This is a genomic window from Leisingera sp. M658, assembly GCF_025144145.1.
Taxonomy (GTDB): domain Bacteria; phylum Pseudomonadota; class Alphaproteobacteria; order Rhodobacterales; family Rhodobacteraceae; genus Leisingera.
Map to the genome: position 1 here is coordinate 1891259 of NZ_CP083546.1, position 55533 is coordinate 1946791.

Here is a 55533-nt window from a genome sequence, read left to right on the forward strand (position 1 = left end):
GCGCAGCAGCCGGTAGACACCGACGACCATGCCCCTAGTGTCATCTATCACCAGCATGTGGTCAAAGAACGGGTCGAACCTGTCCCGCTCCAGCCCCGCATCATGGTCCACCATCGCGCCGCCACCACCAAGCTCGCGCACAAATACGTCGTACCGCAGGGCCTGCGCGGCGCGCAGCTCTGCGTCTGTTTCTGCAATCTTGACGGAAAATTCCGGCGGGCTGTCTTGCATTCGATCACCTTTGCGTCGATCAGGCTTGAGCGCATCCCTGTATTAAGGCAAAGAACGCGCAGCATTTAAGGCGAATTAGATGGGGTTCGTTAACTCTTCATAAACCGTTATGGATCAAAGACGGGAATAAGGGAGACGCGCGCTCCGTCAATCACAAGCTTGCCTTGGTCGGGGAAATTAACGGTGATCTTGCCGCCCGCGTTCGACTGCACCTGCCCGATGCCCCATTCAGGGTGATCCGGGTGCCGGACGAACATGCCGGGGGCTAAAATTGCGTTGAGGTCATTCATTGGCGGGTGGCCCAGTTCGGAGGAAGTATAAGTTATGGGTGTAGATAACGCCAATCTGGCTGCATTGGTAGGGTCCCGGATCTGCCATGATCTGATCAGCCCTGTCGGTGCCATAAACAACGGTCTGGAACTGCTTGGAATGGCTGGCAGCATGTCCGGCCCCGAGCTGGAGCTGATCTCAGACAGCGTTGCAAATGCCAATGCCCGTATCCGTTTTTTCCGTATCGCCTTTGGCGCTGCCGGCGACCAGCAGATGGGCCGGGCCGAGTTGATTTCGGTGTTGGAGGACATCAGCAAGGGCGGTCGGATCAATTACCAATGGTCGCCGCTGGAGGGCTGCACCCGCAGCGAGGCGCGCCTGTCCCTGTTGGCGGCACTGTGCCTGGAATCCGCCCTGCCCTATGGCGGCACAGTTAAGATTTTCTGCGCCGGCGGCAAATGGACGGTAATGGGCGAAGGCCGCAAGCTGAACGTGGATGACGAGCTGTGGGCGCGGGTCAGCGGCGGCAATTCAAATGCCGAGATCACGCCGGCGCTGGTGCAATTTGCGTTGCTCCCCGAGGCCGCCAAGGAAGCAGACCGCACCGTCCGGCTGGAGCAGAGCCTGGAAAAGATCACGCTGCAGTTCTGATCTGCAGCAACTATCGCAAAGAAACGCCGGGCGGTTGGCCCGGCGTTTTGCATTTGTTACCGATTAGGCCCTGGTGGCTCCGTCGCCGCGCACCAGGTATTTGAAGCTGGTCAGCTGAGTGGCGCCGACCGGACCCCGCGCGTGCATCTTGCCGGTAGCAATCCCGATTTCCGCGCCCATGCCAAACTCTCCGCCGTCGGCAAACTGGGTCGAGGCATTGTGCATCAGGATCGCGCTGTCGAGTTCAGCAAAGAACTTCTGAACCGCAGCCTCATCCTCGGTGATGATGCAGTCGGTGTGCTGGGAATGATGGGTGCGGATGTGCTGGATTGCTTCGTCAATGCCGGCGACCTGTTTGGCTGCAATGATGGAATCCAGATATTCCTTGCCCCAGTCCTCGGAGCTGGCAGCAATCATACCACTCGGACCGGGAAGACCGGCCTCAGCGCGGATTTCCACGCCGGCGGATGCCAGCGCTTCCAACACTGCTTTACCCAGCGTTTCTGCGATGTCCTGATGGACCAGCAGGCATTCCGCGGCGCCGCAGATGCCGGTGCGCCGGGTCTTGGCGTTCAGCACCACATCCAGTGCTTTTTGCGGGTCGGCGGATTTGTCGAGGTAAATATGCACGATGCCTTCAAGATGGGCAAAGACCGGCACCCGGGCCTCGCGCTGGACCAGACCCACCAGGCCCTTGCCGCCGCGGGGTACAATGACGTCGACATAGTCTGTCATCGTCAGCAGTTCCTGCACCGCCGCCCGGTCGCGGGTCGGCACCAGCTGCACGGCGTCTTCGGGCAGGCCGGCGGATTTAAGGCCTTCAGCCAGGCAGGCGTGGATCGCCTGAGAGGAATGAAAGCTTTCCGAACCGCCGCGCAGAATGACCGCATTGCCCGATTTCAGGCACAGCGCGCCGGCATCCGCCGTCACATTCGGGCGGCTTTCATAGATTACCCCGATCACCCCCAGCGGCGTGCGGACGCGCTGGATCTTGAGGCCGGTGGGCTGTTCCCACTCTTCCATCACTTCACCAACCGGATCGCGCTGTTCTGCCACCGCGCGCAGACCGTCCACGATGCCCTGGATGCGGGGCTCGTCCAGCATCAGCCGGTCCATCATCGCGTCGGACAGGCCTTTGTTCCGGCCGAACTCCAGATCCTTGACGTTCTCGGCGATGATCTCAGCCCGGCGGGTCCAAACCGCCGTGGCTGCGCCGATCAAGGCGGCATGTTTGCGCTCGGCACTGGCCGTGGCCAGGATTTGCGCCGCTTGCTTTGCACGTTTGCCAAGCTCCGCCATCACGGCGGGAATGTTTTCATTGTCTTTCATGTGTCTCGCGCCCTTGCCGGTCCTTTTATGGCACATCGGGTGCCTGCCGGCTGGAATAGATTATCAGATGGTCTGCTCAAAGCGCCATATCATCGCGGTGGATCAATGCGGCGCGGCCAGGATAGCCCAGCGTGGCCTCGATCTCTTGCGATTGGCGCCCCTGGATGGCGCGGGCCTCGTCCGCTGTATAGCGTGACAGCCCCTGCCCCAGTTTGCGCCCGTCTGGGCTAAGGATGGCCAGCGGATCGCCGCGGCCAAAGTCACCCTCCACATTACGCACACCTGCGGGCAGCAGGCTGTTACCCGACATCAGCGCGCGTGCAGCACCGTCGTCGATGGTCAGAACTCCGCGCGTTTTCATCGCGCTGATCCAGCGTTTTCGTGCGGTTTGCGGGTCGCCCTGTCCGGTGAACCAAGTACACGATGCGCCATCTTCAAGTGTTTTCAAAGGGTTCAGTGGCGAACCTTCAGTGATTACCATGGCGCAGCCGGCTGCAGTGGCCATCTTAGCCGCCAGCAGTTTGGTGATCATCCCGCCTTTGGACAGGCCAGAGACGCCGTCGCCGGCCATCGCCTCAATCTCCGGTGTGATCTCGTCAATCCGGTCATAGCGTTCCGCCTTGGGATCCAGTGCCGGGTTTGCGCTGTAGAAACCGTCAACATCGGACAGCAGGATCAAGGCGTCGGCGCCAACAGTCACCGCCACCTGTGCCGCCAGCCGGTCATTGTCACCATAGCGGATTTCATCCGTTGCGATGGTGTCGTTCTCGTTGACGATCGGCACCGCGCCCATCCCCAAAAGCGTTTCCAAAGTGGCGCGTGAATTCAGGTAGCGGCGGCGGTTTTCGCTGTCTTCCAGCGTTACCAGCACCTGCGCCGTAGTGATCCGGTGCGGCGCCAGCGCCTCCTCATAAGCGCGGGCCAAACGGATCTGGCCAACCGCCGCCGCGGCCTGCGATTGTTCCAGCGGCAGGTCCGCGCGCGGCAGGCCCAGAACGCCCCGGCCCAGAGCGATGGAGCCGGAAGAGACCAGCACCACATCGGTGCCGCCGGCCTTCAGCCAAGCAACGTCATTGGCCAATGAATGCAGCCAGCCGGCGCGCAGCTCGCCCGTGCTGCGGTCAACCAGCAGCGCCGAGCCGATCTTGACGACAATCCGTTTTGCCGACTTCAGGGCCGCCAAGGCGCTTCCTCCTCGACGGGTTTCATGCGGACGCGGTCATCGTCGATTTCTGCCCGTACCGCGCGCAGCACCTCGTTCAGACCTTCGCGGCTGACGCCGGACATCATCATGACCGGGCCGCCCACAGCCTGTTCCAATGCGGCGCGTTTTTCGTCGCGCTCCTCCGGGTCGATCGCATCCACCTTATTCAGCGCAGTGATCCGGGTTTTGGTGGCCAGAACGCCGCCATAGGCTTCCAGCTCACCAATGATAGTCTTGTAATCCTCAACCACGGTGTCGGAGGTGCCGTCCACCAGATGCAGCAGCACCGCGCAACGTTCCACATGGCCCAGGAAGCGGTCGCCGATCCCTTTGCCTTCGTGCGCGCCTTCGATCAGGCCGGGGATATCGGCCACGACAAATTCGGTATTGTCGATGCCGACCACGCCCAGGTTCGGATGCAATGTGGTAAAGGGGTAATCCGCAATCTTGGGGCGCGCGTTGGAGGTTGCCGACAGGAAGGTCGATTTGCCCGCGTTGGGCAGGCCAAGCAGACCTGCGTCGGCAATCAGCTTGAGGCGCAGCCAGATGGTACGCTCTACGCATTCCTGGCCCGGGTTGGCCCGGCGCGGCGCCTGGTTGGTGGCCGATTTGAAGTGCAGGTTGCCAAAGCCGCCATTGCCGCCCTTGGCCAGCAGCACACGCTGGCCGACTTCGGTGAGATCCGCCAGAACGGTTTCCTGGTCTTCGTCCAGGATCTCGGTCCCCACGGGGACGCGCAGAATAATGTCGTCGCCATCCTTGCCCGTGCGCTGCCGGCCCATGCCGGACTGGCCGTTTTTGGCAAAGAAATGCTGCTGATAACGGAAATCGATCAGGGTGTTCAGCCCGTCGGTCACCTCGGCCCAGACCGAACCGCCCTTGCCGCCATCGCCCCCGTCCGGCCCGCCGTATTCGATATACTTTTCGCGCCGGAAGCTGACACAGCCGTTCCCGCCGGCGCCCGAGCGGATATAGACCTTTGTCAGATCGAGGAATTTCATGACAGCTCCTTAATGCGGCGGGATCCTGTGCCCGCCTGCGCAGTACAAGTGTCCCGCCAAAGCCCCAAGGCCTTGGCGGGAATGTTTCGTTTGCCTTACCGCAAAGCGCGCGCCGCGCCAATCACAGTTTTCGGCTGTAGGTCCAGGTCGGGACAGAGGCATCGCGGGCCACCGAATAGCTTTCGGCGTCGCCAAGGTAATCAAAGCCGCAATGGATCAGCACCCGGGCCGAGGCCGGGTTGTCCTGAAACACCGAAGCAAACATCGCCGCGTTGCTTTGCGGATTTGCATCCACCAATGCCTTTACCGCGGCAGAGGCAAGCCCGGTATTCCAAAACGGCGGCGCCGTCCAATAGGACACTTCCGACTGGTTGCGGTCCATCCGCTTGAGGCCGATCACGCCTTTCAGCTCTGCGTCGCCTTCGGCGGTGCCATCTATCACCCAGACATCCTCGTCCCGCTCTTCGGCCATGGCGCGGGCGACAAAGGCCTCGGCGGCGCCGGGCGGCAGCGGATGCGGGACCGAGCGGGTCATGCGGGCAACGCGCGCATCGCTGACGTAATGTTCAATCAGCCCGGCATCGGATTTTCGCAGCGGCCGCAAAATAAACCGTTCTGTTTCGATGGCCTGCTGACACACGATATGTTCCAAGTTCATGGACGTGCTCCTCCTCTGCCTGTGTACTTCTGGCGGCAATTGTCATTGTTGTTGCGGCGATGCTTTTCAGATGTGTTCGCCCTGCCCCTGGAGCAAGCCCCAAGGTCTTCAATTCGCGCAAAACTACTTGTTGGCCCGGCGTGAACACCGAACTGCAGCGGCACAAAATCGAGGGGGCTGGAAACAGCAAGAAAACTCATCATGAACTCGCAGACGCAAAAAAGAAAAGAGGGACCGGTCTTATAACCGATCCCCCTAAAGATTTCTTTACCCTTCGGGTCGGTTTACTCAGCGGCCTCCGCCACTGGGAGAACCGATACAAAGGTGCGGTTTTTCAGGCCTTTGCGGAAGGTGACAGCACCTTCGGCGGTGGCAAACAAAGTGTGATCCTTGCCAATGCCTACGTTTTCGCCCGGCCAGAACTTGGTGCCGCGCTGACGCACGATGATGTTGCCTGCGATGGCCGCCTGGCCACCGAAAAGTTTCACGCCAAGACGGCGGCCCGCGGAGTCGCGGCCGTTACGTGAGGAACCGCCAGCTTTTTTATGTGCCATTCTCTCTCTCCTTAGCCTTTAGCCAGATCTTTGGCTTGCTCAACCCACTCGGGCTTCACTTTGACCGCTTCGATACCAGCAATGTCGTCTTCGGACAAGGCTGCGATCTGGGCAAAGGTGGTCAGGCCTGCTTCGTTCAGCTTTTTGACGGCAGCAGGGCCAACGCCGGTCAGCTGGGCCAAATCGTCCGACCCAGCAGCAGGTGCAGCTTTGGCAGCGGCTTTCGGGGCAGCTTTGGTTGCGCCCGATGCCAGGATCTCGGTGATCCGGACCAGGGTCAGCTTCTGACGGTGGCCTTTGGTGCGCTTGGAGGAGTGCTTCCGGCGGCGCTTCACGAAGTTGATCAGCTTTTCGCCTTTGATCTGGTCGATCACTTCTGCCTTTACGGCAGCGCCATCTACCAGCGGAGCGCCAACAACAGGTGCGTCGCCGCCAAGCATCAGAATTTCGTCGAACTGGATGGTGTCGCCAGCGTCTGCAGCAAGTTTTTCAATGCGGAGGATATCGCCCGCTTGAACCTTGTACTGCTTGCCGCCGGTCTTGAGGACCGCAAACATGTGCGTCTTTCCTTTTATACCCGCGTCCTACGGCCCCCTTGCGGGTGTTTTCGGCAAATGCCGCCTCGAACAGCGCGCCCGTGTCATGGGCGTATTACAAATGAATCCCGGCGCACGGAGTCCGGGCCGGGATGCGGGCTTATGGTTCGGAACGCATCAGGTGTCAACCGTTTTCCACAACCTGCGCCAACAGCCTGTGCAGGATCAGATATCCTGCCCGGGTTTCAGTTCTGCCATCCGGTGCGCCAGTTCTTCAAAGCGGTTGGCTGTGATCTCATATTGCACAGCGTTGAGCAACTCATAAACCCGTTGCATGGGCGCCTCTTCCAGGGCGATGACATAGGCCTCGACCTCTGCATCGCTGAATTCCTGATAGGTATAGGCCGAGGCGGCCAGGCTGGAGGCCTGCAGGCTGAGGCGCAGCTCGCCCTCCTGCGCCTTCATCAGGGCCCGCAAGCCGTCGGCGTCCAGCTCCAGCTTGATCACCCCGGCCGCGGCGGCGGCCATAAGGAAGCGGAACTGGATCTGCTGCAGCGCCTTTACGCCTGCCTCTGCGGCATCAATTGCGGTTCCCATCCGCTGGTACATTGCGACACGTGTGCTGCCGTCCTTGACCATATCCGCGATAATGCGGTTGCCTGCCAATTGCTTTACCGTGTCATCTTCGACCTTATGCGAGGCGTTTTCCGCCCGCACCAGGCGCTGCCCCAGATCGCTGGCATAAAAGGCCGCCGCGTGATCCAGGGCTTCATCGTCCAGCGTGCTTTCGAGGATCTCCAGCGCCAGGCTGCGCATTTCAGCGGTATCAAAAACGTCCCCGGACAATTCGGTCCATTGGCTGCCAAAGGCGCCTGCATCCAGCCCCAGCATGTCCGGTGCGCTGGAGGCGGACAAGGCAATGCTGTCGAGCGCGACGTCAAAGCCGGTCACTTCCAGAAACGCCTCAACCCTCTCACGGTCTGCGGCCAGGCCGGTCTGCGGCACTCCCGCGGCAGCCAAACACAGCAAAGTCAGGATACGTAAAAGCACAGCGGGGGTTTTGAGCGGCATCTGCATAAAGCAAATTTAGGCAAAAACCTTTGGCTGGCAACGGCAAACCGGCTTTTTTTGCCACGGCCGCATTTCCCGCTTGCACGCGCCCGGAATCAACCTTAAACGCTGCCCCACCAGACCCCCGCGGAGAGGTGCCGGAGTGGTCGAACGGGGCGGTCTCGAAAACCGTTGAGCCTTCACGGGTTCCCAGGGTTCGAATCCCTGTCTCTCCGCCATTTTCCCCTTGATACCGATAGATAATTATCCGACCCGCCCGGATGGGATGGCCTCGGTGGTATTGGTCTATCTCGGCATAGTTTAACGACTTTTCGCCCTGTCAGCTGTGCTGGCTATGCCAGGATGCCCTCGCCCATGCAGCCGGAGGCGTCCATTCTGATGTCCCGAAAAGACGAAGCCCCGCCAGACTGGGCGGGGCTCGTGGCCGTGGGTGGCTTTCGCTTCGTCCAACAGTTGAACGCTGCCGGGATCGCGCCAACCAAATGAAGTGCGCGACATAAGCTGTTGGTAAACGAAAAAGGCCGGACACTTCTGCCCGGCCTCTGGTTCAGTCTGACTGCACGGATCAGGCGCGGCGGCGGCGGCCGCCGGCGCGGCCGCCACGGCCACGGCCTTCTTCGCCTTCTTTGGCAGGCTCTTTGTTAAACTTGATCCAGTCGCCGCCATGCGGGTCGTTGTTGGTCAGGAAGTTGGCGGCGCGAATGGCCTCCATTTCCTTGCCGGCGCGCGGCATGGTGGAGCCAAGGCCGAACATCTGCACAAAGGCTTCGTCCTCCATGCCCTCGGGCAGGACGATGCCGGCGGCTTCAACTTCCGCCCTTTTCTCGGCGATCTTCTTCTGCGTGATGGGCAGCGCCACCGGGTTCATAATCGCAGAAGTCATGCCGGCGCCCATTGCCATCGGCAGAAAGGCGTTGTTGATGCCGTGGCGGTTGGGCAGGCCGAACGAGATGTTGGACGCACCGCAAGTGGTGTTCACACCCAGCTCTTCTCGCAGACGGCGAACCAACGCAAACACCTGCAGACCGGCAGTGGCCATTGCGCCAACCGGCATCACCAGCGGGTCAACAACGATGTCGTGGGCAGGAATGCCGAAATCGGCAGCGCGTTCCACGATCTTTTTGGCGACGGCGAAACGCACATCGGGGTCTTCCGAGATGCCGGTGTCGTCGTTGGAGATTGCCACAACCGGCACATTGTATTTTTTGACCAGCGGCAGGATTTGCTCCAGGCGCTCTTCTTCGCCGGTGACCGAGTTCAGCAGCGGACGGCCTTCGCAGATTTCCAGGCCGGCTTCCAGCGCGCCCGGCACCGAAGAGTCGATACACAACGGCACGTCGACCAGCCCCTGCACCAGCTCGACGATCTTCTTCATCAGCGGCGGCTCGGTCTCGTTCGGGTTCGGGTTTGAGTTATAGACCACGCCCGCGTTGATATCGAGCACGGTGGCACCGGCCAGAACCTGCGCCACGGCGTCCTTTTCAACGGTGGAGAAATCGCCGGCTTCCAGCTCGGCCGCCAGTTTCTTGCGGCCGGTCGGGTTGATGCGCTCGCCGATCACACAGAACGGCTCGTCAAAGCCCAGGACCGCGGTTTTTGTTTTTGATTCTACGACTGTACGGGTCATTTTTGATCCTTAGGGTCTTAGGAGTTAACCGGCTTGGCGGAATCGCCGCCGTTGTTGATCGCCCAGGTGGCATTGGTCTTGATGCCGCCCAGCGGGAAGAAGTGGACCTTCTCGATTGCGAAATCGGGGTTGGCTGCCTTATGTGCTGCCAGACCGGCCAGAACCTCGCCCGGCTCATGCGGCAGCAGCAGCTTTGAGACGTCCTTGGCGCGTTTCTGCAGCACTTTGAGCGACGGGCCGACACCGCAGGCGATTGCAAATTTGATCATGGTCTGCAGCTTGGCCGGGCCGGCGATGCCGATATGAACCGGCAGGTTCATGCCGCGTTCGCTCAGCTCGTTCACCCAGTCGATCACCGGCTGCGCCTCAAAGCAGAACTGGGTTGCCAGCGCCATCTCAGCGTCGGTGCGTTTGGAGAATTCCTGTTTCCAGTCCAGCGCCGCATAGGTGTTGGCACGGCCGCCTTTGGGGTCGATGTCCAGATTCGGCTCGGGATGGCCCGCTACGTGCAGATTGGTAAAGCCTGCGTCGTCGAACAGGCCGGTTTCCAGCAGCTGCATCGAGCTGTCGAAATCGCCATGCGGCTTGGCAACGCCGCCGGCCAGGATCAGGCCCTGCTTGACGCCGGCTTCGCCCTGGTAGCGGTTGATCCAGTCGCCCAGGGTGGCCTTGTCCTTGATGATACGCGCCGGGAAGTGCGGCATCACATCATAGCCTTCACCGGCGATGCGCTTGGCGGTGTCGACCATGTCCTCGATCGGGGTGCCTTCGATATGCGCGACATAGACACGGGTGCCGGCGGGCAGCAGATCGCGGAAATCATCGACCTTGGCGGCGGTGCGCGGCATCACTTCGATGGAATAGCCTTTCAGGAAGGCTTCCATTTCGGGGGTGGCAGTCTGGCCAGCACCAGAATCGCGTTTCTTAAAGTTCAGCAAAGCCATCACGGCCTCCCATAGTGGTGTCAGGCTCACGCCCATCCGTCATTTGCAATCAGGGTCTTCAAGCGGTCCTGATCGTATTCTGTTTCCAAGCGGACTGCCTCGGCTTCGGCAACATCGGCCGCTTCGCCTTCGGCGGCATAAGGCGCGGCCTTGCGCCACTCGGCAAGATAGGCATCCGCGTCCTTGGCGTTCACCTTCATGGCCGCGCGGTCGATGGCCTGCTCGAACCGTTCTTCGAGCTGGCGTTTGGCGCCGCGGCGGCCTTTGCCAACGATGACCTGCGCAGGGATATCGCGCCAGTATACGATCGTAACGTCGGGCATGCCTAATTTCCTCCTAGCCTGGATAGACCACGTTCTAGAGCGGCGGCCGCCCGCACGTTGGTCGATTTTCGACAACACGATGGGATTGAGCGACGTTTTGCTGCCGGGACACTAGCTTTGTGCCGTTTCGAATGCCACAGGGGTTTCCCGCCAAAATATTCATGTGGATTATGAGATATCCTCGAAGCTGCGGAAATTGCTTCGCTTCCGCCGTCTGGCGCTTGCGCCGCTGCACCAGCGCCCCTATTGTTGTCGTTAACACGATAATCGGAGGGCGTGAATCATGGCGCCCAGGCGCTCGAAAGGTGCGGGCGCGTTTCCCAAAGCGGTCGAAACCCCTGCACCGGCCCGGCCCGATCCTGATGCGCTTTATGCCGCGCTGGATCTGGGTACAAATAGCTGTCGCATGCTGATCGCCCAGCCCAAGGGCAGCGGCATTCATGTGGTCGACAGTTTCTCCAAGTCGGTGCAGCTCGGCGCCGGGCTGGAGCGGACCGGACGATTGTCGCGGTCCTCGATGGCGCGCACCATCCAGGCACTGCGGATCTGCCAGCAGAAATTGAAACGCAACAGGGTCCGGCGGATGCGGCTGGTGGCAACCGAGGCCTGCCGCCGGGCAAAAAACGCGCGCGAGTTCATCCGCCAGGTGAAGCGGGAAACCGGTCTGACGCTGGAAATCATCCAGCCGGAAGAGGAAGCGCGTCTGGCGGTGATTTCCTGCGCGCCGCTGGTCTCTACCAAAACGGATCAGTTGCTGGTGGTCGATATCGGCGGCGGCTCGACCGAACTGGTGTGGATCGACATCTCATCAGTCCCGCGGCGCGACCGTCCCTCTGCGATCATGCGGCTTCATAACGGGTTCCATACCACCGAAAGCCCGTTTCCCGCGGCCAAGGTGGTGGATTGGATTTCCGTGCCGCTGGGGGTTGCCACATTGCGGGACCAGTTCAACGATGTCGAAGACGACGCGGCACGTTTTGCGCTGATGAGCTGGTTTTTCGAGGAAAACCTGGCTGATTTTGCGCCCTATAAGAACGAACAGACCCGTACCGGGTTTCAGATTGTCGGCACATCGGGCACGGTTACAACTGTGGCAGCGTCGCATTTGGGGCTGAAACGCTATGACCGGACCAAGGTGGACGGGCTGCGGATGACCAGCGATCAGATTGACAAGGTGATCCGGGGGTATCTAGAACTCGGGCCTCTGGGCCGCCGCCGCGATCCCCGCATCGGCGAGGACCGTCAGGCGCTGATCATGTCCGGGTCTGCAATCCTGCAGGCATTGCTGCGCTGCTGGCCGACCGACCGGCTGTCGGTTGCGGATCGCGGCCTGCGCGAAGGGCTGCTTTATGCACAGATGAGCGCGGATGGCGTTCTGGAGGACGGCCCCTACTAGGCGGGGCCGGAAAAAATGGATATATCCGGGCCGGAATTTTTACAGAACTCCGCGCACCGGCGCAAATGGTGACGATGATGGCAAAGACGCCGACAGGTAAGAACACATCCGGACGCGGTCAGCGCGATCTGAAGGTCAAGGTGAAATCCGCGCGCGGGCGCAAGCTCAGCTCGACGCTTTGGTTGCAGCGGCAGTTGAATGACCCCTATGTCAAACGGGCCCAGGCCGAAGGCTATCGCGGGCGCGCAGCCTATAAGATCATGGAAGTGGACGACAAATACCGCTTTCTGGTGCCTGGTGCCCGGATCGTCGATCTGGGCTGTGCGCCCGGCGGCTGGGCGCAGGTGGCGGTGAAGCGCATCAATGCTTTGGGCGAGAAACAGGGCAAGGCAGTGGGCCGCATTATCGGCGTGGACCTGCAGGAAGTTGAATCGCTGGCTGGTGCCGAGTTCCATCAGCTCGATTTCATGGAGGACGGCGCCGACGACAAGGTCAAGGAATGGCTGGGCGGCAAGGCTGACGTGGTGATGTCGGATATGGCCGCCGCCAGTTCCGGCCATAAACAGACAGATCACATGCGGATCATCTCGCTGTGTGAAACCGCCGCTTACTTTGCCTTTGACGTGCTGGAGGAAGGCGGCACCTTTGTGGCCAAGGTTCTGGCAGGTGGCGCCGAAGGCGAGTTGCAGAAGCTGCTGAAGCAGAAGTTCACCAAAGTGGCAAACATGAAGCCGCCCTCCTCCCGGTCGGACAGCTCTGAGAAATTTGTGGTGGCAACCGGGTTCCGGGGTTAAAGCCCCGTCAGACCCGGCGGCTGTGCGGTGCGGTCAGCGACCGCGTCGCCAGATCGCGCAGCAGGATAGCTTCATCACCCTCACCATCGGCCAGCCGGGACACCCGCAGCTTGCGGCTGACATGGCTGGCCATTTCACGCTGGCGCATCAGTTCAAACAGGCGCATGTGGCGCAGTTTGTTTTGCAATTTTGTCATGATGGCCCCTTCTCGATCCGCTTCTTCCTGAAGATCTAAAAGGTGATTGGGCCGCTAGATGGGCTCAAATGAGGCAGGGCTGCCTTATTGTTGAAGAAACGGAAACAGTTGCTGAAAACCCGCAGCTTTCATGACCGGCCCATCCCGTTGGCGATCTCGATCAGCGCGCCGTTGAATTCCGCCCCCAGGATCAGGATAGCTGAATTCAGATAGAGGAAGATCATTGCGGCCATGGCGCCAGCAAGCCCTGCGTATGTGGCCGAGTATTGCGCAAATGAGCCGACGTAAAACGCAAAGCCGCTGCCGCAGGCCAGCCACAGCAGAAGGGTCAGGATTGCTCCCGGCAGGATCCGCCGCAAGCGGTGCACCCGGCCAGGCAGCAGCACATGGAACGCCAGCACCGCGCCAGTGGGAAGAGCCAGCGCCAGAATGCCCCTCAAGCCCTTTTCCCAGCCTTTTGGAACACTTTCGAAGGGCAGCAATTGCGCGATGTGCCTGACATAGAGCGGCAGTAGCACCTCAAACACTGTAACGGCCAGAATACCCGCCCCGCCTAGAACGACCAGCCCGATGCACAGCGCCCTCGACCGCCAAAACGGTCTTGTGTCCGTATCATGATAAGCCTGCACCATGGCGGTGCGGACGGCATCGACGCCATTTGAGGCAAAATAAAGCGCAAACAGGCCGCCCAGAGTGACAAGCTGGGTATTTGATGTCTGCAGCACCGCTTTCAGTTCGGTCAGGATCGGCCGTGCCACCGCGTCCGGCCAAACGCTGAACACTTGTTCCGTCAGGGTTTCCATGGCGACGTCCTGCGACAGCAAACCGGCAACGGTCCCCGCCAGCGCCACAGTAAACAGAACAAACGGAAACAGCGCCAGCATCATCGACATGGCGATATGGCTGCTCATCACCCAGCCGTTTTTCCGGTTGAAGCGGCGGGTGGCGTCTAGCAAGGCTGCAGGCCAGCAGCGTAATGGCGGCAGGATTGGCATAGGCGTAAGGTTCCACAAGCATTAGGAAATTGCCAGCGGCAAAGAACAAACACACTGATTTCCGCTTGCCGCAGCCCGGCCAAGTGTAGCAGGCACCGCCTTTCAGTACTAATTTGAAATCAAACCGCTATCTTAGGATCTCCAGATGTTTTGGATTGTTCTTAGCACCACGGCTATTGCCGCAACCTGGGCCGCTGCCGGGTTTGCAGCCCTTCGTGCAGCCCGCACCGCGCGCACACCTCAAGGGGCGATTGGCTGGGCTGTCTTCTTGCTGGCTGCGCCGATAGCCGCCCTGCCCGCCTACATGATCTTTGGCCACCACCGGTTCAAAGGGTACTGGACGGCTCGCCGTGCTGCAGAACAGGCGGTTGCTGCGACGCGGAACTATACCAGCGCCCAATCAGGAGAGGCGCAGCAACTGCCGGTAAACGCAGCGCCCTTTGAGGCCATTGCCGGCATGAGCGTCTGCCACGGAAACGGATTGGAACTTTTGACTGATGGTGAAAACACATTTAACGCCATCTTCGAAGCGATTGATAACGCGCAGGAATATATACTTTTGCAATACTATATCCTGCGTGCGGACAGTGTCGGCAAACAGCTTCAGGCCAAGTTGATCGAAGCCGCGCAGCGCGGTGTGACGGTTTGGTTCATGACAGACAGTATCGGCAGCCGGAAGCTGCCCCGCAGCTTTGCAGGCGCGCTGGAGGAGGCCGGTGTGAACATGGTTGATCCCGCGGTTCAACGGCCGCCTTGGCACCGGCTTCGGATCAATTTCCGCAACCACCGGAAAACCGTTATTGTGGACGGGCGGACCGGATTTACCGGCGGGCTGAATGCCGGCGAGGAATACATGGGGCTGGATCCTGTAATGGGTCCCTGGCGGGATACCCATGTGCGGCTCACCGGACCGGTTGTTCAGCAGCTGCAGCTTTCTTTTGCCGAGGATTGGCACTGGCGCACACAAGAGCCAGTCCTGGATCTGCTGAACTGGGACGCTGAACCGTCACCGCAAAACCGGCCCGGCTTGATTGTTTCGACCGGCCCCGGCGATAGCATCGGCAACGGGTCCATGCTGTTTTTCTCGGCAATCACCGCTGCACAGGACAAAGTTTGGCTGGCCTCCCCGTATCTGGTTCCGGATCAGGAGGTGCTTGCAGCATTAAAACATGCCGCGTTGCGCGGGCTGGATGTCCGGATCCTTTTGCCGGAATCCATTGATCACCACCTGCCTTGGCTTGCGGGCTTTGCATTTTTTGATGAACTGCGGGAGGCAGGTGTTCATATCCTGCGCTACCGGGGCGGCTTCATGCATCAGAAATGTTTTGTTATCGATGACCGGATATCGGGTGTGGGCACGGCAAACCTCGACTACCGGTCATTCCGGCTGAATTTTGAAACCATGGCCTTGTTTTTCGACCCTCGGTCCGCGCGCGAAATCTCTGAAATGCTGGCCAGGGATTTCCAGCGTTCTACCGCGCTTACACAGCCGCTGGACCGGCAGGCATTGCGCATTCGATTGCTGGCTCCCGTGGCGCGGCTGCTGGCGCCTGTGCTTTAATCCCTTGCCCTATGTGTTTCTCCGTTCAAGGAAAACAGCCGCCCCATTGCGCTAACCAGAAAGGCCGTGCTGATCCCAAAGCCGAATAACCCGGTGACTGCAGCAAAGGCGGCAAAAATCCGCAACGCCGGCCCTAGCACAACGTCGCCGTAGCCAAGCGTGGTATAGGTCGCCAGAGAGAAATAGACTGATGTGTTCCAGTCGCCGATCGCACCGACCAGGACAAAAGCAGCGGACCAGATCCAGACCTGAGCCGTATGACTGCCCAGAATTATGAAAATCGCAACCACCAGCATGAGCCCGATCTGCCAGGGCCTGAAGGGTTTGGCAAAGCCCGCCGACATCCTGTTCAGCACGGCGGAACACAAAACCAAAACGGAGATTTCGAGGATCAGGCAGACACTCAGATAGACTGAGCCCCACAGCAACTGGTTCCATAGCGTCATCTTTGCTCTCCCGTTGGTGTGGGGCTGTGTTGGGGCTTTTCAGCAGCTTAGAAAGGTACTCCGCAACGCTTAACCATAAGAAAGCCGGATGGGCCAGCCTTTGTGCCGCACTGGACTTCTTCCTGGCGGAGGTATTGAGTGCCGTTGCAGGCATTGAAGACCAAAGCGCAGGAGGGTGCCGCAGGATGGTTTTGAAGATCCGCAATGTTACCAAAACCTATCCGGGACAAACGCCGGAAAACGCTGTCTTGCGCGGGGTGTCTTTGGATTTGGCGGCTGGCAGCAGCCTGGCGCTGACGGGTGACAGCGGCTCAGGTAAAAGCACATTGCTGCACTTAGCCGGGGCATTGGATCGTTTTGACAGCGGCGAAATTGAAGTTGCCGGCACCCCGCTGTCAAACCTCAGAGACCGGCAGCGCGCGGCGTTGCGGAGAAATGATGTTTCCCTTGTTTTCCAGCAATTTAATTTAATACCTTCACTCAGTATTTGGCAGAATATCGCGTTGCATGCGCGGTTGGGAAACCGGTGGGACCCTGATTGGGGGCAAGTGCTGGCGGACCGTCTTGGCCTGGCCGGTTTACTCGATCGCTATCCAGAGCAGCTCTCGGGCGGGCAGCAACAGCGGGTTGCCATTGGCCGTGCCCTGGCCTTGCGTCCCAAATTGCTGCTGGCGGATGAGCCGACCGGGAACCTGGATGAAACCGCCAGCGCGGCGGTGATGGACCTGATGCTGGAACTGGTCCGGGAGAGCGGCGCGGCCCTGTTTCTGGTCACGCATTCCGCAGCCATTGCCAGGATGCTGGACCAGCGCCTGCATTTGCAGCTTGGCCAGGCCGCATGATCCGTTCCGCGCTGAGTGCCATCCTGTCGCACTGGCGCCGGCATCCCCTGCAACTGGCAACGCTGATGGCCGGGCTGGCCCTGGCAACGGGGCTTTGGTCTGCAGTTCAGGCAATCAACGGCGAAGCCCGCGCCAGTTACGCACGCGCCGCCGAGCAGCTTGGTACAACAGCCGCGGACCGGCTGGCGCCGGAAGACGGCGCAATCCCGCTGCAGCAATACGCAAGCCTGCGCCGGTCGGGATGGCAGCTGACGCCTGTTCTGGAAGGAACTGTCAGGTTCAAGCGGCAAAGCTTTGATATCATGGGCATTGATCTGTTAAGCCATCCGCTGGTTCCGGCCCTGGCCGAGGCGGCAGAGCAGGACAGCACACCTGCATTGGATGCGCTTTTGCCGCCGGGCCGGTTTTTTGCTCACCCGGAAACCGCGCTTGTGCTTGCAGCCGCGCAAAGTGAGCACCCGGTCACCCAAACGGACAGGTTGCCGCCGGGTGTGCTGATCGCCGACATCAGTTTGGCCAGCCGGCTGCTGCGCCAGCCGGACAGTCTCAGCTACCTGATTATTCTGCCGGATCAATTGTCCGGCCTGACACCCCTGCAGCGACTTGCCCCGGGCCTGACCCGCATTCCAGCCCGGAATGCAGCAGCAGATACGGCGCGGCTTACCGACAGTTTCCACCTCAACCTGACAGCCTTTGGTTTGTTGTCCTTTGCTGTCGGGCTGTTCATTGTTCAAGGAACCATCGGCCTCAGCCTGGAGCAGCGCCGCAGCATGATCCGGACCTTGCGCGGGCTGGGCGTTCCGATGCGGGTACTGGTTGCCCTGTTTGCAGCCGAGCTTGCGGTTGTCGCGCTGATTTCCGGGATCGCGGGGCTGGCCGGAGGCTATCTGGTGGCTGCAGCACTGCTGCCGGATGTTCAGGCCACGCTGTCCGGGCTCTACGGCGCCTCGGTGGACGGCGCCCTCAGCTTGCGCCTTGAGTGGGTATTGTCCGGGCTGGCAATGGCCTGCGGCGGCACGTTCCTGGCCGGAGCGCAGGCGCTTTATGCCTTATGGCGGATGCCCCTGCTGGCCGCACCCGCAACCCAGGCCCGCGGGCAGCAGGCAAGCAAGTCACACCTGGCGGCGGCGATTGCAGGTGCTGTCTGTTTGCTTGCAGGACTTACGGTTATCTTTATCTTTCAAGGGCTTATTGCAGGGTTTATCTTTCTGTCCGGGCTTATGCTAGGGGCTGCACTGATGCTACCGCTGCTGATCTCCGCTGGCCTGCGGATCGGGGCGCGGCTGTGCACACGTCCATTTGCCGAATGGCTGTGGGCCGACACCCGGGCGCAATTGCCGGGGATGTCACTTGCCCTGATGGCGCTGCTTTTGGCGTTGGCGACGAATATTGGCGTCGGAACAATGGTTTCCAGCTTCAGGCTCACCTTTATCGGCTGGCTGGACCAACGCCTGCCGGCTGAAGTTTACGTGACCACGACAAGCGATGAACAAGGAGCGAAGCTGACGCTGTGGCTGGAGGAGCGGGGCATAACCGTGCTGCCGTTCCGGCGCAGTGACATCCGCTACAAGGGGGCGCCGCTGCGGATATACGGCATTGCGGATGATGAGACCTACCGGCAGAATTGGCCGCTGCTGGAGGCGCTGCCTGCGGTCTGGGACCGTGTCGCCGCTGGAGAAGCCCTGCTGGTCAATGAACAATTTGCCCGCCGTCATGACCTTAGCCCCGGGCATTCTTTGGCTCTGGCACCGGATTGGAAGCTGACAATTGCCGGAATCTACTCCGACTATGGCAATCCGAATGGGCAGGTGATCACCTCCCTTGCCGCACTGCTGGCCCGCGCACCGGATATTCCAAACCGGCAGTTCGGGCTGCGGCTGCCTGCTGATGATGTGCCGGAACTGGTCAGCTCCATTCGTGAAGCATTTGAAATACCTCGGGAAAACATCGTTGATCAGGCGGGCATCAAGGCCCGGTCTCTGGGTGTCTTTGACCGGACCTTTACCATCACTTCAGCGCTGAACCTGCTGACGCTGGGAGTGGCCGGATTTGCCATGCTGACCAGCCTGCTGACCTTATGGAGCCAGCGATTGCCGCAGCTTGCCCCGGTTTGGGCGATGGGTCTTAGCCGCCGCCAGTTGGCCGGTGCCGAAGTCCTGCGCAGCCTGCTGCTGGCCGCGATCACCGCGGTTCTGGCCTTGCCGCTGGGCTTGGCTTTGGCCTGGGCGCTGCTTTCCGTCATCAATGTTGAGGCGTTTGGCTGGAAGCTGCCGATGCATCTGTTTCCAGGCGACTGGCTGCGGCTTATCCTGCTGGCCCTGCTGGCCGCGGTGGTGGCAGCCGCCCTGCCCGCGCTCCGTCTCAGCCGCCTGGATCCTGCGGAACTGCTCAAGGTGTTTGCCAATGAACGTTAGACCCATTTTCACGTTCCTCCTGGCTGGCTGGGCCACTGCAGCCCTGCCGCAGGGTTATGCCGGGCTTGGTACTGAGGCCGAGGGGTTTGCGGTACCAGAGCTTGGCCGCCAGCTGTCTTTTCCTCAGGATCACGGCGCCCATCCGGATTTCCGCATTGAGTGGTGGTACTTAACCGCCAACCTGACAGACGCCGGCGGCAAGGACTATGGCATTCAGTGGACCTTGTTCCGGTCCGCCCTGGCTCCGGGAGAGGCTGAAGGCTGGCAAAGTCCGCAAGTCTGGATGGCCCACGCGGCCGTGACAACGCCGGACCAGCACCTGTTCGCCGAACGCCTTGCCCGCGGCGGCGTGGGCCAGGCTGGGGTTTTGGCTGATCCTTTCGACGCCTGGATCGGGAATTGGCAGATGCGCTCCACGGGAGAGGCAATTGAAAAGATGGAGATAACGGCCTCAGGCCAAGAGTTTTCCTATGACTTGCGGCTCAGCGCTGAAGGTCCGCTGGTGCTGCATGGAGAGGATGGTTATTCCGTGAAGTCCGCCAGCGGCCAAGCGAGCTATTATTATTCCCAACCGCATTATCAGGTGTCCGGAACGCTGGACCTGCCCGGCGGTCCGGTTGACGTGGCCGGGCATGGCTGGCTGGACCGGGAATGGTCAAGCCAGCCGCTGGCAGAGGATCAAAGCGGCTGGGACTGGTTCTCGCTCAGCTTTGACAGCGGTGACAAGCTGATGGCGTTTGTTCTGCGTGGCGGGAGCGGTGATTTCACCTCAGGCACATGGATATCCGCAGACGGCAGTGTGGAAACATTGTCGCCTGGTGCCTTTCACGCCGAGGCGCTGGCTGCCAGCGATGTCCACGGCCGGCAGATCCCCACCCGCTGGCGTGCAAACCTGCCAGAAAAAGGCGTTTCCGTTGAGATTCAAGCACTTAATCCGCAAAGCTGGATGGGAACCTCGTTTTCATACTGGGAAGGGCCGGTGTCGGTCAGCGGCAGCCACTCCGGCAAAGGCTACCTTGAGATGACCGGCTACGAGTAAGGGCGCCCGCAAGCGCCCTTAGTGTTTTCAGCGAACCACAAAGACCGAGCAGTCCGAATGCCGGATCACCCGGGCCGCATTGGGCCCGAGCAAATAGTCCTTCAGGTCAGGCTTATGCGCGCCGATCACGATCAGCCCGCTGCCCGCCGTTTCGGCCACCTTAAGGATCTCCTGATAGGCTTTGCCGGTGGCCACCAGATGGCGCACCTTGGCGTTGCCTTCCTCTCCCAGCACCTTGGTGCAAAGATCACGCAGCCGCTGGGTGGTGTCCTTGACCGCTTTTTGATGGTGGTGTTCCTCAAAGAAGCCCGACACCCAGCTTTCGCCAAAGTCCGGCAGGACGTTGACAACATCCAGCTGGGCACCGTCCAGATCCGCCAACCGGGCGGCCTGGGTCAGCACTTTTTCGTCGGACGCCGGATCACTCAGTTCCAATGCACACAGTACGGGTTTGTTCATGCCGCTATTCCTTCCTGTTCACGCGCACGGCCGCGCTGCATTAGTGCGACCAGTGCTACCAGCAGCAATGCCGGGAGGAACATAAGCTCCTTTGGCAGCTGGCTGGCCGGGGCCTGGATCGTTGCAACCCGCACCGGTTCATCGGCGTAGAAATCAAAGCTTTCCAAATTGGGTGCTGCCGGGGTGCCGAACATCGGCTCGTCCAGTTTCACAACCCCGTCTTCTTCCAGCAGCAGCAGGCCATAGGTATCCACCGCTTGCTGGCCGCCAGTGCCATCGGCGGTCAGGATCATGGTGGTGCTTTTGATCTCGGACGTATCAAAATCAGGGCCTTCAACTGTGATCCTGAACTCCGCTCCCGCTTCCGCTTCGTCCAGGGCCTGAACCAGCTGGGCCGGCGGTACTTCGGCATAAGGCGGCATCACCCGGTCCATGAAGAAGTCCGGCCGGAACAGCGCAAAGGCTGCGAAGATCAGCAGGATGCTTTCATAGATCCGGCTGCGGCTGACAAAATAGCCCATGGTGCCGGCAGTAAAGACCAGGATGGCGATGGTCGCTGATATGGCTACGAGTATCCCCTGTATCCAGGTCACATCGATCAGCAGAAGATCGGTGTTGAAGATGAACACAAACGGCAGCGCCACGGTCCGCAAGGAGTAGAAGAAGGCAATGAAACCGGTGCGGATCGCATCGCCGCCCGACACCGCCGCTGCGGCAAAGCTGGCCAGCCCCACAGGCGGGGTCACATCGGCCATGATCCCAAAGTAGAACACAAACAGATGCACAGCGATCAGCGGCACAATCAGACCGGACTGGGCGCCGAGTTCGACCACCACACCGGCCATCAGTGAGCTGACAACGATGTAGTTCGCCGTTGTCGGCAGCCCCATGCCCAGAACCAGCGAGAGGATACCCACCATCACCAGCATCAGGATCAGGTTGCCGCCCGAAACAAACTCAACCAGTTCGGACATCACCTGCCCGACACCGGTCAGCGTAACGGTGCCAACGATCACCCCCGCAGTGGCCGTGGCCAGCGCGATGCCGATCATGTTGCGCGCGCCGTCGATCAGCCCGTTCCACAGGTCGTGGACGCCTTCCATAAAGGAATTGGCCATATTGCTTTGGCCGCGGAAGACCGCCTTGAGCGGTTTCTGGGTCAGCAGGATCACAAACAGCAGTGCGGTCGCCCAGAATGCCGACAGGCCGGGTGACTTCTGTTCGATCATCAGGAAGTAGACCAGAACGATGATCGGCAGCAGGTAATGCAGGCCCGCCTTATAGATCTCACCCACTACTGGCAGTTCGACCTCTTTGGCGTTCGGGTCGTCCGGCACCAGATCGTCAACGCCGGAAGCCAGCCACAACAGGGCCGCATAGGCTGCGAACACAAGGGCTGCCAGTGTCAGCCCGGATGCGCCCGGCATTGCCGAGGTGATCCATTTGACCGGGTATTGAACGCTATAGCAAAGGGCCGCAAAGCCGGCAAAGAACAGAGCCATGCCGCCAATGGTGCGGCCCATGGAAACAACGCGGTTGCCCAGCGTCGGCATGTTCCGCTTCACCGCTTCCAAATGAACGATATAGACCAGCGCGATGTAGGAAATCGCGGCGGGCAGGAAGGCATGGGTGATCACCTCGACATAAGAGATGCCCACATATTCCACCATCAAAAAGGCCGCAGCGCCCATCACCGGCGGCATGATCTGGCCGTTCACTGAGGAGGCAACCTCGACTGAGCCTGCCTGTTCGCTGGTAAAGCCCACCCGCTTCATCAGCGGGATGGTGAAAGTGCCGGTTGTCACCACGTTGGCGATGGAGGAGCCGGAGATCAGACCGGTTGCGGCAGAACCCACCACGGCCGCCTTGGCCGGACCGCCGCGCAGATGGCCAAGCGCGCCAAAGGCCATCTTGATGAAGTAATTGCCGGCCCCGGCCTTATCCAGCAGTGCACCGAACAGCACAAACAGGAAGACAAACTTGGTGGAGACACCCAGGGCAATGCCGAACACGCCCTCAGACGTGATCCACATATGGCTCATCGCCTTTTTCAGGCTGGCGCCCTTCCAGCGGATGACTTCGGGCACCCATTCAGAGGAGCCAAAGAACACATAGGCCAGAAAGATAGTTGCGATGATCGCCATTGCCGGGCCAAGCGCGCGGCGGGCGGCCTCGAACAGCAGGATCAGGCCCGCCAGCGCAAACCATTTATCCATGTCATCGGCAAGCCCGCCGGAATCGACAATTTTCTGATAGAAAATATAGCCGTACATCGCGATGACAGTGCCGGCCAGCGCGAAGACCCAATCCTGAATGGGAATGTAATTCCGCGGGCTGGACTTCAGCGCCGGATATGCGGCATAGGCCAGAAAAATGGCAAAGGCCAAATGGATTTGCCGGGAATTGTTCACCACGCTGCCGGGCAGCAGCAGGTTTGAAACGGGTGAAGCCAGAATGACTTGGAACACCGACCAAATGACTGCGACGATAGCCAGGAACAGCCCCACACTTCCTACCGGATTGCGGGCGCCTGCGTCTGAGGACGCGACAAGTTCCTGAAGCTCTTCTTCGCTGAGCGGCCGATTTCCCTGAGCATCGGATGCCATGGATAATCTCCCCTGTGGCCGCCGTTTTTCCGGGGCCTGAAATTTAAAGCCTGGGCAGCGGCCTCAGGCAAAACGGGGCGCCAAATGCGCCCCGTTCCTTATGTTGGGTGGATTACTCAATCCAGCCTTTTTCTTTGTAATACTTGGCAGCACCGGGATGCAGCGGTGCCGACAGACCGTCTGCAATCATCTCTTCCGGCTTCAGGTTGGCGAAGGCCGGGTGCAGCTTCTGGAAAGCTTCGAAATTCTCGAAGACGGAGCTGACAACGGCATAGACCGCATCGTCGGACACGTCCGCCGAGGTTACAAAGGTTGCGCCCACGCCAAAGGTCTGGGTGTCGTTGTCAGACCCGCGGTACATGCCGCCGGGGATGGTGGCGGTGCGGTAGAAGGAATTGTCGCCAACCAGTTTTTCAACCGCTTCGCCGTCCACGGTCACCAGGACCGAGTCGCAGGCGGTGGAAGCTTCCTGAATAGAACCCGACGGGTGGCCAACGGTATAGATCATCGCGTCGATCTGGTTGTCGCAGAGCGCTGCGGACTGTTCCGCTGCCTTCAGTTCGGTTGCCAGGGCGAAATCTTCCATACCCCAGCCTTTGGCGCCCATCAGCACTTCCATGGTGCCGCGCTGGCCGGAGCCCGGGTTGCCGATGTTGACGCGCTTGCCCTTGAGATCGTCAAAGGTTGAAATGCCGGAATCCGCGCGGGCCACAACGGTGAAAGGTTCCGGATGCACTGAGAATACGGCGCGCAGACCTTCGAACGGGCCTGCTTCCTCGAATTTGGAGGTGCCATTATACGCGTGGTACTGCCAGTCAGACTGGGCCACACCGAACTGCAGCTCGCCTTCGCGGATGGTGTTGATGTTGTAGACCGAGCCGCCGGTGGATTCGACGGCGCATTTGAAGCCGTGCTCCTTGCGGCCCTTGTTCACCAGACGGCAGATGGCGCCGCCAGTCGGGTAATAAACACCGGTCACGCCGCCGGTGCCGATGGTGATGTATTCCTGAGCAAATGCTGCGGGCGCCGCAAAGGACGCCGCCACCAATGCACCGATAGCCAGCTGGGTGTGTTTCATGATCAAGTCTCTCCCACTTGTCTTATGATTTGCAGCCTGGCGCGGAAGGCAGTGAAACCGTGGTTACGGTACCTGCACGGCCACAGAATTCGGCCCGCCAGACCGGGCATGTGCGGATTATTTCGCACGTGCAGAAGGGTTTCACCGGCACCCCGCCAAGTCAAGGGTGCTATCTATTGACGCACCCCGTAAACCCGCATTTTTCTCCTAATTGACGAAGGTTAGGTAATTTTCCCCCTCACGGCCCGGATGCATTCGGCCACCTCTGCACAAAGTTTTTTCTTGCAAGGAAAGTGACCGGTACAGCGATTCTTTCAGCGGGCAGCCGTGCTTCTGCGCCGCCTAACCTTGGCAGCCATTCCGGGCGGATTTTTGCAGCTTTGCGACGGTTTGAAAAACATCCTGGTGACAAATCATCCGGATGACGCTAATACGCACCACATAAAAATTGATCCGCGGTACTAAAAATTAACAAAGCGGACAGCATTAACGGGGAGCTTGCGGCAATGCTGCTGAGCCAAGTGATTACTGACAACCCGTCTTTGACGGATTTCTGGGCGTTGGAACGATGCGTTTCCGCTGAAGCCAGAAAGATACCCAGCGAGGCGAATGCGCCTTTGACCTGTGATGTGGAGCCGGAGTTCCGCTGTACGCCACGGAAATGGGACCTGATCCTGTCGGCGGCCCATGACCGCGGATTGCGGGCGCGCCGCGCCTGATGCCCGGCTGATCGCAGCCAGCCCCGGCGGACCTTCGGTTCTGATGGAAGAGAAAACCCCGCCAGATGCACTGGCGGGGCGGTCTGTTCTATTCTGCCGGTTGGGCTGCCGGTGTGCCTTTGATGCGTTCGCGCATTCCCTGCATCATCACATACAGCACCGGTACCACGATGACGCCAACCACGGTTGCTGCCAGCATGCCGCCAAAGACGGCAATACCGATGGCCCGCTGGCTGGCCGCGCCGGCTCCTGACGCAACCAGCAGTGGCACCACCCCCAGCAGGAAGGACAGCGCTGTCATCATCACGGCGCGGAAACGCTGTTTGGCGGCCTCCTGCGCCGCGTCGCGGATCGAGAGCCCGGCGGCGCGCTGCTCCATCGCGAACTCGACAATCAGAATGGCGTTTTTCGACGCCAGGCCGATCAGCATGATCATCCCGATCTGCGTGTAGAGGTTGATGTCATTGCCGGCGATTGCCACCGCCGCAACCGCTCCGAACAGGGCCACGATCACCGACAGCAGGATGGCCACCGGCATCGTCCAGCTTTCGTATTGCGCGACCAGAAACAAGTAGCCGAACAGCACTGCCATCGCCAGGATCACGGTGACCAGACCTGCCGAGTCCAGCTGCTGCTGCGCCGTACCGGTCCATTCAAAGGCGTAGCCCGGCGGCAGCGCCGTCGCGGCTTCCTCCTGCATCACCCGGATCGCATCGCCGGTGGACAGACCTGCCGCCGGCACAGCGGTAACAGTGGCCGAGCGGAAGATATTGTGCCGCTTCAGCAGCACCGGCCCCAGCACGTTTTCCACATCAATCAGGGTCGACAGCGGCACCATTTCACCCGACTGCGTCCGCACATACAGGCCGCCGATATCCTCGATCTTGTCGCGGTAGCTGCCTTCCGCTTGCAGCATCACCTTGTAGACACGGCCAAACAGGTTGAAGTCGTTGACATAGTAGGACCCCAAGAGTGCCTGCATGGTCTGAAACACCTCGGAAATCGGCACATTCAGCGTCTTGGCCTTTTCGCGGTCCAGATCGACAAACACCTGCGGCACGTTTGCCCGGAAGGTTGTATAGGACTGGGCGATCTCCGGGCGCTGGTTGGCCGAGTAGACCAGCGAGCCGACCGATTGCGCCAGATCCTGCGGGGTGCCGCCTGCGGTTTGCTGGATTGCCATTTCCACACCTGCGGACATGCCCAGGCCCGAAATCGGCGGCGGGTTGAAGGCGACGATGCTGGCGGCGGCTTCCCCGTTGGCAATGCCGTAGATCTGGCCAAGGATGGCATTGGGATGCAGCGCCTCGGTTTGCCGTTCATCCCAAGGGTGAAGGGAGGCGATGATCATGGCACCATTGGCCCCCGCCCCGTTCAGCAGGCTGAAACCATTGACCAGAACCGTGCCCTGGACACCGGGGATCTGCCGGATCTGCTCGTCGATCCGTCCGGTCACTGTCTCCGTCCGTCCCAGCGCCGCTGCGTCGGGCAGCTGCACATCCACAAACAGATAGCCGTTGTCTTCGGCCGGCAGGAAGCCTTTGGACGTAGAGTTGAAAATAGTGCCGGTGCCAAAGGCAACCGCCGCGATGATGGCAAGCCCGATCACCGGCAAACGCAGCAAACGGGTGACGATGCTCAGATATCCGCTGCGGACGCCGCCGATCATGTTCTCGAACAGTGCCAGCAAGCCTTTTGGCGGGCCGGAGCGCGCCTTGAGCACAATGGAACAAAGCGCCGGCGACAGTGTCAGCGCGTTGACCGAGGAGATCACAACCGCAACCGAAATGGTCACCGCAAACTGCGAGTACAGCTTGCCGGTGATCCCGGGCATGAAGGTGACCGGCACAAACACCGCCAGCAGTACCAGGGTTGTGGCAATCACCGGACCGGTGATCTGCCCCATTGCCTTGCGGGTGGCCTCAGCCGGGGGCAGCCCCTCCTCTGCGATGATCCGTTCGACATTCTCCACCACCACGATGGCGTCATCCACCACGATGCCGATCGCCAGCACCAGCGCAAACAGCGAAATGGTGTTAAGCGACATGCCAAGCACCAGCAGGAAGGCAAATGTCCCGATAAGGGACACCGGGATGGCAATCGCCGGAATAATCGTTGCCCGGAAAGAGCCGAGGAAGATGAACACCACCGTGATCACCAGTGCAAAGGTCATCATCAAGGTGGAAATCACGTCATTCAGCGACTGTTCGACAAAATCCGTGGTGTTGAACGGCACCGAATAGGCAACGTCGTCCGGGAAATCCCCCGACAGCCGGTCCATCTCTGCCAGCACTGCCTCGGACACTGCCAGCGCATTGGCGCCGGGAGATTGGTAGACAGCCAGGATCGTCGCCGGCACGCCGTCGAAATAGCCCGAGGAACTGTAATTGGAGGCCCCCAGCTCAACCTTGGAAATGTCCCTGAGCCGGACAGTGCTGCCGCCGTCGCCGGTGCGGATGACGATGTCCTCAAACTCAGCAACCTCGGTCAGGCGGCCCTTGGACTTGATGGTATACTGAAAGACCTGATCGCCCGGAACAGGGGGCGCGCCCACCTGCCCTGCGGAGACTTCGATGTTCTGTTCACGCACTGCGTTGATAACATCGCCCGGCGAGATTCCGAGGCCTGCCATCTTGTTGGGATCCAGCCAGACCCGCATGGCGTATTCGAAATTGGTCAGGATATCTGCTTTGCCGACGCCGTCGACGCGGGCCAGGGCATCCTTGATGTTGATGGCGGCATAGTTTGACAAAAACACGTTGTCATACGAGCTGTTGGGCGATGTCAGGGCCGCAACCAGCAGCATGTTGGAGGAGCTTTTCTGTGTCACCACCCCGTTTGCCGTCACTTCGGCGGGTAGAGCTGCTGTTGCTTGCGCCACCCGGTTCTGCACGTTGACCGAGGCTATATCGGCATCAGTGCCGACTTCGAAGGTTACTGAGAGAGAATAGCTGCCATTGTCAGCCGACGTGGAGGACATATAGAGCATCCCATCCACCCCGTTGACCTGCGCCTCGATCGGCGCGGCGACGCTTTTTTCCACGGTTTCGGCATTGGCGCCGGGATAGCTGGCGGTGACATTCACCACCGGCGGGGTGATTTCCGGGAACTGCGCCACAGGCAGCGCGAAGTAGCCGATCACCCCCATGACCGTCAGCACCAGAGAGATGACGATTGCGAATTTCGGTCTTGAAATGAATATGCTGGAAAACATTGCTTATTCTCCAGCCTGTGCGGCCATGACCGGGTCCACTTCGACACCGGGGCGGATCTTTTGCAGGCCTTCGACCACAACGGTTTCGCCCTTGGTCAGACCGTCCAGCACAATGATGCCGGTGCCCTGAACATCGCCAGTGACGATATAGCGCTGGGCCACCTGATTCTGATCGTCCACTACCAGAACAAACGGCCCCTGCTGATCGCGCTGGATCGCAGCCTGGCTGATGATGATCCGGTCAACTGCCTCCTGAGACTGCAGGCCGACGGTCAGAAAAGCGCCGTCCAGGATCAACCGGTGATCATTTTGAAACTGCGCCCGTACGGTGACGGCGCCGGTGGCTGGATCAACCCGGTTGCCGGCAAAGGCGATCCGGCCTTTTTCCTCCAGCTCGGCACCATTTGGCAAGACGACGAATACTTCCGGCGCGGTTTCAGTGTCAGAGCGTTCAATACCTTCGGCCTGAAGCTCCTGCAAAATCTCGACAAACTGCTTTTCGTTCAACGAAAAGGAAACATAAACCGGTGCTTCACGCACGATATTGACCAAAGCCGCGCCACTGGGGTTGACCACATCGCCGATGCTGACCTCGACCCGGCCGACCCGGCCCGAGAACGGCGCGTGGATTTCGGTATAGCTCAGATCCAATTCCGCCTGCTTGATCGCAGCCGCAGCGGCGCGCACCTGGGCTTCGGCCACCAGCTCATTAGCGCGGGAGGTGTCCCGGTCCGCCTCGGGCACCGAACCGCGTTCGAACAGTTCCTGTTTTCGGGCCAGATCCAACGAGGCGAGCTCCAAATTGGCCTCAGCCTGGGCCAGTTCGGCGCGGCGGCTTTCCAGCACCGCCTCATAAGCGCTGCGTTCGATGCGGAACAGCACGTCGCCCTTTTCCACCTCAGCACCGTCTTTGACCAGCACCTCCTCCAAGTAGCCGTTGACTCGGGCCATGATGTTTGCCTTGTCGATCGCTTCACCGCGGCCGATGAAGGTTGAGGTATCCTTGATCGGTTTAACCACTGCCTGCGACACCGAAACCTTTGGTGCAGCACCCTGCTGCGCAAACGCCGCATCCGCACTTACAAGACCAACCGCTGCAATTGCTGCTAGTCCGGTCCAGCCGGTCAGGCCCCTGTTCCAGAAATTCTTCATCCTTGAGCCTTTCAATTTGACGAAAATAAACCGGGCGGCCGGTTTTCCGGTGCACCCGCTCGTTATAAAACTTAACCCTATTGAACACTGCGCGAGCTGCTGTCTGCAAGGAGCACGCGTGCTGACCGGAAAATTTCACACAGAAACTCCGCGATTATCCAGCGGGCCTTTTCAACGAAACCTTGCGCGCAAGGCGCAATTCAGGGAAACCGGAAACAACTTGCCGGCCAATCCGGCACCGGCAGCTGCGCTGCAACGAAAAAGGGGAAACTCCGATGAAAGTGAATGGCACCCATTACCGCTCCCTTTGGTGGGATTATGATCACGATGCGCTGCAGATCATTGATCAGCGCTGGCTGCCGCATGACTTCCGTGTCCAGCAGGTAAACACGCTGCAGGAGTTTGCCGATGCAATTGTTGAGATGCGGGTGCGCGGCGCGCCGCTGATCGGTGCGACAGCAGCTTATGGCATGGCGCTGGCGATGCGGCTGGATCCGTCAGATGCAGCGATGGATCAGGCCTGGAGCTTTCTCAACGCCACCCGCCCCACCGCTATCAACCTGCGCTGGGCGCTGGATCGTTGCCGCAATCACCTGCGGCCGCTGGCAGCAGGCGAACGCGCCGCCGCCGCGCTGGTGCTGGCGCATGAGATCGCAGACGAGGATGTCGGGATCAACCGCAGCATAGGTGCGCATGGGTTGGAACTGATCAGGAAAATCGCCGCGAATAAGCCTGCGGGCGAGCCGGTCCGCCTGCTGACCCATTGCAACGCCGGCTGGATCGCCACCGTCGATTGGGGCACCGCCACCAGCCCGATGTATCAAGCGCATGATGCGGGCATTCCGATCCACGTCTGGGTGGACGAGACGCGTCCGCGCAATCAGGGTGCCCTGACCTCCTGGGAGCTGGGCAGCCACGGCATCAGCCACAGCTATATTACCGACAATGCCGGCGGCCATTTGATGCAGCACGGTCAGGTGGACCTGGTGATCACCGGCACTGACCGCACCACCCGCCGCGGCGATGTCTGCAACAAGATCGGCACCTATTTGAAAGCGCTGGCAGCCAAGGACAACGGTGTGCCTTTCTACGTCGCCCTGCCCTCGCCGACCATCGACTGGACCGTCTTGGACGGCGTTGCCGAAATTCCGATCGAAGAACGCAGCGAACGTGAAATCACCCATGTTCAAGGCAAGACCGAGGATGGCGCCATTGGCGTGGTTCAGGTCACCCCGGATGGCACGCCTGGCGGCAACCCGGCCTTTGACGTGACCCGGAACCGGCTGGTCACCGGCCTGATCACCGAACGCGGGATCTGCGAAGCCTCCGAAGACGGCCTGGCCAGGCTGTTTCCGGAAATGGCCGCCGCCAGATCCGCTTGAGACCGGAGGATTTTGCGTGAAGCCTCCTTGTCAGGACAGCCCCGGTCTGCGGCAGACAGTGATCGACGCTTGCCTGGAAATGAATGCCATGGGCATCAATCAGGGCACTTCGGGCAATATCTCGGTGCGCGCGGGCGATATGATGCTGATCACGCCTTCCGGTGTGCCCTATGAAAAGATGACGCCCAAGGATCTGGTGAAGATACCGCTGGACGGCAGCCAGTTACCGGACGGCCAGTTGAAACCTTCCACGGAATGGCCTTTTCACCTGGCCATTCTGCAGGCCAAGCCCGCTGTCAGCGCGGTGGTTCACGCGCATCCTGTCTATTGCTGCGCTCTGGCAATGAACCGCCAGGCTATCCCTGCCTGCCACTATATGGTCGCGGCCTTTGGCGGCAACGATGTGCCGGTGGCAGATTATGCGCTGTTCGGCAGCCGGCAGCTGTCGGACAATATCACCCGCTCTTTGCAAAACCGCAGTGCCTGCCTGATGGCAAATCATGGTGCTGTCGCCACCGGAGAAAGCCTGCCGCGTGCACTCTGGCGGATGGGAGAATTGGAAGCGTTGGCAAAAAGTTATGCGACGAGCCTCACAATCGGCAAGCCGCACATCCTGACTGAAGATGAAATGGAGGAAGTTACCGCTGCCTTCGCGGATTATGGCCTGAGGGACAGCCGCTGACGTTGCATCAGTGCAAAGCAAGACCAATACGTGATTGCGGAATCCGCCGATGGAAGTGGGCAAAAAAAGAACAAAGGCCTGCAGCAAGAACGTGCTGCAGGCCTTTGTTCTTATTGGTACCCAAGGCCGGACTCGAACCGGCACGCTGTCACCAGCGGGGGATTTTGAATCCCCTGCGTCTACCATTCCGCCACTTGGGCAACGTCCTTTTCCTAGCCAAGCCCGACGCCAAGGTCCAGAGGCAAAAAGGCACTTTGCAGCCAAAAAATCAGCGCGTGGCAAATTCACCTGGCAGCAAAGGTTGACGGAATGCGGCGCGCATGCCACCTCATCTTGCAAAACCCGTTGAGGATGCAGGGCGCAGGATGCTGAAACCGCTATACAACCGGACGATGGCCCTGGCCGATCATCCCAAGGCGCTTTGGTGTTTGGCCGCTGTCGCCTTTGTCGAAAGCTCCGTGTTTCCGATCCCGCCGGATGTGCTGATGATTCCGATGATCCTGGCCCGCCCGTCCCGCGCCTGGCTGATTGCGCTAGTGGCCTTGGCGGCCTCGGTCGCAGGCGGTGTGCTTGGCTATGCGATTGGTGCGTTCTTTTACGAGGGCATCGGCCAGCCGGTGCTAGAGGCGATGGGCAAAGGCGATGCTATCGCTGAATTCAACACCCGGTTTAACGATTTTGGCTTCTGGGCGGTTCTAGGCGCCGGCGTCACACCGTTCCCCTACAAAGTGATAACCATAATGTCGGGCTGGACCGGCATGCCCATTGGTACCTTCATTGCCACCTCTATCCTCGCACGCGCATTGCGTTTTTTCATCGTCGCCGGGCTTCTCTGGAAATTCGGAACCCCAATCCGCGACTTTATTGAGCGCCGCCTGGGTCTGGTTTTCACGGCCTTCATGCTTGTGCTGTTTGGCGGCTTCCTACTGGTAAGGTTTATCTGATAATGCATCGTTTTTTGATTATCCTTGCGGCCGGCGGCTCTGCGGCGCTGCTGTTGGGCGCGCTGGGGTTCCAATACATTGGCGAAATGCCGCCCTGTAAACTGTGCTATTGGCAGCGCTATCCGCATGCCGCCGCCGCAGGGATCGGCGTATTGGCGCTGATCATTCCGGGCGCGCTGCTGCCTTATCTGGGCGCTCTGGCAGCCCTGGCCACAGCAGGCATAGGCGCCTTTCACACCGGGGTTGAACGAGGCTGGTGGGAAGGTCCGTCCACCTGCACATCCGGCCCGGTTGGCGGCTTGTCTCCGGATCAGTTGCTGGACCAGATCATGGCCGCACCGCTGGTGCAATGCGATCAGGTGCCGTGGGAAATGCTGTCACTGTCCATGGCCAGCTGGAATGCTATTGCGTCCTTTGGTCTGGCATTGCTTTGGGTCGCCGCCGCCAACCATGCCCGCAAGCAGGGTTAACCTTATGGAAAGTTGAGGTGCGGCAGATAACCCATTGATTATCCCGCAGCCTCCCCAGGCATCAGCTGTCCTTTTTGGTGGCCAGCAGCAGATTTGTCTCGCTGCTTACAATCCCTTCAAAGGTGCGGATCTTGGCCAAAGCCGTGTCCAGGGTTTCCAGGGTCTCGGTGCCAAGTTCAACAATCAAATCCCAGCGTCCATTAGTCGTGTGAATGGCCCGCACCTCCGGCAGCCCCTGCAGCTGCCGGGTAATCCGGCTGGTGCCGCGGCCTTCGATTCCGATCAGCATCAGCCCGCGGACCGGATCCCGCAGCACGTCCTCCTTCAGCACCACGGTAAACCCCAGGATGTCGCCCCGCGCCTGCAACCGCTCGATCCGTGCCCGCACTGTGGTGCGTGACAGGTTCAGCTCCAGCGCCAGGTCCGACAGAGACGCCCGTGCGTTGTGCCGCAGGGCCGACACCAGCCGCTCATCCGTTTTGTCCATTTCATGCCTCAAATTGACCAACCACCAACCTTTATGACCAAATTGAGTGCTGGAATCCATCACATATCGGAGGTTCTTAGTATGAAAGCTAAGTTTTTGAGAGGCCAAAATGGTGACATCGCAACATTGCATCCTCATTGGCGCCCCGGTGGACAGTGGAAAACGCCGGGCCGGCTGCCTGATGGGTCCCGACGCCTACCGCACTGCCGGGCTTGCCCCCGCACTGGAAAGCCTTGGCCACACGGTCGAAGACCTTGGCAATCTGGCACCCGAGCCCCATACCCCCGACAGCAATGACGGGCTGGTTTTTGCCCGAAATGAAACAATCGGCTGGACCGCACGTCTGGCACAGGCGGCAGAAGACGCGCTTGAGTGCGGTCTGCCGGTGTTCCTGGGCGGCGATCACTCACTCTCGCTCGGCTCCGTCGCCGGGGCCGCAAACTACGCTGCCAAGGTCGGTCGGCCGCTGTTTGTTCTGTGGCTGGACGCGCATACCGATTTCCACACGCCTGAAACATCGGACAGCGGCAACCTGCATGGAACACCTGTTGGTTATTTCACTGGACGCAAAGGGTTCGAGGGCTTTCCTAATGTCACCAACCCGGTGCCGCAGGAGAATGTCTGCATGATCGGCCTGCGGTCTGTCGACACCCAGGAACGGCTTGCCCTGGAAGGCAGCTCCATCCGCACCCATGACATGCGCCACATCGATGAGAACGGCATTGCGGGTCCGCTGAACCGGTTTCTGGAGCACGTCGCCCAGGCCAATGGCATGCTGCATGTCTCGCTGGACGTGGACTTCTTGGACCCGTCCGTCGCCCCGGCAGTTGGCACCACCGTTCCGGGTGGCGCCACGGTCCGCGAAGCGCATCTGGTTTGTGAAATCCTGCATGACTCTGGGCTGATGACCTCTTTGGATCTCGTGGAATTGAACCCGTTTCTGGATGAACGCGGACGCACTGCGCACTTGATGGTGGATCTCTGCGCTTCGGCCCTAGGCCGCCGCGTCTTTGACCGCCCGACACGGAGCTATCAGTGACCAGCCTGCAAGCCCCCTCTGCCGTAGTCATGATCCGGCCGCATCATTTCCGCTCAAACCCGGAAACAAAGGATGATAACGCCTTCCAAACTCAGGAAAATACTTCGGCTGAAACGACATCTGCCCAGGCACTGGCAGAGTTCGACGGCGCCGTGGAAACCCTGCGCGGCGCTGGTGTTACCGTGCATGTTTTTGACGACACCACCATCAACACACCGGACAGCGTTTTCCCGAACAACTGGTTTTCTACCCATGCCGGCGGCCATGTTGCGGTTTACCCGATGTTCGCTGACAACCGGCGCAAGGAACGGCGCTGGGATGTGATCGAACTGCTGAAGCGGGACTACCGGGTTCAGGATGTGATCGACTACTCCGGTCTGGAACAGGACGGGCTGTCGCTGGAAGGCACCGGAGCCATGGTGCTCGACCACATCGGCCGCATTGCCTACACGGTGAAATCCAATCGCGCCGACCCGATCCTGCTGGAGCGGTTTTGCACCCATTTCAACTTTGAACCTATGGTGTTCGAAGCCAAAGATGAAGCCGGCCGCGACGTCTATCACACCAATGTGCTGATGGGGATCGGCACCGAGTACGCGTTGATTTGCCTCGATATGATCGTTGATCCCGCGCGCCGTTCCGAAGTCGCCGCGCGGCTGGAGGAGACCGGCCGCAGTGTGATTGATCTGACGCAGGATCAGATCGCCAATTTTGCCGGAAACGCGCTGGAACTCACTGGCAAGAAACGCATTCTTGCACTTTCTGCCAAGGCGCTGGACGCATTGCGGCCGGACCAGATTGCAGAAATCGAAAGGAGCGCAGAGCCGCTCCCCCTGACCATTCCGACCATAGAAACCGCAGGCGGGTCGGTGCGCTGCATGCTGGCAGGCATCCACCTCAGCCCCCGTGAAAGGATTTCCGCATGACACAGCCTTCGGAAAAAGCACTGGTGCCTTTTGTCAGCGTCGACAATATGATGCGCCTCGTTCATCACATCGGCGTCGAGCAGATTCTGCGCGATCTTGCGGGCTATGTGGAAGACGATTTCAAACGCTGGGAGCTGTTCGACAAAACCCCTCGTGTCGCCAGCCATTCGGATGTAGGCGTGATAGAGCTGATGCCAACTTCGGACGGCGAGGCCTATGGGTTCAAATATGTAAACGGCCATCCCAAGAATACGTCCGAAGGCCTGCAGACTGTCACCGCCTTTGGGCTGCTGGCAGATGTCTACACCGGCTATCCGGTGCTGCTGACCGAGATGACCATGCTGACCGCCTTGCGCACCGCGGCAACCTCAGCAATGGCTGCCAAGTATCTGGCACCAAAAGGGTCAACCACGATGGCGATGATCGGCAATGGCGCCCAGTCGGAATTCCAGACCCTGGCGATGAAAGCGATAATCGGCCTCAAATCCGTGCGCCTCTATGACAAAGACACCGCAGCAACCGCAAAATGCGCCAGAAATTTGGAAGGGCTAGGGGTTGAGGTTGTGTCCTGTAAAACGCCGGAAGAGGCCATTGAAGGGGCCCAAATCCTTACCACCTGCACCGCGGACAAGCAAAACGCCACCATCCTGACCGACAACATGGTCGGCAGCGGCGTGCATATCAACGCGATTGGCGGCGACTGTCCGGGCAAAACGGAATTGGCAGCCGGCATCCTCAGCCGCTCTGACGTCTTTGTCGAATACCCGCCGCAAACCCGGATCGAAGGCGAAATTCAGCAAATGCCGGAGGATTTTGCCGTCACTGAGCTGTGGGAGGTGATTTCAGGCCAAAAACAGGGCCGCACCGGTGACCGGCAGATCACGCTGTTCGACAGCGTCGGCTTTGCGATCGAGGATTTCTCGGCCTTGCGTTACATTCGCGACCGCATCAAAGGCACGGACTATTTCATCGACCTGGACATGCTCGCAGATCCGGACGATCCGCGCGATTTGTTTGGTATGCTTCAGCGCGCCAAAGGCTGACCCAATGCAAAGGCGGCCCGCTAAACTGAGGCCGCCGGCACCTCCGGCCTTTTCGCCTGATCACCGCACTTTTGGCCCTGCAGGCGACGCTCAAGGGGATCTGAGCAACCGCGCCTAACGTAGGCTGGTACACAGGTAAAAAGGCCGGACACCTTAACTTTCAATATCTTAAAAACTTTTCTTCAGGCGTCCAATTCGGTATCCCAGTAAAGGAAATCCATCCAGCTGTCATGCAGATGGTTCGGCGGAAACTTACGTCCGGTATTGCGCAGCTCCTCTGCGCCTGGACGGCGCGGCGGTTTGCGCAAGGACATACCAGCCCGATGCAGCGATTTCGAACCCTTCTTCAGGTTGCAGGGGCTGCAGGCCGCCACCACGTTTTCCCAGCTGGTCACCCCCCCCGCCGCACGCGGCACCACATGGTCAAAGGTCAGGTCGCCCTTGCTGCCGCAGTACTGGCAGTGGAATTCATCCCTCAAAAACAAATTAAAGCGCGTGAAGGCCACGCGCTTTTGAGGTTTCACATAGTCTTTTAGAACCACCACAGAGGGTATTCGGATCTCGGTGCTGGGACTGTGCACCACCTCGTCATACTCAGCCACAATCGCCACGCGGTCGAGCCAGGCCGCCTTGACCGCGTCCTGCCAGGACCACAAGGACAACGGGTAATAGGATAATGGCCGGTAGTCTGCATTCAGCACCAGCGCCGGGTGCTGCTTCAGCGCCCCTGGAGATCTGACAAACTCTGCTCTGAAATCGCCATCCATTGTGAACGTCTTCCTCGCACTGATCTTCCGTTTTCCGGAACCAGAGCGGGGAAACCGCCCCAGCTTTCATTTGACTATATCTCGTGGTTAGCGCCTGACAAGCCCTGATGATCCACAATATCTCGGGATCTTTCTAAGCTGATTCCGTGACAATGCGGTGAAAGTTATCCACAAGCCTGTTTTGCGTTCCCTCTTGCTCTGCCTGATTGGCCCGCCTATTGCCATGCCATGACCCGCCTGATCCGCTTCAACAAACCTTATGATGTGCTGCCCCAGTTTACCGACCGCGGCAGCCAGGGCAGCCCTCGTGCCACGCTGAGCAATTTCATTGACTGCCCCGGTGTTTATGCTGCAGGCCGTCTTGACCGGGACAGCGAAGGGCTGATGCTGCTGACAGACAACGGCCGGCTGCAGTCCTGGATCACCGACCCGAAACATAAAATGAACAAGACCTATTGGGTCCAGGTCGAGGGCACGCCTGGTGCTGAGGCTCTCAAGTTGCTTGCAGAAGGCATTGAACTTAAAGACGGAATGACGCTGCCAGCCAAAGCCCGGCTGATGGATGAGCCGCCGGGCCTTTGGACCCGCACGCCGCCTGTCCGGATGCGCAAGACCGTCGCCGACAGCTGGATGGAACTTACAATCCGAGAGGGCCGCAACCGGCAGGTAAGGCGGATGACAGCTGCGGCCGGACACCCGACCCTGCGCCTGATCCGCTATAGCATCGGCGCTTGGACGCTAGAGGGGCTGGCCCAGGGAGCGTGGGACGATCTTGAAGCCCCAAGAGTGCCAGGACCGCCCAAACCTTCGCAAAAACCGTCCCGCAGGCCCAAGGCATCTGCGAAACGGAACCCGGCAAGTGACAGGCCGCGGCGGCGCTGATATTCTATCAGCATGCCACCGCAAGCCCCTGCCCCCAAAGCCATTCTGGAAACTGCGCTATATGCCGATGATCTGGACGCGGCGGAAGAATTTTATGGCCGGATCCTGGGACTTGAGCGGATTCAACGGATCGGTGACAGGCACGTCTTCTTTCGCTGCGGAACTTCGGTATTGCTGATTTTCAACGCTCAGGAAACCATAAAGCCGCCCGGCAATCCGCGTTTGCCAGTGCCGCCGCATGGCAGCAGCGGCCCGGGGCACATATGTTTTGCCCAGCCGCGGGCAGACCTGCTTTTGATGCGCGGCCGTCTGGTGGCATCAGGGGTTGCAATAGAAGCTGAGTTCGACTGGCCCAGCGGAGCACGCTCCCTCTACTTCCGCGACCCCGCCGGAAACTCGATTGAAATCGCCGAGCCGCAGCTCTGGGCTTTTTGAGTTGGCTGCAGCGCGCCGGAAAATTTCAATTTTCCGACCAAAATTCTTGGCAAGAATTTTGCGGGACCGCCGGGCCCGGCCCGGAGCGCCTCATCTTTAATGTGGCGGCACCAGGGCGGGAAATCTTTGATCCGGCGTTACAGCCCCAGTTTATCGCGCATAAAGGCCAAGGCGACGCTCAAGCCATCCGGTGCGATGCCATGGCCTGTGCCCTTTTGAATATGGGCAAAGACATCCTGAAAACCGGCCTCCTGCAGAGCTTCCGCCGCTTCCGGCAAGGATTGCACCGGCACCACGTCGTCCTGATCTCCGTGCACCAGCAGAATCGGCATTTTGGACACGGCTTCGTCCTTGAGCAGTTCAGGCGCCAGCAGACGGCCGGAAAAGGCTACAATGCCGGCCACCGCGTCTTCGCGCCGCGGAGCAATCTGCAGGCTCATCATTGTGCCCTGGCTGAACCCGAACAGCACCACCTGTTCCGGCAGCACGTCCTCGTCCACCATCAGCGCATTCAGGAAGGCATTCAGATCTTCCTCGGCCGCCTGCATGCCGCGCATGCTTTCCTCTTCCGAGGAGCCGTCGATCCAGGGGATCGGAAACCACTGATAGCCCATCGGGGCGCCGGCACAGGCCTCAGGCGCGTCAGGCGCGACAAACAGCGTATCCGGCAGATGTTCAGCCAAAGGGTCCGCAAGCCCCAGCAGGTCGGCGCCATTGGCGCCATAGCCATGCAGGAACACCACAATCGAGCGGATATCGCCGGAGAGCGGCTCTTTGCGGCCGGCATTCAGTACACGAGTCATCGGATCCCTTCCCTGTCCTTCGCCACCCGGTAATAGGCCCAGAGAATGCGCGCCGCAACCGATCGCCAGGGCGACCAGTCTTCGGCCATTTGCCGCAGTTCCCGGTCCCTGGGGCGGGCCGGCAGATCAAACAGCATCCTTGCGGCCTCCTGCAAGGCCAGATCACCGTGGGCAAAGACATCGGCCCGACCCAGCGAAAACATTGCATAAATCTCAGCCGTCCAAACACCGATCCCCGGAACCTCGACCAGACGTGCAATCACTTCCGCATCCGGAACGTCCCGCAAAGCTTTGAAATCAATGCGTGCCTCTGCCAGCGCACGGGCATAGCGGATCTTTTGGCGGCTGAGGCCCGCTGCGCGCAGTTCCTCATCCGTGGCCCACAGTATCTTACGCGGCCCGGTGAGCCTGGCGGCCTTCATCCGGTTCCAGATCGCCTTGGCGGAGGCCACACTCACTTGCTGGCTGACAATTGCGCTCAACAGTTCGGCAAACCCGTCCGGCTTGCGGCGCAGCGGCAAAGGGCCGGTCAGTTTCAATGCATCGGCAAACCGGCTGTCCTGCGCGGCCAGCCATTCGGCGCCCTCCCTCACGCAGGCGTCGCATTGGATAATCCGTCCCGCCCCCGGCAGGATTGTCTGTCCATATGACGCCACGTTACCCCCTGATTGGCGGCGGTTGAAAGAAACCGTGATCACAAGGTCCAGCCCGCTGGCTTGCTCCCGCACATATTCACAGCTACGCATCCCACATGACCATGAGCATGACCACCCCCAGCGACGCCGTCGCCAAGAAAAACGTTGCCATCCTGGTGCTGGCCCAGGCGCTCCTCGGCGCCCAGATGCCGATGATCTTCATCGTCGGCGGCCTGGCCGGGCAGTCGCTGGCCTCGAACCCCTGTTTTGCCACCTTGCCGATCTCGCTGATCGTGGCCGGGTCGATGATGGCGGCCACCCCGGTCTCAGCCGTCATGCAGCGCTGGGGCCGCCGGGCCGGCTTTTTCGCAGGGGCGGCCTTTGGCGCCTTGGGCGGGCTGGTCGGGGCTTATGGGTTGTACCTTGGCTCCTTTCCGATCTTTCTGATCGGCAGCCTGCTGACTGGCGTTTATATGAGCGCGCATGGCTTTTACCGCTTTGCAGCAGCCGACACGGCGTCCGAGGCGTTCCGCCCCAAGGCGATCTCCTATGTCATGGCAGGCGGGCTTGCAGCGGCCATTATCGGCCCGCAACTTGTAAAGGCCACCAGCCAAGCCTTTGTTATTCCGTTCTTCGGCACCTACCTGGCGGTGATTGCGGTGAACGTTGTCGGGGCAGCATTGTTTCTGTTCCTCGACATCCCCAAACCGCCAGCCCCCAGCGCTGACAGCCCCAAGGGCCGCAGCCGGATGGAGCTGCTGAAAACTCCGGTTATTGCTGTTGCAGTGATTTGCGCAATGGTTTCTTACGCGTTGATGAACCTGGTGATGACCTCCACGCCGCTGGCGGTGGTCGGCTGCGGTTTTACCGAAGGCAATGCTGCCGACGTGGTCACCTCACATGTTCTGGCGATGTATGTGCCGTCCTTCTTTACCGGCCACTTGATCGCCCGCTTCGGTGTGGAGAAGATTGTGGCGGCAGGCCTGGTGATCCTTGCCGGCGCCGGTGCTGTTGCCCTGCAAGGCGTTGAAATCGAAAACTTCTTCATCGCGCTTGTGCTTTTGGGCGTGGGCTGGAATTTCGGCTTTATCGGCGCCACAACCATGCTGGCCGGCGCACATGAAAGCTATGAGCGCGGCCGGATGCAGGGGCTGAACGACCTTCTGGTCTTTGGCGGGGTTACCATGGCGTCTCTGGCATCAGGCGGGCTGATGAACTGCTCGGGCGGCAACCCGGCCGACGGCTGGAGCGCGGTGAACATGGCGATGGCGCCCTTCCTGGTGCTGGCCGGCGGCGCGCTGGTGTGGCTGGTTATGCGCCCCAAAGAAGCCTGAGATATTCTCCCGCAATAAAAGGAAAGGCGCCCAATCAGGCGCCTTTTTCCTTGGTTTCTATCTACCAGCGGCCAAGGATCGCACGCCGCATCAGGCCGGTTCTTCGCCGGAATTCGCTTTGCCCCAGCGCGCCCTGCGCCACCCGCTCCGGCTGTTGCAGCGCCTGTTTCAGAATGGCCTCTGCCTGCCAGCCCGCCAGCAACGCCCACCCCGCAGGTTTTGAGACCGCGCTGCGGTCTGAGCGGGCTTTAGTCAAATGCTCCAAGCCTTTGCGCGCCAAAGCTTGCACACCTTCCAAGGTGCCATCCAGCAGCGGGATCCGCTTTTGGGCTTCCAGCTCCGGAATGGCGCGCAACCAATTGGCAATGCCCGCGCCATAGGCGAAGCCCCTTACCGCGGCTTCATCCGCCTGACCTAGTGACGCTGCCGCCATCCACATCAGCGAACCGCTGGTGCGGTTAATGTAGCTATCAAATTCAGCTTCATCCCCAAAGGGATCCTTATATATATCCCAACGCCGCGCCTCGGCCATACCGTCGATGCAGGCCGCCAGTTCCGGCTTCAGCAGCCGTCCCAATGGCGTGGCCGCATAGTGGCGGCGGACAGAACCCCCTTCGGCAATCTCGGCGCCTGCATCACGCCACCATTGCACCCGCATTTCGGCAATCATACTCTCCTGGCTGGCCCAGGGTGCCCGCGCCAGTTCGATATTGAAAGCATAGAGCGCAAACAGCAACGGCCGCGCCTGAACCGGCGCAGCCATCGTGGCCAAAAACCGGTCCGGGTCGCTTTTCTGGACCAGCTCGGCGCAGGCCGTCAGATCAGCATCAAACGTCATCCGCCTGCCCGGCCCCGCCATCATGGATCAGCTTCCAGCGGATCGCGTCCAGCAGCGCCTCAAACGACGCATCTATGATGTTCGGGCTGACGCCAACGGTCGACCAGCGGTGGCCCTGGCTGTCTTCGCTGTCGATAATAACCCGCGTCACCGCCTCGGTGCCGCCCTGGGTGATCCGCACCTTGAAATCCACCAGCCGCATATCTTCCAGCTGTGCAGAATAGCGCCCCAGGTCCTTGCTCAGCGCCCGCGCCAGCGCGTTGACCGGACCACGATCGCTGCCGGTGTCATCAAGGGATTCACTTACAGACAGCCGCTTTTCGCCATCGACCTTAACCACCACAACCGCCTCTGACAGGCTGACCATCCGGTTGTACTTGTTTTTGCGCCGTTCGACGGTGACCTTATAGCGTTTGACTTCAAAGAATTCCGGCAGCTGCCCCAGCTCCTTGCGCGCCAGCAGCTCAAACGACGCCTGCGCGGTGTCATAGGAGTACCCCTCCGCCTCCCGCGTCTTGATCCGGTCCAGGATCAGCGCCAGTGCCGGATTGCCTTTGTCCACACTCAGGCCCGCATCGGTCAATCGCTTGCGCAGGTTCGACTGACCGGCCTGGTTCGACATCGGTATAACCCGTGCGTTGCCAACCTTGTCCGGCACAATGTGTTCATAGGTCGAAGGATCCTTGAGGATCGCGCTGGCGTGCAGCCCCGCCTTATGGGCAAAGGCCGAGGCTCCCACATAAGCCGCCTGCCGCACCGGAACGCGGTTCAGGATATCGTCCAGCATCCGGCTGATCCGGGTTAGGCCTTCCAAAGCTTCGTGGGTGACGCCTGTCTCAAACTGGCTGGCATAGGGTTCCTTCAACAGCAGTGTCGGGATCAGCGCAGTCAGGTTGGCATTGCCGCAGCGTTCACCTAAGCCGTTCAGTGTGCCCTGGATCTGGCGCGCGCCGGCCTCCACTGCCGCGAGCGAGCAAGCGACGGCATTTTCCGTGTCGTTATGCGTGTGTATGCCAAGTTTCTCACCTGGAATTCCGGCGGCAACAACCTCTGAAACGATTTGTTTCACTTCCGATGGCAGGGCGCCACCATTGGTGTCGCACAGCACCACCCAGCGCGCCCCGGCCTCCAGTGCAGCCCGGCAAGCATCAAGCGCATAACCGGGGTTATCCTTGTAGCCATCAAAGAAGTGTTCGGCATCAAACAACGCCTCGCGCCCCTGCGCCACGATATGGGCGACCGATGCACGGATGTTTTCCAAGTTCTCGTCCAGAGTGATCCCCAGCGCCTGGGTCACATGGTAGTCATGGCTCTTGCCCACCAGACACACCGCTGGCGTTCCGGCATTCATCACCGCCGCCAGAACATCATCGTTTTCCGCTGACCGTCCTGCCCGTTTGGTCATGCCAAACGCAGTCATCGTGGCGCGTGTATCAGGCGCCTCATTGAAAAACGCACTGTCGGTCGGGTTCGCCCCCGGCCAGCCGCCTTCGATGTAATCAACACCAAGTCCGTCAAGTGCCTGGGCAATCTGCTTTTTTTCTGCGGTTGAGAATTGCACCCCTTGGGTCTGCTGCCCATCCCGCAAGGTGGTGTCGTAGAGATAGAGGCGTTCTTTTGCCATCACAGCCCCTCCAGCTTGGCCGGGTTGAAGCCAGCACCTGGTACCAGCTCGACACCTGCCTTGCTCATCCGCACTTCCAAACCCGCTTCAACAAAGGCTGCCTTCAATCGATCAACTTCAGAAAACTCCTTCGTTTCCATGGCCTTCTGACGCGCTTTGAACAGGCTTTCTTCATAGCCGGAGAGATCCACTGACGGTCCGGCAGCCCACGCACCCATCTCATCTGTCAACAGCCCCAGAAAATTGGCAGATGCCAGCAGACCGGCTGCGTCACCAGCTGCCGCCAGCTTGTGCAGCTCCGCAATGACACCAGCGGTATTCAGGTCATCCGCCAAAGCCGCCAGAACCGCGGCAGCAGCGCTGGACGCGGGCTCGATGCCCGTGGTCAGCGCCCGCCACTTGCGCAGCGTCGCCTCGGCCTCTTTTGCCTTTTTGTCTGTCCAATCCATCGGTTTGCGATAGTGAGTCTGCAAAAACACAAGCCGGATCACCTCACCCGGATAGCCCTGATCCAGCAGGTCACGCACGGTGAAGAAGTTGCCCAGGCTCTTGGACATCTTCTTACCCTCGACCTGCAGCATCTCGTTATGCAGCCAATACCGCGCAAAACTATCGTCGCCATTGGCGCAGCAGCTTTGCGCAATTTCATTCTCGTGATGCGGGAACATCAGATCATTGCCGCCGCCGTGAATGTCAAAGGTCTCGCCCAGAAGCTCATAAGACATCGCCGAGCATTCAATGTGCCAGCCCGGCCGTCCGCGGCCCCAGGGACTGTCCCAGCCGGGCAGATCATCGCTGGAAGGCTTCCACAGCACAAAATCCATCGGGTTCTTTTTGTAGGGCGCCACTTCCACCCGCGCACCAGCAATCATGTCGTCCACCGACCGGCCCGACAGTTTGCCGTACGACTCTTTCCAGCTGTCGACTGCAAACAGCACATGACCTTCAGCCGCATAGGCGTGGCCCTTGGCGATCAGGTCGTCAATCATCGCCACCATCTGCGGGATGTATTCGGTTGCGCGCGGCATGTGGTTAGGCTGCAGCGCGCCAAGTTCACCCATGTCATCCAGGAACCACTGCGTGGTTTCCGCGGTGATCTCTCCGATCGGACGCCCGCTTGCGGCGGCGCGCGCGTTTATCTTGTCGTCTACATCGGTGAAGTTCCGGGCGTAAGTCACTTCTCCCGCTCCATAAACCTCACGAAGCAGACGATAAAGCACATCAAATACCACCACTGGGCGCGCATTGCCCAGATGCGCCCGGTCATAGACCGTGGGACCGCAGACATACATCCGCACATCGCTGGCGTTGATCGGCTCAAAGACCTCCTTCTTGCGGGTCTTCGTATTCTGCAGCTTGATCTCTATGTCCATGGTACCCATGCCCGGTTCCTCTCCCATGCCCAGCCAAAAACGGCCGACATCACCCGTTGCGCGCAGCGCGGGCTTAGCAACTTGTCAGAGAAATGAAAACGACAGAAACCGGCCCGCTGGTATGTCAGCAGGTAATGCAGCAGTCAATGATGGTGCAATTTTGGTTCATGCAGGATGCTTAGCACGGGACATTCAGCCCGCCAAGCTTTTTGCCTCAAACGGCAACGACCGCCCGGTCCGTCTTGGGCCCGGACCGGGCGGCCAAGGGCGCGGCGGAACAGGAGTGCCGCGCCCGTAATTTTGGCAGGCTTAGAACTTGAAGGACGCGCGCAGCGATACCGAAGTGGCATCCGCCCCCACGCCCGAATTGCCGAACTGGTCGAACTCATGCTCCAGCACTTCGCCGCCGATTTGCCACTGGTCGGTCACCTGATAGGCAATGCCGACACCGTAGAACTCACCGGTTTCGCTGCCCAGCGAGCTGTCAGCTTCGGCCACGCCACCGGTCACATAGGCCAGCACATTGCCAAAGTCATAGCCGGCCTTCACCTTGGCACGGGCAACCGAGTCAACAGTCGCACCGCCGCCCAGATCCAGGTCGGTTGCATCATATTCCAGTTCGCCGCCCAATACGAAACGGCCGAAATCATGGTTGTAGCCGCCGTGGATACCATAAGCGGTATCGTCTCCAGAGGCGCCGTTGCTGGCGTCTGCATCCAGCTGGCCGACCTGGCCACCCAGGTAGAAACCGGTCCAGTCGCCGCCATCGTTGGCCACCGGAACAGGCGCCGGAGCTGGAGCGGGTTCAATTACCGGATCACTTACATTGCCGGCAAAGGCCGCACTGCCCATTACGGCGGCGATGGCTGTCATAGCTACGAAACGAGTCATTCAGACTTCTCCTTTTGCAGTCCCGGCGCAAGCTGTGCGCCGTTGTCAGCTACAAAAGGGTTCTGCACAGGAACTTCCAGAGCCGCGTTGATCACGCCTGCTGAACTGGCAGTGACTGGCCGAAAACCCTCGGACACGTGCGTCTTTCCGCCGGAATCCGCAGGCAGGAAATTGCCAAGCCATTGAAAACCGGTCTCCCCGGTCCTAGTGGCGGCAACGCTGCCGAATGTTCAAAAGACCGGGTCAGAACCGGAAAGCGGCACTCACCGACAAGGTCTCCCCGCGCGGGCTGGCAGTGCCGTCCCTTGGTCCGGCCTCGTGGTGAAGCAATTCTCCGGTCACCTGCAGCGCGCGGTTCAGTGAAACCCGCATGCCCAGGCCAAACAGCGGTCCATGCCGCGATCCGCTGGACGTTTCTGCCTGTACCCTGCCCAGGGTCACAAAACCGGTTGCAGGGCCAAAGTCAAAACCCGCGTGCAACCGCAGCTGACGGGTTTCTTCCGCTTGCACCGCTTGTGTCAGCAGGCCTGACTGCTCCATCGAGACAGTGCCTGCCAGGATCATTCCGCCCAGATGGCGGCCATATGCAAATTGAAAGGAGCGTGTTTCACTTGTTGGCCTGCTGCCAGTTGCAGCAGCGCCCTGACCTGTGAAACCGGAGGGCAACGGCCGCCATTCTTCTGCGGCAGATGTCTGAGAAATCAGAGCCGCCGCCGCAAATACCGCAGCTAGAGAGCACCTGTGTCTGGCCTTTTTAACCATCGGCATGTGGCTGTGCCTTTTTGAAATGCGCTGGATCAGCGCTCCATCCCCAGGATATCCAGTATAGCCATTAATGCTTAATATTTGGTTCCCGAACTCAGTTTGCCAACAATGAACCACTCCGTGAAGCGTTAAAAATCGAGATTACAGCATTAAAAATGATGACATTTTAGGAAAAAGCAGGCGGCTTCTCAGGCCTCATGGCGCTCTCTGCTCAAATGAAAAACATGTCGTTTTTTTCACCAAGGTCGCTATTGTGCTAGAAACGACGCAAATGCGTGCCAATTTGCAGGGAACTGAACAGGAGTCCGCATGCAAGGTGAACGCTGCCATGTCAGCCTTATCTGTCGCACCATCGGTGCGGCACGGGGCCGTGCGGCAAGGGGCCGGCCGCAGTGAGTTGACGTTTCAACACTTCAACTCACCTCTCCTGAAAGGCTCACAGAATGAACGATCAAGCCTCCCCGTCCCGCGCCGCCCGTAGCGGAGGGCGTAATGCCCGCCGTGCAGCCCGTGCTGCTGCATTGCCGGAACACCTGCGCCCGGTCCGCCCCGGCATGGAATCCACTGCGCTGAAGTTGCTCAGCCAGGCAGATATGGAAAAAATCCATGAGGCCGCCCTGACCGCGCTGGAAGAAATCGGTCTTGCCGACGCGCCGCAAAGCGGTATCGATTACCTGACTTCTGCCGGCTGCGTGCTGGGGGATGACGGCCGCATCCGGTTCCCGCGCGCGCTGGTCGAAGACACCATCGCCAAGGCAAACCGCTCCGTCACCCTGTACAGCCGGGATGGCAAGTCTGATCTGCAGCTGTCTGGCGGCCGGGTTCACTATGGCACTGCTGGGGCCGCGGTCAGCGTGGTCGACGTCCACGGCAAGGAATACCGCGATTCAACTGTGCAGGATCTGCACGACGCTGCGCGCATCTGTGATCAGCTGGACAATATCCACTTTGTCCAACGTCCGATGGTATGCCGCGACATCCCCGACAATCTTGAGATGGACCTGAACTCCATTTACGCGACCACTGCAGGCACGACCAAACATGTTGGTGTTTCTTTTAGTGAACCGGATTTCGTGAAGCCGGGACTGGAGCTGCTGCACATGATTGCGGGCGGCGAAGACAAGTGGCGCGAGCGGCCTTTTGTGTCGAACTCAAACTGCTTTGTGGTGCCTCCCATGAAGTTTGCAACCGAATCCTGTGAAGTGATGGAGGAATGCATCAAAGGCGGCATGCCGGTGCTGCTGCTGTCGGCAGGCATGGCCGGGGCAACCGCCCCTTCGTCCATCGCCGGCGCCATCACCCAGGCGGTTGCAGAATGCCTCGCCGGCCTGGTTTATGTTAACGCCGTAAGCCCAGGCGCACCCGCTATTTTCGGCACTTGGCCCTTTGGTCTTGATCTGCGTACCGGTGCAATGTCCGTGGGCTCCGGCGAACAGGCGTTGCTGACTGCAGGCTGTGCTCAGATGCATAAATTTTACAACCTGCCGGGCGGCGCCGCGGCTGGCGCATCGGATTCCAAACTGCCGGATATGCAGGCCGGCTGGGAGCAGATGTGCTCTGCGGTTATGGCGGGGCTTTCCGGCCTCAACATGGCCTATGAAGCTGCCGGAATGCATGCGTCACTGCTGGGGTTTTGCCTTGAGTCGCTGATCTTGGACAACGATCTGCTCGGCCAGGCACAGAGATGCGTTCGCGGCATTGAGGTGAACGATGAAACCCTCGCTCTGGACCAGATGCGCGCCACGTGCATGGGCGGGCCTGGCCACTACCTGGGCACCGATCAAACCCTCAGCCGGATGCAGGTCGATTATGTTTACCCGGATCTGGGCGACCGAACATCTCCCAAGGAATGGGTGGAGCTTGAAAAACCTGACCTGATCCAAAAGGCTATTGCCAAGAAGGAGAAGATCCTGTCCCAGCGCGCATCCGCTCGGTTTGATGCCGCAACCGACATGGCAATCCGCGAGACGTTCAACATCCACCTTCCGGCTTAACCCGACATTCCAGATGCGCTGATACGGGCCGGAATTTTCCGGCCCGTTTTTTGCGACCAGCACAAAAGCAGGACGCCAGGCTCGGGAACTCTGGGCGTATTCCTGCCCCCTCAGCTATCTCAGCCAGTAAGTTAAGAAAATTTTCACAAAGCACTTTTGCCACACCTGAAATTATGATAACCTTTTATTAACAAACAAAATTTTTCAGGTCTCCTCGCCTGAATACGGCGATCAATCTGCAAAAACACACCTGTATTTGAGCAAAATGACTTTGAATAACTGCAAAGGTGTCTGCATTTGACCCGGCGTTTAGCGGGTTGATTTTGCGAAACTGCAAGGTGACTAGGTTTTTAGTCTCATTTGCGTTCGGTTTCACTTCTGCAAGGCAGGGGCAAATGATCACCTGACAATCATTGTAGAATGCCGATATGATTCATTAAGATTAACCATCAGATGAACTTTTTCCGAAATTCTTTAAGGTTCTGGCCCTCTGCCCGCCTGCTCAATCAACACTTTCGGATACAAAACCGCTGGCGCGTTTCGCACTCCACCCCTGCCAGCCTTTGCGGAACTCCCGGTGCGCAGCCATGTTGCGGAAATGCATTTCAAAAATGCAGTAATGCAGCGCAGGGACAATTCCCCGCGCTGCTTGCCATGCTTAGAAGAAAGCCTGCAATCCGGTCTGAGCCCGACCCAGGATCAAGGCATGCACGTCGTGGGTGCCCTCATAAGTGTTCACCGTCTCCAGGTTCACCATGTGGCGGATCACGTTGAACTCCAGGCTGATGCCGTTGCCACCGTGCATATCCCGCGCCATGCGGGCGATATCCAGCGCCTTGCCGCAGTTGTTGCGTTTGATGATCGAGATCATTTCCGGAGCAGCGCTGGCGGCATCCATCAGCCGCCCAACCTGCAGTGACGCCTGCAGACCCAAAGTAATTTCCGTCTGCATGTTCGCCAGTTTCAGCTGAAACAGCTGGGTGTTGGCCAGCGGACGCCCGAATTGCGTGCGATCCAGGCCATATTGCCGGGCGGCGTGCCAGCAAGCCTCAGCCGCGCCCATTGCACCCCAGCTGATGCCATAACGCGCGCGGTTCAAACAGCCGAACGGACCTTTGAGCCCTTGAACATGCGGCAGCAACGCATCCTCGCCGACCTCAACACCGTCCATTACGATCTCACCAGTGACGGACGCGCGCAGGCTGGCCTTGTTTTTTATTTTTGGCGCGCTCAGGCCTTTCAAGCCCTTCTCCAGCACAAAACCGCGGATCTTGCCGCCGTGGGCTTCGGATTTTGCCCAGACAACAAAGACATCGGCGATAGGCGCGTTGGAAATCCACATTTTGGAGCCGGTCAGACGGTAACCGCCTTCGGTCTTTTCAGCCCGGGTTTTCATACCGGCGGGATCAGAACCCGCGTCCGGTTCAGTAAGGCCGAAACAACCGATCCATTCGCCGGTAGCAAGCTTGGGCAGGTATTTCCGGCGCTGTTCTTCGCTTCCGTATGCGTAAATCGGATACATCACCAGCGAACTTTGCACCGACATCATTGAGCGGTAACCGCTGTCGACGCGCTCCACCTCGCGGGCGACCAAGCCGTATGACACATAGCCGCTGCCAAGCCCGCCGTATTCCTCCGGGATGGTGGTGCCCAACAGACCCATCCCGCCCATCTCGCGGAAAATTTCCGGATCAGTTTCCTCGTTTTCATAAGCGCTTAGCACTCGAGGTTGAAGTTTTTCCTGAGCATAGGCGCGGGCCGAGGCGGTGATCATCCGCTCGTCTTCAGTCAGCTGGTCCTCCAACCGCAACGGGTCTTCCCAATTGAAACGGCCCAGGTCCGGGGCATCTTTGGCGCGCAGGGCAGGTTTGTCAGTCATCTTGTCACCTCAGTGGTTCGCGAATTGGGCAAACCCTAACGCGAGGTGAACGGAAAAAACAGCGAGACTTTCGCAACAAACCATGACAAACACTCATACATGACTGTGCCGCGTAAATTCCTGCCCTCGATCTCCTCGCTGCGCGCGCTGGAGGCAGTGGACCGGCTGGGCAGCGCCTCGGCGGCTGCAGATGAATTGGCGTTAACACAAGGGGCCGTCAGCCGCCAGCTGCAGACGCTGGAACGGCAATTGGGGATGGAACTGGTGCAACGGGACCAGAAGCGGCTGGCCTTGACTACAGAGGCCCAGGATTACGCCGCCGAGATCCGCCAGGCATTGAACCAGATTGTGCAATCCACCCTGCGTTTACAGGCCGCGCCGCTGGCCGGGTCGCTCAATCTGGCAATTCTGCCTGCCTTTGGCATGCGCTGGCTGATGCCGCGGCTGCCGGAATTTGCCCGGCTGCACCCGGATGTGACAATCAACATGGCGACCCGGCTGGAACCTTTCAACTTTGCCACTGAACCCTTTGATGCAGCGATACATTTTGGGGATGCGTCCTGGCCGGGCACGCAATCGCTGCTATTGAAGCACGAGCAGCTTTTGCCGGTCTGCGCACCGCTGCTTCTGGAAGGGCGCAGCATTGATGAGGTCAAAGACATCCTGAAGCTGCCGCTGTTGCACATTCAAACCAGAACAAGCGCCTGGACCGATTGGTTTGAGCAGAATGGTATTGAAGCTGGTGCCAGCCTGGGCGGTACGATCTATGATCAATTCGCAACCATCACCCAGGCTGCGCTGCATGGGTTGGGTGTCGCCTTGATGCCGGATTATCTGGTCGAGCAGGATCTGGCGACAGGCCGCCTGGTGGCGCTGCATCCGGAGCCGGTGGAAACCGAAGGCGCCTATTACCTGGTCTGGCCGGAGCGGAAATCCAACGCGCCGGCGCTGATGAAGTTCCGCACCTGGCTGGCCGGGAAAGCCCAACCCGAAGACCCGCTGCCGCGCTAAAATCAGGGGGGCCATGCGTGCCCCCCCTTTACGCCATCCGTGTCCCCTGGTGCCGGTTCAGCCCAGATTTCAGCCTAAGGCGTAGCCAGCGCCGCGCACCGTACGAACGGGATCGTTGCCGCCGTGCTGGGTGAGCGCCTTGCGCAATCGGCCGATGTGGACGTCGACGGTGCGGGTGTCGACGTAGATGTCACGGCCCCAGACGCGATCCAGCAGCTGTTCACGGCTCCACACCCGGCCCGGTTTTTCAATGAAAGTGGAGAGCAGGCGGAATTCGGTCGGTCCCAGCTTGAGCGGATTGCCGCCCCGGCTGACCTTGTGGGTTTCGGCGTCCAGTACGATATCATCATATTCCAGCCGCACACCCACGGTAGAGGGCCGCACCCGGCGCAGCTGGCTGCGCACGCGGGCCATAAGCTCCGCCACTGAATAGGGTTTCACAACGTAATCGTCGGCGCCGGTTTCCAGGCCGCGCACCTTGTCCACTTCTTCGGACCTCGCGGAGAGCATTATCACCGGGATATTGCGGGTTTCCGCGCGGGTCTTGAGGCGGCGGCACACTTCAATGCCGCTGAGGTTGGGCATCATCCAATCGAGGATGATCATATCCGGCATGTCCTCCTCAACCATCAGCAAGGCTTCCTCGCCGTCCTTGGCCCTGAGCACACGAAAACCGTCCGCTTCGAGGTTATAGGCCAGCACTTCCCGTTGTGCCATTTCGTCTTCTACAACCAGAACAGTGGGCTGATCGGCAGCCATTGGTCAGATCTCCTGCGGTGTGGTTGAGGTGGTGTCGAATTTCTTGCGGTCTTCCTCCGGCTTCTCGCCGGTGACCAGATAGATCACCTGTTCTGCAATCGCGGTCACATGGTCGCCCATGCGTTCAGTGTTTTTTGCGATAAAATGCAAGTGCATACAGGCCGAAATGTTGCGCGGATCTTCCATCATGTGGGTCAGAAATTCACGGAACAGGGCGTTGTACATCTGATCCACGTCGCGGTCGCGCTCGATCACGTCGCGGGCCAGTTCAACGTCGCGCTGGATGTAGGAATCAAGCGCGTCCTTCAACATCCGCTCTACCTCGCGCGCCATGCGGCGCAGGGCGGCGGCGCCTTCGCTGGTGTTCGGCCCCTGAGCCAGCACTGTGGTGCGCTTGGCCATGTTTTTCGCATAGTCGCCAATGCGTTCCAGGTTGCCGGCGATCTTCATCACCGAGAGCACCAGGCGCAGGTCGGAGGCCGCAGGCGCGCGCAGCGCGATCAGCCGGGCGGTTTCCTCGTTGATCAATTCTTCCAGCCCGTCGATGGCCTTGTCGCCCTGGCGCACAGTCAGCGCCAGTTCTTCATCGCGGGTTTCAAGCGCCTTGGCGGCTTCGCGGATAGCGTCCTCGACCAGGCCGCCCATTTTCATGATCCGGGCTTGGATTGCCTCCAGGTCACGGTCGAAAGCAGATGCAATATGCTGTGCAGTCATTTGTTTTTCCTAAAGATCAGCCGATCCGGCCGGTAATGTAGCTCTCGGTGCGCGGATCTTCGGGATTGGTGAAGATCTGGCCGGTGGGACCGAATTCCACCAGATTGCCGAGGTGGAAGAAGGCGGTCTTCTGGCTGACGCGCGCGGCCTGCTGCATTGAGTGGGTGACGATCACCACCGAATACTGGCTGCGCAGTTCGTCGATCAGTTCCTCCACTTGCGCAGTCGCGATGGGGTCGAGCGCTGAACAGGGTTCGTCCATCAGCAGTACTTCGGGTTCTGTGGCTACGGCGCGGGCGATGCACAGGCGCTGCTGCTGGCCGCCGGACAGGCCGGTACCAGGGGCATCAAGGCGGTCTTTCACCTCGTCCCAGATGGCTGCGCGGCGCAGGGATTTTTCAACGATCTCATCCAGTTCCGCCTTGTTCTTGGCAAGGCCGTGAATGCGCGGGCCATAGGCCACGTTGTCATAGATCGATTTCGGAAACGGGTTCGGCTTTTGGAACACCATGCCGACCTTGGCGCGCAGCTGTACCGGGTCGACGCGACGGTCATAGATATCCTCGCCATCCAGCAGGATGTCGCCCTTCACGCGGCAGATATCAATGGTATCGTTCATCCGGTTCAAACAGCGCAGGAAGGTCGACTTGCCACAGCCCGAGGGGCCGATAAAGGCGGTGACGGTCTTGTCCTCGATCTCGACATTCACGTCTTTGATCGCGTGGCTGTCGCCGTAGTGGACGTTGACGTCCTTGGCGGCGATTTTGATTTTCTGTGTGTCCACGGTGTTTTCCATCAAGGTCATGTCGTTCATTGCACTATGCCCCCTTACCAGCGGCGTTCAAAGCGGCGGCGCAGGATCACGGCGAAAGTGTTCATGGTCACCAGGAAGATGAGAAGGATGATGATGCCGCCCCAGGCGCGTTCATAGAACGCCGGGTCGGCGCGTTTGGCCCATTCGTAGATCTGCGCGGGCATGGCGGAATTCGGCGCCAGCAGGCCGTCGGCAATCGTTTCCGGCGCGTTGGAGGCGATGAATCCGACCATGCCGATCAGCAGCAGCGGCGCGGTCTCGCCCAGTGCCTGCGCCAGTCCAATAATGGTGCCGGTCAGGATGCCCGGTGCCGCCAGCGGCAGCACGTGGTGAAACACCGCCTGCATTTTGGACGCCCCGACACCCAGCGCGGCGTCGCGGATCGACGGCGGCACCGATTTCAGCGAGGCGCGGGTGGAGATGATGATCGTCGGCAGGGTCATCAGCGTCAGCACCAGCCCGCCCACCAAGGGGGCCGAAGTCGGCAGGTGCATGTAGTTGATGAACACCGCAAGGCCGAGGATGCCGAACACGATGGAGGGCACCGCGGCGAGGTTGGAGATGTTCACCTCGATCATGTCGGTGAGCCAGTTCTGCGGGGCGAATTCCTCAAGATAGATAGAGGCGGCCACACCAATCGGCAGCGCCAGCGCCAGCACCACCAGCATCATGAACAGCGAACCCAGCATTGCAACGCCGATACCGGCGGCCTCGGGGCGGGCATCGGAGGCATCGGCGCCTAGGATGAAGTCGAGGTTGAAGGTTTTTTCCAGCACCCCGGCAGCAGCCAAAGCGTCAACAAGATCAAGCTGCTCGGCCGAGATGTTCTTGTCGTTGACGATGCTGTCGCGGGTGACGCGGCCCTTCAGGTAGCCGTCAACCCGGCCTGAGGCGAGGAAGCGGAATTCAACCGTTTGGCCGATCTGGTCCGGGTTGGCGATGACAAAATCGCGCAGCTGGGCGGCGACGTCCTTGGACAGGATGCCGGCCAGCTCCTTGGATTTGAGGCTGGTCTCAATGCCCAGCTCCGCCACCGCGGTCTCCATCGCGCCCTTGATGATCGGGGCATAACCGAAAGTGGTGACCTTCTTGATATCGGCCAGGTCGCGGTTGCCCTTCTTGTCGAGCTTGGCTTCCAGAAGGTCCACTTTCAGGGTGACAAAGGTCTGCTGGAACGCACCGGTGCCTTTGCCGACGATGGTGGTCACTAGGATCGCCAGCATCAGCAGGCCGACAGCAATGGCAGCAATACCATAAGCCTTGAAGCGGATTTCCGCTGCGTTGCGCTTTTTGGTATGCGGGGTTTGCTCCAGCAGCGAGCCGCCGTGTTTGCGCGGCGCAGAGGGGGATTGGCTGAGATCGGTCATCAGTCGTACTGCTCCCGGTATTTGCGCACGATATAGAGCGCCAGGACGTTCAGGCCGAGGGTCAGGACAAACAGGGTCAGACCCAGGGCAAAGGCAACCAGCGTTTCGGGGCTGGCAAAGTCGGTGTCGCCGGTCAGCTGGCTGACGATGCGGGTGGTGATCGTGGTCATCGACTCCAGCGGGTTGGCAGAGAACTTGGCAATCGCCCCAGCCCCCATGACCACGATCATGGTCTCGCCAATGGCACGCGAGGCGGCCAGCAGCACCGCGCCGACAATGCCCGGCAGCGCTGCCGGTATCACCACCTGGCGCACGGTTTCCGATTTGGTGGCGCCGAGGCCCAGTGAGCCGTCGCGCATTGCCTG

At 59.9% G+C, this 55533-nt stretch carries 55 protein-coding genes and 2 tRNA genes (2 of these 57 only partly in view); 21 read left to right on the plus strand and 36 right to left on the minus strand.

Features of this window, described 5'->3' with window-relative positions; translation table 11 throughout:
- Nucleotides 1–231, minus strand: partial view of a GNAT family N-acetyltransferase gene (locus K3724_RS09445; RefSeq protein WP_259992125.1) — the beginning only. It extends 531 nt beyond the left edge of the window; 231 of the gene's 762 nt are visible here — the first part of the coding sequence; the start codon lies at nt 229–231; its stop codon lies beyond the left edge, outside the window.
- Nucleotides 232–338: 107 nt separating this feature from the next.
- Nucleotides 339–521: a DUF3553 domain-containing protein gene (locus tag K3724_RS09450; protein WP_259992127.1), complete on the minus strand. Its 183-nt coding sequence runs from the start codon at nt 519–521 to the stop codon at nt 339–341.
- Nucleotides 522–555: 34 nt separating this feature from the next.
- On the opposite strand from K3724_RS09450, the gene K3724_RS09455 reads away from it, so the two are divergent.
- Entirely contained in the window at nt 556–1152 is a 597-nt protein-coding gene (locus tag K3724_RS09455; RefSeq protein WP_259992129.1) for a histidine phosphotransferase family protein, read from the plus strand.
- 63 nt (nt 1153–1215) lie between these two features.
- On the opposite strand, the gene K3724_RS09460 is transcribed toward K3724_RS09455, so the two are convergent.
- The 7 genes from K3724_RS09460 to K3724_RS09490 all read right to left on the minus strand — a co-directional run bounded on the left by K3724_RS09460 (nt 1216) and on the right by K3724_RS09490 (nt 7511).
- Complete coding sequence (locus tag K3724_RS09460; protein WP_259992131.1) at nt 1216–2481, minus strand: glutamate-5-semialdehyde dehydrogenase; 1266 nt, start codon at nt 2479–2481, stop codon at nt 1216–1218.
- Between the two features lie 76 nt (nt 2482–2557).
- Nucleotides 2558–3664 carry a glutamate 5-kinase gene (gene proB, locus K3724_RS09465; protein WP_259992133.1) on the minus strand — a complete coding sequence of 369 codons (1107 nt, stop codon included), beginning with the start codon at nt 3662–3664 and terminating at the stop codon, nt 2558–2560.
- Nucleotides 3652–4686, minus strand: coding sequence for a GTPase ObgE (gene obgE, locus K3724_RS09470; RefSeq protein WP_259992135.1), 1035 nt, complete (start codon nt 4684–4686; stop codon nt 3652–3654). The genes proB and obgE overlap by 13 nt, the downstream gene beginning before the upstream one ends.
- A 121-nt stretch (nt 4687–4807) precedes the next feature.
- A complete protein-coding gene (locus tag K3724_RS09475; RefSeq protein WP_259992137.1) occupies nt 4808–5344 on the minus strand; it encodes a GNAT family N-acetyltransferase in 537 nt (178 codons plus the stop codon).
- Nucleotides 5345–5628: 284 nt separating this feature from the next.
- Complete coding sequence (gene rpmA / locus K3724_RS09480; protein WP_027258993.1) at nt 5629–5898, minus strand: 50S ribosomal protein L27; 270 nt, start codon at nt 5896–5898, stop codon at nt 5629–5631.
- Nucleotides 5899–5909: 11 nt separating this feature from the next.
- Nucleotides 5910–6455, minus strand: a complete 546-nt coding sequence (gene rplU / locus K3724_RS09485) for a 50S ribosomal protein L21 (protein ID WP_259992140.1) — start codon at nt 6453–6455, stop codon at nt 5910–5912.
- Nucleotides 6456–6659: 204 nt separating this feature from the next.
- On the minus strand, nt 6660–7511 hold the full coding sequence (locus K3724_RS09490) for a DUF2059 domain-containing protein (RefSeq protein ID WP_259992142.1): 852 nt from the start codon (nt 7509–7511) through the stop codon (nt 6660–6662).
- Between the two features lie 122 nt (nt 7512–7633).
- Here K3724_RS09490 and K3724_RS09495 point away from each other — a divergent pair.
- A tRNA-Ser gene (locus K3724_RS09495) sits at nt 7634–7723 on the plus strand.
- A gap of 347 nt (nt 7724–8070) precedes the next feature.
- Here the strand turns inward: K3724_RS09495 and K3724_RS09500 are convergent.
- Genes K3724_RS09500 through K3724_RS09510 form a run of 3 tightly spaced genes read right to left on the minus strand, consistent with a single transcriptional unit; the run spans nt 8071 to nt 10399 of the window.
- The gene (locus K3724_RS09500; protein ID WP_259992144.1) at nt 8071–9132 is read right to left on the minus strand and encodes a methyltetrahydrofolate cobalamin methyltransferase; all 1062 of its coding nucleotides are present in this window, start codon (nt 9130–9132) and stop codon (nt 8071–8073) included.
- A 17-nt stretch (nt 9133–9149) separates the two neighbouring features.
- Nucleotides 9150–10076: a methylenetetrahydrofolate reductase gene (locus K3724_RS09505; RefSeq protein WP_259992609.1), complete on the minus strand. Its 927-nt coding sequence runs from the start codon at nt 10074–10076 to the stop codon at nt 9150–9152.
- A gap of 26 nt (nt 10077–10102) precedes the next feature.
- Nucleotides 10103–10399 carry a virulence factor gene (locus K3724_RS09510; RefSeq protein WP_259992146.1) on the minus strand — a complete coding sequence of 99 codons (297 nt, stop codon included), beginning with the start codon at nt 10397–10399 and terminating at the stop codon, nt 10103–10105.
- A gap of 283 nt (nt 10400–10682) precedes the next feature.
- On the opposite strand from K3724_RS09510, the gene K3724_RS09515 reads away from it, so the two are divergent.
- Nucleotides 10683–11795: a Ppx/GppA phosphatase family protein gene (locus K3724_RS09515; RefSeq protein ID WP_259992148.1), complete on the plus strand. Its 1113-nt coding sequence runs from the start codon at nt 10683–10685 to the stop codon at nt 11793–11795.
- Between the two features lie 77 nt (nt 11796–11872).
- Entirely contained in the window at nt 11873–12589 is a 717-nt protein-coding gene (locus K3724_RS09520; RefSeq protein ID WP_259992610.1) for an RlmE family RNA methyltransferase, read from the plus strand.
- Nucleotides 12590–12596: 7 nt separating this feature from the next.
- Here K3724_RS09520 and K3724_RS09525 read toward each other — a convergent pair whose 3' ends face one another.
- Together K3724_RS09525 and K3724_RS09530 are read right to left on the minus strand one after the other, a co-directional pair.
- Nucleotides 12597–12785, minus strand: coding sequence for a hypothetical protein (locus K3724_RS09525; protein WP_259992150.1), 189 nt, complete (start codon nt 12783–12785; stop codon nt 12597–12599).
- Nucleotides 12786–12913: 128 nt separating this feature from the next.
- On the minus strand, nt 12914–13780 hold the full coding sequence (locus K3724_RS09530; protein ID WP_259992152.1) for a YihY/virulence factor BrkB family protein: 867 nt from the start codon (nt 13778–13780) through the stop codon (nt 12914–12916).
- 145 nt (nt 13781–13925) lie between these two features.
- On the opposite strand from K3724_RS09530, the gene cls reads away from it, so the two are divergent.
- Entirely contained in the window at nt 13926–15341 is a 1416-nt protein-coding gene (cls, locus tag K3724_RS09535; protein WP_259992154.1) for a cardiolipin synthase, read from the plus strand.
- Here the strand turns inward: cls and K3724_RS09540 are convergent.
- Nucleotides 15338–15787 carry a potassium channel family protein gene (locus K3724_RS09540; RefSeq protein ID WP_259992155.1) on the minus strand — a complete coding sequence of 150 codons (450 nt, stop codon included), beginning with the start codon at nt 15785–15787 and terminating at the stop codon, nt 15338–15340. The two genes, cls and K3724_RS09540, sit on opposite strands and share 4 nt — an antisense overlap.
- A gap of 185 nt (nt 15788–15972) precedes the next feature.
- On the opposite strand from K3724_RS09540, the gene K3724_RS09545 reads away from it, so the two are divergent.
- The 3 genes from K3724_RS09545 to K3724_RS09555 are packed head-to-tail and all read left to right on the plus strand — an operon-like array spanning nt 15973 to nt 20082.
- The gene (locus K3724_RS09545; RefSeq protein ID WP_259992611.1) at nt 15973–16629 is read left to right on the plus strand and encodes an ABC transporter ATP-binding protein; all 657 of its coding nucleotides are present in this window, start codon (nt 15973–15975) and stop codon (nt 16627–16629) included.
- Nucleotides 16626–19043: an FtsX-like permease family protein gene (locus K3724_RS09550; RefSeq protein WP_259992157.1), complete on the plus strand. Its 2418-nt coding sequence runs from the start codon at nt 16626–16628 to the stop codon at nt 19041–19043. The genes K3724_RS09545 and K3724_RS09550 overlap by 4 nt, the downstream gene beginning before the upstream one ends.
- Nucleotides 19033–20082 (plus strand): lipocalin-like domain-containing protein, encoded by a 1050-nt coding sequence (locus K3724_RS09555; RefSeq protein ID WP_259992159.1) that lies wholly within the window; start codon nt 19033–19035, stop codon nt 20080–20082. Before K3724_RS09550 ends, K3724_RS09555 begins: the two co-directional genes overlap by 11 nt.
- Before the next feature lie 27 nt (nt 20083–20109).
- Here the strand turns inward: K3724_RS09555 and K3724_RS09560 are convergent, their stop codons facing one another.
- The 3 genes from K3724_RS09560 to K3724_RS09570 all read right to left on the minus strand — a co-directional run bounded on the left by K3724_RS09560 (nt 20110) and on the right by K3724_RS09570 (nt 24225).
- A complete protein-coding gene (locus K3724_RS09560) occupies nt 20110–20541 on the minus strand; it encodes a universal stress protein (RefSeq protein ID WP_129370903.1) in 432 nt (143 codons plus the stop codon).
- Nucleotides 20538–23147, minus strand: coding sequence for a TRAP transporter permease (locus K3724_RS09565; protein WP_259992161.1), 2610 nt, complete (start codon nt 23145–23147; stop codon nt 20538–20540). The genes K3724_RS09560 and K3724_RS09565 overlap by 4 nt, the downstream gene beginning before the upstream one ends.
- A 112-nt stretch (nt 23148–23259) precedes the next feature.
- Nucleotides 23260–24225 (minus strand): TAXI family TRAP transporter solute-binding subunit, encoded by a 966-nt coding sequence (locus tag K3724_RS09570; RefSeq protein WP_259992163.1) that lies wholly within the window; start codon nt 24223–24225, stop codon nt 23260–23262.
- A gap of 506 nt (nt 24226–24731) precedes the next feature.
- Between K3724_RS09570 and K3724_RS09575 the strand changes: the two genes are divergently transcribed.
- Nucleotides 24732–24944: a hypothetical protein gene (locus tag K3724_RS09575; protein ID WP_129370899.1), complete on the plus strand. Its 213-nt coding sequence runs from the start codon at nt 24732–24734 to the stop codon at nt 24942–24944.
- Nucleotides 24945–25032: 88 nt separating this feature from the next.
- Here K3724_RS09575 and K3724_RS09580 read toward each other — a convergent pair whose 3' ends face one another.
- Nucleotides 25033–28158, minus strand: coding sequence for an efflux RND transporter permease subunit (locus tag K3724_RS09580; RefSeq protein WP_259992166.1), 3126 nt, complete (start codon nt 28156–28158; stop codon nt 25033–25035).
- Between the two features lie 3 nt (nt 28159–28161).
- Nucleotides 28162–29310 carry an efflux RND transporter periplasmic adaptor subunit gene (locus tag K3724_RS09585; RefSeq protein ID WP_259992168.1) on the minus strand — a complete coding sequence of 383 codons (1149 nt, stop codon included), beginning with the start codon at nt 29308–29310 and terminating at the stop codon, nt 28162–28164.
- A 275-nt stretch (nt 29311–29585) separates the two neighbouring features.
- Between K3724_RS09585 and mtnA the strand changes: the two genes are divergently transcribed.
- Both mtnA and K3724_RS09595 read left to right on the plus strand, forming a co-directional pair.
- A complete protein-coding gene (gene mtnA / locus K3724_RS09590; RefSeq protein WP_259992170.1) occupies nt 29586–30692 on the plus strand; it encodes an S-methyl-5-thioribose-1-phosphate isomerase in 1107 nt (368 codons plus the stop codon).
- 16 nt (nt 30693–30708) lie between these two features.
- Complete coding sequence (locus K3724_RS09595) at nt 30709–31374, plus strand: class II aldolase/adducin family protein (RefSeq protein ID WP_259992172.1); 666 nt, start codon at nt 30709–30711, stop codon at nt 31372–31374.
- A gap of 114 nt (nt 31375–31488) precedes the next feature.
- Here the strand turns inward: K3724_RS09595 and K3724_RS09600 are convergent.
- Nucleotides 31489–31574, minus strand: a tRNA-Leu gene (locus tag K3724_RS09600).
- A gap of 165 nt (nt 31575–31739) precedes the next feature.
- On the opposite strand from K3724_RS09600, the gene K3724_RS09605 reads away from it, so the two are divergent.
- Both K3724_RS09605 and K3724_RS09610 read left to right on the plus strand, forming a co-directional pair.
- A complete protein-coding gene (locus K3724_RS09605) occupies nt 31740–32318 on the plus strand; it encodes a YqaA family protein (protein ID WP_259992612.1) in 579 nt (192 codons plus the stop codon).
- Nucleotides 32319–32320: 2 nt separating this feature from the next.
- Nucleotides 32321–32788 carry a disulfide bond formation protein B gene (locus K3724_RS09610; RefSeq protein WP_259992174.1) on the plus strand — a complete coding sequence of 156 codons (468 nt, stop codon included), beginning with the start codon at nt 32321–32323 and terminating at the stop codon, nt 32786–32788.
- Nucleotides 32789–32849: 61 nt separating this feature from the next.
- On the opposite strand, the gene K3724_RS09615 is transcribed toward K3724_RS09610, so the two are convergent.
- Nucleotides 32850–33275, minus strand: a complete 426-nt coding sequence (locus K3724_RS09615; RefSeq protein ID WP_027258961.1) for an Lrp/AsnC family transcriptional regulator — start codon at nt 33273–33275, stop codon at nt 32850–32852.
- Between the two features lie 112 nt (nt 33276–33387).
- On the opposite strand from K3724_RS09615, the gene rocF reads away from it, so the two are divergent.
- The 3 genes from rocF to K3724_RS09630 are packed head-to-tail and all read left to right on the plus strand — an operon-like array spanning nt 33388 to nt 36283.
- On the plus strand, nt 33388–34314 hold the full coding sequence (gene rocF / locus K3724_RS09620) for an arginase (protein WP_259992614.1): 927 nt from the start codon (nt 33388–33390) through the stop codon (nt 34312–34314).
- Entirely contained in the window at nt 34311–35240 is a 930-nt protein-coding gene (ctlX, locus tag K3724_RS09625) for a citrulline utilization hydrolase CtlX (protein ID WP_259992177.1), read from the plus strand. The genes rocF and ctlX overlap by 4 nt, the downstream gene beginning before the upstream one ends.
- Nucleotides 35237–36283, plus strand: a complete 1047-nt coding sequence (locus K3724_RS09630) for an ornithine cyclodeaminase (protein WP_134829868.1) — start codon at nt 35237–35239, stop codon at nt 36281–36283. The genes ctlX and K3724_RS09630 overlap by 4 nt, the downstream gene beginning before the upstream one ends.
- 182 nt (nt 36284–36465) lie before the next feature.
- Here K3724_RS09630 and K3724_RS09635 read toward each other — a convergent pair whose 3' ends face one another.
- Complete coding sequence (locus tag K3724_RS09635; protein ID WP_129370889.1) at nt 36466–37050, minus strand: HNH endonuclease; 585 nt, start codon at nt 37048–37050, stop codon at nt 36466–36468.
- A gap of 228 nt (nt 37051–37278) precedes the next feature.
- Here K3724_RS09635 and K3724_RS09640 point away from each other — a divergent pair, with 228 nt between their 5' ends.
- Nucleotides 37279–37932 carry a pseudouridine synthase gene (locus K3724_RS09640; RefSeq protein ID WP_259992179.1) on the plus strand — a complete coding sequence of 218 codons (654 nt, stop codon included), beginning with the start codon at nt 37279–37281 and terminating at the stop codon, nt 37930–37932.
- Between the two features lie 12 nt (nt 37933–37944).
- Nucleotides 37945–38367, plus strand: a complete 423-nt coding sequence (locus tag K3724_RS09645) for a VOC family protein (protein WP_259992182.1) — start codon at nt 37945–37947, stop codon at nt 38365–38367.
- 137 nt (nt 38368–38504) lie between these two features.
- Here K3724_RS09645 and K3724_RS09650 read toward each other — a convergent pair whose 3' ends face one another.
- Together K3724_RS09650 and K3724_RS09655 are read right to left on the minus strand one after the other, a co-directional pair.
- A complete protein-coding gene (locus K3724_RS09650; protein ID WP_129370886.1) occupies nt 38505–39170 on the minus strand; it encodes an alpha/beta hydrolase in 666 nt (221 codons plus the stop codon).
- Nucleotides 39167–39826, minus strand: coding sequence for a DNA-3-methyladenine glycosylase (locus K3724_RS09655; RefSeq protein ID WP_259992184.1), 660 nt, complete (start codon nt 39824–39826; stop codon nt 39167–39169). Before K3724_RS09655 ends, K3724_RS09650 begins: the two co-directional genes overlap by 4 nt.
- A gap of 95 nt (nt 39827–39921) precedes the next feature.
- Between K3724_RS09655 and K3724_RS09660 the strand changes: the two genes are divergently transcribed.
- A complete protein-coding gene (locus tag K3724_RS09660; RefSeq protein WP_259992186.1) occupies nt 39922–41139 on the plus strand; it encodes an MFS transporter in 1218 nt (405 codons plus the stop codon).
- Nucleotides 41140–41200: 61 nt separating this feature from the next.
- Here the strand turns inward: K3724_RS09660 and K3724_RS09665 are convergent, their stop codons facing one another.
- From K3724_RS09665 to K3724_RS09685, 5 genes are all read right to left on the minus strand, one after another.
- Nucleotides 41201–41977 carry a squalene/phytoene synthase family protein gene (locus K3724_RS09665; protein WP_259992188.1) on the minus strand — a complete coding sequence of 259 codons (777 nt, stop codon included), beginning with the start codon at nt 41975–41977 and terminating at the stop codon, nt 41201–41203.
- Nucleotides 41967–43601: a citramalate synthase gene (gene cimA / locus K3724_RS09670; RefSeq protein ID WP_259992190.1), complete on the minus strand. Its 1635-nt coding sequence runs from the start codon at nt 43599–43601 to the stop codon at nt 41967–41969. The genes K3724_RS09665 and cimA overlap by 11 nt, the downstream gene beginning before the upstream one ends.
- Nucleotides 43601–44983: a cysteine--tRNA ligase gene (gene cysS, locus K3724_RS09675; RefSeq protein WP_259992192.1), complete on the minus strand. Its 1383-nt coding sequence runs from the start codon at nt 44981–44983 to the stop codon at nt 43601–43603. Before cysS ends, cimA begins: the two co-directional genes overlap by 1 nt.
- A 300-nt stretch (nt 44984–45283) precedes the next feature.
- A complete protein-coding gene (locus K3724_RS09680; RefSeq protein WP_129370880.1) occupies nt 45284–45865 on the minus strand; it encodes an outer membrane protein in 582 nt (193 codons plus the stop codon).
- Between the two features lie 243 nt (nt 45866–46108).
- Nucleotides 46109–46429 carry a hypothetical protein gene (locus K3724_RS09685; protein WP_259992195.1) on the minus strand — a complete coding sequence of 107 codons (321 nt, stop codon included), beginning with the start codon at nt 46427–46429 and terminating at the stop codon, nt 46109–46111.
- 644 nt (nt 46430–47073) lie between these two features.
- Between K3724_RS09685 and K3724_RS09690 the strand changes: the two genes are divergently transcribed.
- A complete protein-coding gene (locus tag K3724_RS09690; protein WP_259992197.1) occupies nt 47074–48624 on the plus strand; it encodes a trimethylamine methyltransferase family protein in 1551 nt (516 codons plus the stop codon).
- Nucleotides 48625–49282: 658 nt separating this feature from the next.
- On the opposite strand, the gene K3724_RS09695 is transcribed toward K3724_RS09690, so the two are convergent.
- The gene (locus K3724_RS09695; RefSeq protein ID WP_259992199.1) at nt 49283–50503 is read right to left on the minus strand and encodes an acyl-CoA dehydrogenase; all 1221 of its coding nucleotides are present in this window, start codon (nt 50501–50503) and stop codon (nt 49283–49285) included.
- A 99-nt stretch (nt 50504–50602) separates the two neighbouring features.
- Between K3724_RS09695 and K3724_RS09700 the strand changes: the two genes are divergently transcribed.
- Nucleotides 50603–51514, plus strand: a complete 912-nt coding sequence (locus K3724_RS09700) for a LysR family transcriptional regulator (protein WP_259992201.1) — start codon at nt 50603–50605, stop codon at nt 51512–51514.
- Between the two features lie 69 nt (nt 51515–51583).
- Here the strand turns inward: K3724_RS09700 and phoB are convergent, their stop codons facing one another.
- The 5 genes in view from phoB to pstC are tightly spaced (at most 16 nt apart) and all read right to left on the minus strand, a layout consistent with a single transcriptional unit that may run on beyond the window.
- Nucleotides 51584–52273, minus strand: coding sequence for a phosphate regulon transcriptional regulator PhoB (gene phoB / locus K3724_RS09705; RefSeq protein WP_259992203.1), 690 nt, complete (start codon nt 52271–52273; stop codon nt 51584–51586).
- 3 nt (nt 52274–52276) lie between these two features.
- Nucleotides 52277–52987: a phosphate signaling complex protein PhoU gene (phoU, locus tag K3724_RS09710; protein WP_259992205.1), complete on the minus strand. Its 711-nt coding sequence runs from the start codon at nt 52985–52987 to the stop codon at nt 52277–52279.
- 16 nt (nt 52988–53003) lie between these two features.
- Nucleotides 53004–53801, minus strand: a complete 798-nt coding sequence (pstB, locus tag K3724_RS09715) for a phosphate ABC transporter ATP-binding protein PstB (RefSeq protein WP_259992206.1) — start codon at nt 53799–53801, stop codon at nt 53004–53006.
- 14 nt (nt 53802–53815) lie between these two features.
- On the minus strand, nt 53816–55168 hold the full coding sequence (pstA, locus tag K3724_RS09720; RefSeq protein ID WP_259992207.1) for a phosphate ABC transporter permease PstA: 1353 nt from the start codon (nt 55166–55168) through the stop codon (nt 53816–53818).
- A protein-coding gene (gene pstC, locus K3724_RS09725) for a phosphate ABC transporter permease subunit PstC (protein WP_259992209.1) crosses the window boundary here: on the minus strand, nt 55168–55533 show its end. Its footprint extends 1107 nt past the window's final position; the window shows 366 of its 1473 coding nt (coding positions 1108–1473); the start codon falls outside the window, past its right edge; its stop codon occupies nt 55168–55170. Before pstC ends, pstA begins: the two co-directional genes overlap by 1 nt.

What these genes read in the sequence shown, in the direction of transcription:
- K3724_RS09615 (WP_027258961.1), bottom strand. Translation starts at nt 33,275, where the DNA reads ATGGACAAAACGGATGAGCGGCTGGTGTCGGCCCTGCGGCACAACGCA.
- K3724_RS09610 (WP_259992174.1), top strand. Translation starts at nt 32,321, where the DNA reads ATGCATCGTTTTTTGATTATCCTTGCGGCCGGCGGCTCTGCGGCGCTG.
- phoU (WP_259992205.1), bottom strand. Translation starts at nt 52,987, where the DNA reads ATGACTGCACAGCATATTGCATCTGCTTTCGACCGTGACCTGGAGGCA.
- K3724_RS09555 (WP_259992159.1), top strand. Translation starts at nt 19,033, where the DNA reads ATGAACGTTAGACCCATTTTCACGTTCCTCCTGGCTGGCTGGGCCACT.
- rplU (WP_259992140.1), bottom strand. Translation starts at nt 6,455, where the DNA reads ATGTTTGCGGTCCTCAAGACCGGCGGCAAGCAGTACAAGGTTCAAGCG.
- cls (WP_259992154.1), top strand. Translation starts at nt 13,926, where the DNA reads ATGTTTTGGATTGTTCTTAGCACCACGGCTATTGCCGCAACCTGGGCC.
- K3724_RS09650 (WP_129370886.1), bottom strand. Translation starts at nt 39,170, where the DNA reads ATGACTCGTGTACTGAATGCCGGCCGCAAAGAGCCGCTCTCCGGCGAT.
- K3724_RS09660 (WP_259992186.1), top strand. Translation starts at nt 39,922, where the DNA reads ATGACCATGAGCATGACCACCCCCAGCGACGCCGTCGCCAAGAAAAAC.
- phoB (WP_259992203.1), bottom strand. Translation starts at nt 52,273, where the DNA reads ATGGCTGCCGATCAGCCCACTGTTCTGGTTGTAGAAGACGAAATGGCA.
- K3724_RS09680 (WP_129370880.1), bottom strand. Translation starts at nt 45,865, where the DNA reads ATGACTCGTTTCGTAGCTATGACAGCCATCGCCGCCGTAATGGGCAGT.
- K3724_RS09585 (WP_259992168.1), bottom strand. Translation starts at nt 29,310, where the DNA reads ATGAAGAATTTCTGGAACAGGGGCCTGACCGGCTGGACCGGACTAGCA.
- K3724_RS09565 (WP_259992161.1), bottom strand. Translation starts at nt 23,147, where the DNA reads ATGGCATCCGATGCTCAGGGAAATCGGCCGCTCAGCGAAGAAGAGCTT.
- K3724_RS09665 (WP_259992188.1), bottom strand. Translation starts at nt 41,977, where the DNA reads ATGACGTTTGATGCTGATCTGACGGCCTGCGCCGAGCTGGTCCAGAAA.
- cimA (WP_259992190.1), bottom strand. Translation starts at nt 43,601, where the DNA reads ATGGCAAAAGAACGCCTCTATCTCTACGACACCACCTTGCGGGATGGG.
- pstB (WP_259992206.1), bottom strand. Translation starts at nt 53,801, where the DNA reads ATGAACGACATGACCTTGATGGAAAACACCGTGGACACACAGAAAATC.
- K3724_RS09505 (WP_259992609.1), bottom strand. Translation starts at nt 10,076, where the DNA reads ATGGCTTTGCTGAACTTTAAGAAACGCGATTCTGGTGCTGGCCAGACT.
- K3724_RS09525 (WP_259992150.1), bottom strand. Translation starts at nt 12,785, where the DNA reads ATGACAAAATTGCAAAACAAACTGCGCCACATGCGCCTGTTTGAACTG.
- K3724_RS09515 (WP_259992148.1), top strand. Translation starts at nt 10,683, where the DNA reads ATGGCGCCCAGGCGCTCGAAAGGTGCGGGCGCGTTTCCCAAAGCGGTC.
- K3724_RS09540 (WP_259992155.1), bottom strand. Translation starts at nt 15,787, where the DNA reads ATGACGCTATGGAACCAGTTGCTGTGGGGCTCAGTCTATCTGAGTGTC.
- mtnA (WP_259992170.1), top strand. Translation starts at nt 29,586, where the DNA reads ATGAAAGTGAATGGCACCCATTACCGCTCCCTTTGGTGGGATTATGAT.
- K3724_RS09490 (WP_259992142.1), bottom strand. Translation starts at nt 7,511, where the DNA reads ATGCAGATGCCGCTCAAAACCCCCGCTGTGCTTTTACGTATCCTGACT.
- pstA (WP_259992207.1), bottom strand. Translation starts at nt 55,168, where the DNA reads ATGACCGATCTCAGCCAATCCCCCTCTGCGCCGCGCAAACACGGCGGC.
- K3724_RS09550 (WP_259992157.1), top strand. Translation starts at nt 16,626, where the DNA reads ATGATCCGTTCCGCGCTGAGTGCCATCCTGTCGCACTGGCGCCGGCAT.
- K3724_RS09645 (WP_259992182.1), top strand. Translation starts at nt 37,945, where the DNA reads ATGCCACCGCAAGCCCCTGCCCCCAAAGCCATTCTGGAAACTGCGCTA.
- cysS (WP_259992192.1), bottom strand. Translation starts at nt 44,983, where the DNA reads ATGGGTACCATGGACATAGAGATCAAGCTGCAGAATACGAAGACCCGC.
- K3724_RS09545 (WP_259992611.1), top strand. Translation starts at nt 15,973, where the DNA reads ATGGTTTTGAAGATCCGCAATGTTACCAAAACCTATCCGGGACAAACG.
- K3724_RS09685 (WP_259992195.1), bottom strand. Translation starts at nt 46,429, where the DNA reads ATGATCCTGGCAGGCACTGTCTCGATGGAGCAGTCAGGCCTGCTGACA.
- K3724_RS09575 (WP_129370899.1), top strand. Translation starts at nt 24,732, where the DNA reads ATGCTGCTGAGCCAAGTGATTACTGACAACCCGTCTTTGACGGATTTC.
- rpmA (WP_027258993.1), bottom strand. Translation starts at nt 5,898, where the DNA reads ATGGCACATAAAAAAGCTGGCGGTTCCTCACGTAACGGCCGCGACTCC.
- K3724_RS09580 (WP_259992166.1), bottom strand. Translation starts at nt 28,158, where the DNA reads ATGTTTTCCAGCATATTCATTTCAAGACCGAAATTCGCAATCGTCATC.
- K3724_RS09510 (WP_259992146.1), bottom strand. Translation starts at nt 10,399, where the DNA reads ATGCCCGACGTTACGATCGTATACTGGCGCGATATCCCTGCGCAGGTC.
- K3724_RS09530 (WP_259992152.1), bottom strand. Translation starts at nt 13,780, where the DNA reads ATGCCAATCCTGCCGCCATTACGCTGCTGGCCTGCAGCCTTGCTAGAC.
- K3724_RS09450 (WP_259992127.1), bottom strand. Translation starts at nt 521, where the DNA reads ATGAATGACCTCAACGCAATTTTAGCCCCCGGCATGTTCGTCCGGCAC.
- K3724_RS09630 (WP_134829868.1), top strand. Translation starts at nt 35,237, where the DNA reads ATGACACAGCCTTCGGAAAAAGCACTGGTGCCTTTTGTCAGCGTCGAC.
- K3724_RS09475 (WP_259992137.1), bottom strand. Translation starts at nt 5,344, where the DNA reads ATGAACTTGGAACATATCGTGTGTCAGCAGGCCATCGAAACAGAACGG.
- K3724_RS09520 (WP_259992610.1), top strand. Translation starts at nt 11,873, where the DNA reads ATGGCAAAGACGCCGACAGGTAAGAACACATCCGGACGCGGTCAGCGC.
- K3724_RS09700 (WP_259992201.1), top strand. Translation starts at nt 50,603, where the DNA reads ATGACTGTGCCGCGTAAATTCCTGCCCTCGATCTCCTCGCTGCGCGCG.
- K3724_RS09605 (WP_259992612.1), top strand. Translation starts at nt 31,740, where the DNA reads ATGCTGAAACCGCTATACAACCGGACGATGGCCCTGGCCGATCATCCC.
- K3724_RS09635 (WP_129370889.1), bottom strand. Translation starts at nt 37,050, where the DNA reads ATGGATGGCGATTTCAGAGCAGAGTTTGTCAGATCTCCAGGGGCGCTG.
- K3724_RS09690 (WP_259992197.1), top strand. Translation starts at nt 47,074, where the DNA reads ATGAACGATCAAGCCTCCCCGTCCCGCGCCGCCCGTAGCGGAGGGCGT.
- K3724_RS09455 (WP_259992129.1), top strand. Translation starts at nt 556, where the DNA reads ATGGGTGTAGATAACGCCAATCTGGCTGCATTGGTAGGGTCCCGGATC.
- K3724_RS09460 (WP_259992131.1), bottom strand. Translation starts at nt 2,481, where the DNA reads ATGAAAGACAATGAAAACATTCCCGCCGTGATGGCGGAGCTTGGCAAA.
- K3724_RS09640 (WP_259992179.1), top strand. Translation starts at nt 37,279, where the DNA reads ATGACCCGCCTGATCCGCTTCAACAAACCTTATGATGTGCTGCCCCAG.
- K3724_RS09695 (WP_259992199.1), bottom strand. Translation starts at nt 50,503, where the DNA reads ATGACTGACAAACCTGCCCTGCGCGCCAAAGATGCCCCGGACCTGGGC.
- K3724_RS09570 (WP_259992163.1), bottom strand. Translation starts at nt 24,225, where the DNA reads ATGAAACACACCCAGCTGGCTATCGGTGCATTGGTGGCGGCGTCCTTT.
- K3724_RS09500 (WP_259992144.1), bottom strand. Translation starts at nt 9,132, where the DNA reads ATGACCCGTACAGTCGTAGAATCAAAAACAAAAACCGCGGTCCTGGGC.
- K3724_RS09560 (WP_129370903.1), bottom strand. Translation starts at nt 20,541, where the DNA reads ATGAACAAACCCGTACTGTGTGCATTGGAACTGAGTGATCCGGCGTCC.
- obgE (WP_259992135.1), bottom strand. Translation starts at nt 4,686, where the DNA reads ATGAAATTCCTCGATCTGACAAAGGTCTATATCCGCTCGGGCGCCGGC.